This is a genomic window from Rhizobium sp. NPDC090275 (genome assembly GCF_044772225.1).
GTDB lineage: Bacteria > Pseudomonadota > Alphaproteobacteria > Rhizobiales > Rhizobiaceae > Rhizobium.
This window is the reverse complement of sequence record NZ_JBIVYL010000018.1, coordinates 1-56,017: the sequence shown is the minus strand read 5'-3', so window position 1 is coordinate 56,017 and position 56,017 is coordinate 1. Positions and strand designations below refer to the sequence as shown.

Here is a 56,017-nt window from a genome sequence, read left to right as displayed (position 1 = left end):
CAAGGCGTTCATGCAGTTTCGCCTGAGAATTACGGTCTCGCATCAGAACATAGCTTTCCTGTTGGCAGGTTTGAGGCCTGCATCGTGCAAATCGGCAATGTGCGGAATCGGTGTGGCGCTACACCAACAACATGCGCCCCGTCTGCTTCCGATCTGAAACAATCTACAGATGCTGTTTTAGTGAATGCTTTAAATCGTAAACTTTTGAGTAGGAAAATGCAGATCTGGAATTGCTCACTTTTGGGAAGTGAGCAATTTTTGCGCTTGAGCCCGCCTTATGCAGAACGGAGTGGGCATTTTTGCGCCAATTCGGTTTTATTCGAAGGAATCCGGCAATTTAAAGCCGATGCTGACGAGACCATCGTCGCCTGCAACGAAGACGATTCCCCGCTTCTCAAACGTTGCCCTAACCTGTTGAACGCTGTCTGCCCGCACCGAAGCGTGCGAGGCCTCCATGCGTCGGATCGTCGAAAACGAGACGCCAGAGAACTCGGCAAGCTGCTGTGCGGTCCAGTCGAGAAAGCCTCTCGCGGCCCGAATTTGCGCAGAACAGAGACAGGCAGCGCCCACCTCGGGCAGCGATGTCTCGGCGATGACAGAATAGCCAACCCATTGGTCGATTGCGCCGCTCGCATTCACAAGCGGCATGGCCCTGCTTGCCATCTGAACATAGCGCCCCGTTTTGGCCAGTACTCGGAACTTTGAAGAATACTCTTCCTTGGAGGAGATCGCCCGCCGCCAATTTTCCCGAAATTTCTCCCGGTCGTCGGGGTGGATGGCCGACAAGGATGCCCAGTCATGTGCCTGCGCTGCCGTCTCTCCGGTCAGGCTCGTCCAATCCGCGGTTTCGATCAACTTTCCATTCGGACTTGCTCTCCAAACCTTTCCCTTCAATAGCCGGGTCAGAATGCTCGCTACCTTCGCATCATTTTCGCTTGTCGCTTTCAGTTCCTCTTCTTCCGTCACATCGACGATGACGCCGAACAGAAGGACAGGAACACCGCTGCGGTCGAGGTGTGGCTGTGCCTTGCTGTGAAGCCATCGGAGGCTTCCATCCGGACGGATGATTCTGAACTTTCGGTTCTGCAGTCGACGATCCGAAGCCAATCCGATCGCATCGTCGAAGGTCATTTGGTCATCGGGATGGACCAGTGACTGGTAGAGGTCGAGAGTGGGGACGACACTGGAGGGGTCGAAGCCAAGCATGCGGAAGAGGCCGTGTGACCAAGTGATTTCCGAACTAAGAAGATCCCAGGTCCAAGTGCCAACGTTGAGCTTTTCCTCTAGAAGGCGAAGCTTTGAATCAGCAGTCCTAAGCGGGCGCGTGTGCGGCATGGTTGAGCGTTCTGGAAAGTTTCCGACAGAAATGACGATCGATGCCCGAAGGCGGCACTCTAGAGCCTTTTCTATGTTGCTCGGCAATACGTCACGGAGCGAACCAAAGTACTATCCGATAACAGCACAGTTTTGGCTCGGGATCTTGCGCTAGATCAAATTAATTAATCTAAAAAATCAATCGTAAATAGTTGTATCGTTGTCACTCAGGTGTGAAATACTACGTACTGTCGAGTTGCCTTTCCCATCCGAGGTGTGTTCCGGCGGCAAGGCGCCGCCGGCACATTATCACTTAACTGCGGTCAGCATGGCATGCATGCCCGCCTCGTAGTGTCCTTTGATGTTGCAAAGCAGGAGATATGAACCTGGTGCGAGCTTTGCCTTAAGAGTGCCGTCCGCTCCCGGTTTGAGGTCGGAAACCTCGCCAAGGCTCTTTAGCTGCTTCTCATCAACCCGGTGTTTTGACTGAATAATCGGGATCTGCTGGTCTGCAGCCTTTAGCTTGACCAGCACCATTTCATGTTCTTCCGTCATCGCATCGTTGTGGACTTTGAATATCACTTCCCCAGCCTTCACGGTCGACTGGTCCACCGTCAATGTCATCGGTCCGCCGCCCTCTCCTCCTTCAGTCACCTGAACCGTGGTGGCGGCGAGCGATGGAGTTGCCATGCATAGCAATCCAAACCCTACAAGAATGCCTTTGTGTCGAGACATGTGATCGAATCTCCTCTTTGATCCAGCCACTCGCAGCTAACGATCGATCCTGACGCCCACCTGAAAGGTACGCGCTATCTCTAGCGCTCAAGTCAAGCTGACAAGGGACAGTCAAAAGCGAATTCGCAAATAGGTCGAGTTCTTTCGGCGCCTCTCCACTTGTTCAGCGATCCATATCCGATTATTTGGCCGGATAGACCGCGATCTCAGCCCCCCAATAGTGCACCGCTATATTTTGACTGTTGCGAATGACGTGGTATGCGATTTCAGGATCGCCTCCCGCCAACGTGTCCGGATCGGCGCCGCACATGAGGCAATACATGCGCTGATGCACGACCGCAGCGAAATATCCGAGCGCGGGTGTTGCTGCCTGGTGTCCGATCGCCGCCATGTTCTCGGCAACTTTATCTCTCACTTCTCGTAGAGCGGCGGAAATGGCTTTGGCCAACATCTGATCCGCGCCCGTGATGACATCGGCGATTTCCTTGTCGGCGGCATTGCCGACAGCACCTCGTTTCTTCATGCTATTATCCTTCAGCGAAATGCGCTTTTCTAGTGCGGTGTCTTGGTGAAGGTCGATATGTAGTTTCGCGCAGTTTCTATAAACACTCGCTCTGCTTGGGAGCCTTCGGTCGGCTCAGCGGCATGGGCTTCAACCATCGCCCGTAGCCGAGCGTCGATCTGGGGATCTGTGGTACGCGCGTGCTCAATCAATGTGCGAAGGACGGCTCTTAGGGCAAAGGATTCCGCCGATCTTGCCAACTCCTGTCCTTCGCTCTGATCCTTCGCGATGTCTTCTGGGCGTTCCGGCCTGTTTCGAACAGTTGCCGTCCAGCGTTGCTGCCGCTCCCACCGTCTAGCGACGTTGCGGCCGGCGTAGAGGATCTTCCAGGCGACTTCGGGATCGCCGTCCTGGAATGTTTGGCCATCAGCGCCGCACAGTCGAAGGAAGAGGTGACGAAGAGCAGCGTCGCTGAAGTAGTCGTGCGGCGATGCAGGCACACCGAGGGAACGGAGCTTGTCGCCGGTAGCAAGGACGGCCGCATCGATCGCGGCATCAACAGCCCGAAACAACGCCTCGTCCGCCTGATGCACTTCGTCCATTGTTGCCGGCATGAGCCTCTCCCACGAATTAGCGCCGTTTGTTACCCGGCATTAGGCCGGGCTCTCGCATCCAAATGTTACATTAGGCATCAATCGGGCAAGGGTATGAATTCACCGCGGTCGTCGGCAGGAAGGTCAAAGCGGCCCTCGCCCCACTTACCGGCTCGCCATTGCTCCTTTGCCTCTTCGATACGTTCCATTGACGACGCTACGAAGTTCCACCAGATGTATCTCGGGCCGGAAAAGGTCGAGCCTCCGAGTATCATGATCCGGGCTCCCCGTTCGCCGGCTGCCACTGTTATCCTGTCACCCGGGCGGAAGACCATCATCTGCATTTTCGCGAATTCCTGGCCGGCGACCGAGATCGAACCTTCGACGACGTAGATGGCGCGGTCTTCATGATCGTCCGGCATAGGAAGACGGGCCTGTGGATCCAGTTTGACGTCGGCATAGAAGGTCTCCGAGAACATCCTGGCGGGAGCGCGCGCTCCGTAGGCGTTTCCAAGGATGAGCCTTGCCGAGACGCCCTGGTCTTCAATCATTGGAAGCGCGTTCCTGCCGTGGTGCTCGAAGGAAGGCGCCACATCCTCGTGACTATCAGGAAGAGCAAGCCACGTCTGTATTCCGAACAGGCTGTTCGGGCCGCTTCTTGCCGCCGCACTCGTTCGCTCCGAATGCGACACGCCTTTGCCTGCGACCATCCAGTTCAACTCGCCTGGCCTGATGATTTGGTCGGCACCGGTGCTGTCGCGGTGATGGAAGTCTCCCTGGTATAGGTAGGTCACTGTGCCGAGACCGATATGCGGATGAGGTCGAACGTCGACGCCCTGCCCTGTTAGGAGTTCGGCGGGACCGGCCTGGTCGAAGAATATGAACGGGCCGACCATCTGTCGGTTCGGCGCAGGCAGTGCGCGTCGGACTTCGAAGCCGCCCAGGTCGCGGGCGCGAGGAACGATCAAGGTCTCGATCGCCTCCACGCCGACCTCATCGGGGCATCCTGGTTCGATCGCGGGATTCCAGCTCATATTAAACTCCTTTTCTTCGGCCGATGACCATCCGTTCACGGCGGGGAGCGGTGACGCGTGACGCACCAACTCCCCTTTTTAAACGTGCTTAGGCTCCAGCACCAGCCTTGGGCGCGGGAGTGTTCAGCAGCTGCTGCTCCCACAGATAGGCAATGCCGCTACCACCAGAATGCTGGACGATGACGTCGGTGATCTTCGCAGCCTGTTCGGCACGGGCCCAGTCGCGCTGCCACTCGGCTGCGAGTGCCAGCCACGTCATCATGTTGACACCGGCTGCAATCATTCGCTGGATTGCGACCTGATGAGCTTCATGCGAAACCGCTCCCGAGGCGTCCGTGATAACGGTTACATCCCAGCCTTCGCCAGCGGCCTGTATTGCCGGCATGGCGACACACACCTCAGTCCAGAGGCCGGCGATGATCAATTGCTTGCGGCCCGTCGCCTTCACGACGTCGACGACCTTTGGGTCCTGCCAGGTGTTGATGAGCGTCCGGTCGATGATTTCCTGGCCGGGGAAGACGTCGGCGATCTGCGGGAACAGGTTGCCGCCGCGTTCCGCGATCACGGTCGTCAGGATAGTAGGAACGTTGAAGGCCTTTGCCGCCTTCGCCAGGCCGACCGTGTTGTTGACCACCATCGTCGGCTCGTGGCTGTTGACGTTCGCAAGCTGATACGGCTGGTGGTCAATGAGGACGAGCACGGAATCTTCGGGGCGCAGAAGCGAGGCGAGGCCGTTACGAAAGGTCATGGAGCATCCTTGTTGCTAAAAGTTCGGCGATATGGGTTTGAACGCCCACAACCGAGCGCTCCACGAAAACCTTGTCATCGCGGCCCCTGATGCGGTAGCCCTTAAAAACGCGAGCTGTGTTGCAGAAGGGGGAACGCTGGATGGACATTGACGATCTCAGAACCTTCGTGGAAGTCGCGGATGCTGGAGGCGTCACGTCTGCCGCGCAACGGCTTGGCGTCTCCAAGTCCATGGTCAGCCGGCGCATCGCGCGTCTCGAGGCGGATCTTGGGGTACAGCTCGTTGCACGAACGACGCGCGGCATCGCGTTGACGGAAGAAGGCGAGACGTTTCGCGATTACGCCGCGAGGATATCGTCTGATATTGACGCGGCTCGCGATACCATATTGCCCGCTGGCGAGCTTCGCGGGCGCATCAGGGTCGCTGCTCCCTTGTCGTTCGGGCCGACCCACCTCGCCCCTGTCTTGTCTCAGATGGCGCGCCGACATCCGCAACTCCAGGTCACGTCGTGCTACACCGACCGCTTTGTCGATCTCATCAGCGAGGGGTTCGACTGTGCGATCAGGATCGGATACCTGCCAGATTCCAATCTCGTTGCGAGGCGCGTTGGACCTCTTTATGCGAAGTTCGTCGCCAGTCCCGACTACGTTATCCGTAACGGCTCGCCCGAAACGCCGGACGGACTTCTCAAGCATGAGGCGCTCATGGTGGGAACGGAAGTGTGGCCGGTCACAGATGGCGACGAGGTGGTCAACATGCGCCCGCAAGGCCGCTTCAAGGCCGACAACGCAGTTGCATTGCTTGCTGCCGCCCTGGAAGGGCTAGGCATTGCGAGACTTCCAAACGGTCTGACGGACCAGCACATCGCCTCTGGGACACTCGTGGAAGTGATGCCCAACCATCCGCCTCCCACCGCTGGCATCTTCGTGGTCAGGCCTCCTGGACAGCATCCTGCCAAGAAGGTCCGCGTGCTGACCGAGATGTTGATCGAGTGTTTCGATTCCGGCGCCTCCTAGCAAGCCTTCAAATCCTAGGACGCCAGATGCTCTGAATAGAAATTGGCCAACCGTGCGACTGCCGGATCTACATATTCCGGCTTGTAGTACAAGTCGTAATGTCCCGCACCTTCGACTTCCAGGAAGTGCTTCACCTTCGACGGAGACAGGTCGAACAACCGCCTGCCCGTTTCGTATTGACCGGTCGGCCCGCGGCGTCCACCAACGACGACCTGCAGCGGCTGGGTGAGTAAGTCCGGCACAAGGCTGAATGCGTCGAAACCAAGCAAACCGCCATAGCTGACGAATAGCAGGCGGTTCGTCGAATTCGGATGCCGATACTGCGATTCCCGATAGAACGTGACCGCTTCCAGCAATTCGGCATCGGTGATCCCAGCGGCCTTGGCCTGCGCGAGGCTGTCAGGAATCCAGGGATCTCTGCGGGGTGGGGCACCGCGGGCCTGCGCGGTTCGCTCGGCTGCGACGTCCCGGAGGGTCTGACGGTAGTCGGGAAGCAGCCGCCGCATTGCTTCGCCAATGTCGTTGGCAACGACGGTGCCCACTGCCTTGACGCGCGGCTCGATCTGGGCTGCCTTTATCGCGTAGCCACCGCCCGCACAGATCCCCAGAAGTCCGATCCGATCCTCGTCAACGTAGGCGAGCGTCGTCAGGTGATCGACCGCGCAACGGATGTCCTCGACCCGTGCGGCTGGATCTTCAAGATCACGCGGTTCGCCGCCGCTCTCGCCTTGGAATGACGGGTCGAAGGCCAGCGCTACGAACCCCTGGCCTGAGAGCTTTTCGGCGTAGATAGCGCCGATCTGCTCCTTGACGCTGCTACCGGGCGTCGAAAGAACGATCGCAGAATACGCGCGACCCTCGTCAAAATCCGGTGGCAGGTGAATGTTCCCGACGACTTCGATACCTCTGTTCTTGAACGAAACGCGCTTCAGCATGTGTTGGACCTTCCGATTTTCATGGCACCATGATGACCCGACCGAGCGGCTTGGCGCTCTCGGCATAGAGATGCGCCTGCGCGGCGTCTTCGAGCATAAAGGATCGGTCGATAACCAACTCGATCCTGCCGGCTGCGGCGGCGGCAAGGAGATCGTCAACGGTTGCATGCACACAAGGCCGTTCGAAGATGGATCCCATGAACACGCCGTGGAGCGTCTGATTGTTCTGCATTGGTTGCCACAAATCGACATTAAGCTTTCCGCCGCCGGCGTTGCCAAGGAAGACCAGACGACCTTCCGGTGCGAGCGCAGAAAGTGAAGCCTGCAATGTGGAGCCGACCGGGTCGATGACCAGATCGACGCCTCTCCCATTGGACAGGCGGCGTGCTTCGCGTGCGACGTCGTGCTGCATTCGGTCCACAACGAAGGTGGCGCCGAGTTCGCTCAGACGCGCCTGCCTTTCGCGCCCACTTAAGACGGCGATGACCGTCGCTCCTGCCTTATTGGCAAGCTGTACTGCCGCCAGCCCTACACCTCCGGCCGCGGCGTGGATGAGGACGGTTTCGCCCTTGCCGATACCGCCTCGGGTGACCACGCTGTGATAGGCCGAGCCGAATGAGATGGGTAGGCCGGCCGCCTTTGCGGTGTCCAGCCCTGCGGGAACAAGCCATGTTCGCGAAGCAGCGACAGCCCAGAGCTCAGCGTGCGATCCCTGCATGCTGAAAGCCGCGACCTTGTCGCCGACGGCACGGTTGGTCACGTCCTTGCCGACACTCACGACCGTGCCGGCCGCTGCATATCCGACCACCCACCGAGGTACCTGGGCCGTCGATCTGCGATTGATCAGATCTCCGCCTTCTATGGAGATCGCTTCCACCCTTATGAGGATGTCGTCCGCCCCGCAGACCGGATCAGCCACATCAACGTATTTGAGGACAGACGGTGGTCCTGGATTGTCGTAGACGGCGGCCTTCATCTTCACTCCATGTTTCGAGCAATTTGTAGGGACATGTAGGTCTTATGTGATCCCGAGAAAGGGTTTGCGATCGGCAACGATGTGTTGCGCGACTTGCAACAAGCGAGATCGAGCGCGGTCGCTGTTCCCCACCGCGCAACAGGCTGTCGCATTCATCGCCACTTCAATCGCAACGACGGATCCACGACATAGGCGACATCCGTAGGGAGCAAGGCAAAGGCCGAGGCCCTCCCGAATTCACGACTCCGAAGGAAGGAACCCAATCCTATGATCGATTTGAGTGGAAAGCGCGCCTTGGTAACTGGCGGCTCGCGCGGCATCGGAGCGGCCATTGTCGAAGCACTTGCGCAAAATGGTGCCGATGTGGCGTTCACCTATCAAAATTCTAACGAGAAGGCTGCGGCGGTTGCCCGGTCCGTCGAAAGCCGCGGCCGTCGAGCCGTCGCCATCCAGGCCGACAGCGCCGATCCGCAGGCGATCGCGCGGGCTGTCGAAGCCGCCGTGGCTGCGTTGGGCGGGCTCGACATCCTCGTCAATAGCGCAGCGATCGGCCATTCAGGAAACATCGCCGATCTGGACCTCGACGATTATCAAACCCTGATGGACGTCAACGTGCGTGCGCCGGTGCTGTTTGCGAAAGCAGTCATCCCGCATCTGCGCGACGGCGGCCGTATCGTCACGATTGGCTCCGCGCTCGGTGAGCGGGTGCCCTTCCCGGGGCTCACGCCGTACGCAATGTCGAAGGCAGCCCTGGCGTCCTTCACGCGCGGCCTGTCTCGCGAACTTGGACCAAGCGGCATCACCGTGAACCTCGTGCAGCCTGGTGCGACGGACACGGATGCCAACCCGGCCGATGGCGGGGCCGCAGATTTTCAGCGAAGCCTGACGTCGCTCGGGCGCTTTGGCGAGCCGAAGGAGATCGCGAATGCCGTGGTGTTCCTGGCAAGCTCGGCTGCAAGCGTCATCACGGGCGCAACGCTTACCGCGGATGGCGGCGCGATCGCCTGAGCTATCTTCATTTCAAGGACGGCCCTGGTGGACGACGGGCCGTCCTTCGTCGCATTGCTCAAAGGGCCAAGGAGCGCATCCGACAAAGCCCGAACCTGCGCCATCTCCTGTCAAGAAAGGATCCACCTTGGAAATAGAAGATCTGAGGATTTTCCTGGACGTTGCTGAGGCGGGTGGGGTCTCGGCGGCGGCGCTCCGTCTTGGCATCTCGAAAACGATAATCAGTCGACGGATTACCCAGTTGGAAGCGGATCTGGGCGCGCAACTGCTTGCAAGGACAACACGCGGCATGATCGTCACCGAAACCGGGTCGACGTTTAGAGGGCATGCCGCCCGCATCTGCGCCGAAGTAGACATGGCTCGGGAAGCGGTTTCGCCGGCAGGCGATTTGCAGGGGCGAATGAGAATTGCCGTTCCGCTATCGTTTGGACCTACACATTTCGCTCCGGTTCTGGCCGCCCTGGCGCGCCGATATCCGAAGCTCATGGTGATTTCATCATACACTGATCGCTTCGTAGACCTCGTAGGAGAAGGCTTCGACTGTGCAATCCGGGTGGGACATCTTCCAGATTCCAATCTCGTTGCGAAGCGCATCGGACCCATGGTTGGCAAGCTTGTAGCCAGCCCGAGCTACATTGATGCTGAGGGTGTCCCAAAGACGCCTCAGGAGATCGTGACCCATCGGGTTGCCATGCGAGAGGCAGAGATTTGGAAATTCATGGATGGGGAAGATGTCATTGCCGTGCGCCCCAATGGACGCTTCATCGCCGACAATGCGCTCTCACTTGTCGCAGCCGCCCTGGAGGGGGTGGGGCTCGCTTATCTTCCGGAACCCCTTGTTGCAGATCACATCGCTTCGGGGGCGCTGATCGCTGTCATGAACCGATACCCCGTGCCCCCGGCAGGGATCTTTGTCGTGCGGGCGCCCAGTCCCTATCCGACGGAAAAAGTGAAGATCCTCACACAGATGCTCATCGACTATGTTGGTCGCCCGTGCGACGACAAGCATCCTTGGGACGAGAGCGGCAGTATCTGATGTCGCTCTCACATCAAGGAAGGGCCGCTGGCGCCACTTCGGGCGCCGTCGACTGCGTAACTCTAAATCACCGCGGCAACGGATTGGTTGTTGCAAAGGAGTAGCGAGCTATTTTCCACTGATCGTTTGCATCCTTCTGCAATATGAACAGCTCGTGATTTGCGTCTGGCACGCGTTGTTCGAGAGTTTTGACGGTGACAAAGCCCTTCGAGTTGGTACGCGCGAACGCCCAGTTTGATGCCGTCTGCACGACCTCTGCCACGGTCAATTCCGTATCGAAGCTTATTGTCTGGAATATTCCGTCATACGCCCTTTGGATCGCATCTATGCCTATGACGGACGGATTGTTTGGTGCCATGAACACGCCATCGGCGACAAACATTTTGGCGACAGCGGTCGTGTCCGAGGCATTCAAGGCGGCTTCGTATTGCGCGAGCGCATTTTCGATTTTCTGCCGCGCCGAGGTGGCGGCTTCGTCTTCATCGGAAGACCTGAGTGAGGGTTTCATATCGTCTTTCTCCGTGGGTTGAGGATGTGTCGCAATGCCGGGGCGTAAGCGTTCTCGTAACATGCGACGTAGATGACCTGCGCGGCAGCCGCCGGGTGAGGAATTCTTGGAGGATCCGAACTCTCATTTCTCGCCAAAGTACGTTCCGAAATACTTGACCGGCGACCAGGCAGGCAAAATTGCCGGGAGGGTCGGCGAAAGGGCGGCGTAGTCCTGCGCACCGAAGACGACCCTGCCGTCCATGACGGTCAGCACTGAAGAGACCAATTTGATCTGATCGTCCGCAACCGAGAAGTAATCCCGGTCCAGTATGGCGAAATCAGCGAGATTGCCGGGCGCAATCAATCCCATCTCCGATTCCGTGTTCATGAACCAAGCGCCCCCCTTGGTGAAGAGTGTCAGTGCTTCCTCGCGGGTGAGCCGGTTTTCCGGCGCAAGCACTTCGGATCCAGACACCGACCGCCCGGTGACCATCCAGCTCACACCGATCCAAGGATTGAACGTGGCGGCGCGAAATGCATCGGTGCTCATTGCAAGCGGAATGCCGCTATCGACAAGCTGGCGCAGGCGCGGCGTCCGCAGGGCCTGATCTCGTCCATGGCTCTTGATGAAAGCGTCGCCATGAAGCGCCATCTTGTGATCCAGCGCGATCCCTCCGCCGAGCTTCTTCACCCGTTCGATATTTTCCGGACTGATAGTCTCGGCGTGCTCGAGGCTCCACCGCAATCCATTGAAGGGAACCTCCCGATTGAGCGCTTCCATTGCGTCGAGGAACGGAGTAATGTTTTCATCGTAGCTGATATGCTCTCTGAACGGCATTCGCCTTTGGACGAGCTTCCTGATTTCATGGTCCACAAGCCGATGCATTTGCTCGGGCGGAATGATCATGGCCGGACGCTCGAAGTTCTCATGATCGTGAACTTCGGCCTCGAGGACCTCGCCTGCGCCGCGATACTCGTGGCCGTGGGCGAGCGACGGATCCAGATTCTGCCCTGGACTGATCGGCGCTGTCTTGGTGATTGCCTCAAGCTGCAAGTCCGTCATGCTGACGCCGGAACCACTACCCAGCTGCAAAACGATGAAAGGCATGCGCACATTCAATCGCTTCTCGCGCGAGAGAACGTCGACCATTGCCTGCGCTTTCGGATATCCCCACCTGCTGCCAGCATCGATGATCGAGGTCACACCGAAGCGGTTCAACCCGTTGATGCTCGACGTCAACGAGCTTACTTCTTCGTCGAAGGAGAGTTGCGGCACCATGGTCTCGAGAGCAACGAACGTCCACGTGTTGCCAAAAACGACGCCTGTATATCTGCCGGAGCCATCCCGTTCGAATTGGGTGTCGGCCAATTTTGGAAACCGATCGGTCCCGACGCCGAGCTTTTCCATCGCCCGCTTGTTCAAGAAGGCCTGATTGTAGGCATACTGAACGATCAACGGCTTCTCGGGCACGGCCTGTTCAAGTTCTTCCATTGTAGGAAGGCGGTTTTCCGTGAACTGGTAGGGTGACCAGCCTCCTATTACCTTGACCCACTGTCCGTCAGGCGTACGCGAGGCTTGCTCACTCAACATCGCGAGCGCCCTGGCGAGCGTCGGCACGCCATCCCACCGGATGTTGAAGTTGAAACCGCTATCGTTAAGCACATGGGTGTGGGCGTCGATGATGCCGGGGATGAGGCGCCGATTACCCGCGTCGATGACTTTCGTACCGGCGTTTTTGAGGCTCAGAATGTCTGCATTAGACCCGACCGAATAGATCCGTCCCTTCGTCACAGCGATCGCCGAGGCTTCCGGCTGCCCGACGTTTCCAGTGAATATCTTTGCGTTGAAAACGATGAGATCGGCCCCTGGAGAACCCTGGTTCGTCTCTGCCCGACAAACGGAGATGGACGCGATCACAAAGGATGCGATGAGTATTTTCTTTATCATATGCTGTTCCGCAAGGTTCGGACCCGTCCTGTCGCAGGTCTTTCTCGCGGAACCTGTCACACCCCTCTACGACAAAGAAGATGTCGACCACGACACACGGCGTTGCGGGAAACGCAACGCGGCGGCATTTCGAGCGTCTCTGTGTGACAGTCGTTGCCTCCTTAGCAACGCTGAAAGTGACCGCTCCAGCGAACACGGCCACCGCTGACATATGCCATCGATGTGGATGGTCCTCTCTGATTGCTCTTTGACGAAGCGGTACCGCCGCTTCATCATCCATCAGCCCTGCAGTTGTCTCGTTCGTTGACGACGACTTTTGCACGTCGGCGTCTGGCGGTAGCGCTGCCAAAGTCGCACTAGGCGCTTATGCCGCCGTCGACCAGGATGCCCGATCCGGTTATGTAGCTTGCACCGGGTCCAGCGAGAAAGGCGACCGCCTCGGCCACTTCCCTAGGTCGGCCGTAGCGTCCGATCGACAAGCTCGGCAGGATAGCGGGGGCGAGAGCGCCATCGGCAGGGTTCATGTCGGTGTCGATCGGGCCAGGGCGAACCAGATTGACAGTAATCTCCCGAGGCCCGAGCTCACGTGCAAGACCACGCGTGAAGCTTTCGAGTGCTGACTTCGTCGCCGCGTAGACCGCGATGCCGGCAAAGGGAACCGCCAATCCCGCATTGCTTCCGGTGCTGATGATGCGCCCGCCGTTTGGGATGTATCTGAGCGCCGCCTGTGTGGTCAGGAGGACGCCACGAAGATTGACGTTCAGTTGCGCGTCGATCTCTTGCAGTGGCTGCGTCGAGAAATCGCCTGCAAACAGGACGCCGGCATTGTTGACCAGGATGTCGAGCCCGCCAAGTTCTTCGGCTGCCTGCTTGACGGCGGCCGTCGCAGATTTGGCGAGCGCGGCGTCTGCTTGAATGGCAATAGCCTTGCGGCCCACCGCGCGGATCTTGGCGACAACGGCATTGGCCTTTTCGGCTGACGTCTCGTAAGTTATCGCGACGTCGGCGCCATCTTCGGCAAGTTTCAGCGCCACGGCAGCACCGATCCCACGGGCGGCCCCCGTTACGAGCGCTCGCTTACCGGCGAGTGGAGTGTTATCTGTCTTGTGCATTGTTGTGTCCCTCAATTTGTGCTGGACCTTCAGGGGTATCTCTCACGATGTCTTGCCCGCGAGGCGTGTATCGCTTTGACGGCGAGCGTCGTCGTTCATTGGGTGGATGACGGAAAGCCATGCTGCGACAAGTAGACAAATAGCAATGGCTATCGCTGCGATGGAGTAGGCGTGGCCGATGGATGTCGCGTCGGTGGACGCGCCCAGGATCGAGAAGAACAATCCACCGATCAGAGCTGTCGCCAAGGCTCCACCGATCTGTAGCATCGAATTCACCAGCCCGGAGGCCAAACCAGATTGCGTCGGGTCGACGCGCTGCACGACTGTACGAACAAGATTCGGCAACGCGATGCCCTGCCCTGCGCCGACGAAGAACAATGCGATTGGCAGGAGCGTCGACGCATCGAGTGAGATCAAAGCCGCCGTCCCGAATAGACCTGCCGCTTCAAGGGACATGCCCGCGGCAGTGGAGTATCTGCCAAAGACCCGGAATATGTGTCCGCTCGCGAAGGGGCCGATGACGAAGCCGACGGCTGCGGGAAGCACTGCTAGTCCGGCTTCAAAAGGCGTGCGGCCGAGGCCTGCTTGCTGAAAGACCGAAAACGTCAGCCAGAATGCTGCAAAGGCGTAAAAGAACAAGGCAGCGAGCAGGCCGCGCTTCAATCCGGGCGCGCGCAACAGGCGCGGTGCCAGGATCGGGTCTCTTCCGGCCGCCTCCAGTTTCTGCTCATGTTTCCAGAACAGGAGGAGAAGTGGTAGTGATGCGGCAAGCATTAAAAGTGACCAGATCGGCCACCCTTGCTCGCGCCCCTCGATGAGCGGCGCTATCAGCGCAAAAAGCGCAACGGCGATCAGCGCGGCGCCCCCCAGATCCAGCCTGCTAGGATGGTCTGAGCGTGTTTCGCGCAGGATCACCATCGCGGATGGTGCGGCTACGGCGATCACTGGGAGATTTATAAGAAATATGGCTCTCCACCCGAGACCAAGGACATTGAGCGCGATCAGCGCTCCGCCCAGGAACAGCCCGGCCATCGACGCCACCCCGAAAGTAAGGGCATAAAAGCTCAGCGCCTTTGATTTCTCCCCATCGGGAAAGATGGCGTTTATCGACGCCAGAGCCTGCGGCGCCATGATCGCGGCGGCGAAGCCCTGAAGTACCCGGCCGACGACCAGAACCAATGGAGACCAGGCGACGCCGCAAAGGGCGGATGCGGCAGCAAACCCCATCATCCCAGCAAGGAAGACATTTCGTCGACCGTATAGGTCTCCAAGCCTCCCACCGGTGATGAGCATGACCGCGTAGGTGGTGGCGTAGCCGGAGATGATCAGTTGCATCGTTGAGGCGGAGGCATGGAAGTCCTCGCGTATGGAAGGAAGTGCCACGTTGACGATGAAGAAATCAAGTGGTGGGAGGAATGCGCCTGTTAACAGGATAGCCAGCGCGATCCATCTGCGCGGATCAGGGGTTTGATTAAGGGTGGGGACAAAGTCCATATGTCTCTCCATGTCGATCGGCAGAACCGAGCGATCAGCCTGTGAAAATAGATGAAATTGGGAACCGTTTGGTTCCTAATTAAGCTCAGTCAAGCGATTCCAGCGCGAAGTCGACCATTGCCTTGGTGGCGTCGCGATCAGCTCCTGCCTTCCCGAGCACTCTCATTCCCTGGATCTGGCATAGGAGGAATTTCGCGAGTGTTCGCTCGTCTGCCGCAGGATCGATCTCGCCCAGGGCTTGAGCTCGAATAATCGCGGCCGCATAAAGATCCTCCAGACGTCGAAACAAGCGAGCGATACGTTGGGAGACGTCGTCGTCCGCGGGAAGCATTTCGACAGCCGACAACACGACAAAGCATCCACGCAGTCCCTCCGTGCCAGAGGACTCTTCAATGTGACGCGAAAAAGCTTCTTTGATTGCAGATTTGGGCGATGGGTTGGCATGCAGGATTTCGCCCGTCTTGCGAATGGCGTCTTCAATATAGACATCAAGCGCGCGGAGATAGACGCCCCGCTTGTCTACGAAAGCCTTGTAGAAGCTTCCTCGCGACAGCTCCATGCCTTCGAGCAGGTCAGGAAGCGATGCATCGTGATATCCGCGGTCCCAGAAAACGCTCATCGCCTTGCGAACAGCGTCATCGAGTTCAAATTCGCGTGGCCGTCCAACTGACGGTGATGTCTCAGTGCGCTTTGCCATAGAGTTAATATGGAACCATATGGTTCCTAATGCAAGCGAAATCTCACATTTCTGAGACACCATGCAACAGTTACTTCAGACTTGATGAACTCTTGGTCTCATTGTCTGCCGAGCCTTGTCTGCGCCTTTCGCGTCCCTTTGCGGCGCGTCTGGCGTCTCTCAGCTCCTCGAGTGTCGGCTGCCACCATCCTCGCAGCCTCCCATACTCGCCCCGATCTTTTGGGGCCGGCCACGTATGGACGAGTTCCTCGAGTGTCGCGGCCCGCCAACCGGCCCAAACATGCTCGTCATCGGCATCCGGATGGTGTTCGGCGATCTCATTCGCGACGACGAGTTCGCCTGTAATCTCGGTGATGACGACGATACCGAATGCGGTTGTCGCCACAGGCCGATCGAGTGGTGGAAGATCGTCGCTCGGCACGGGCAGCCGTTTCTTCCGACGCTCGGAAGTCCTGCGCTTGGCCCTTGCTTCTTCGTCGGTGCCCTTGCGCGCCTCTGCGCGCTTGCGCCGCTCGTCCGGCTCCGCCCGCTTTGCAGCCTCCTCGATGGCGCTCCAGTGGCGCTGGAGGTCGTCATAGGAGGCGTACGGGATCTCCCAGACCTTGTCGGCGCCGTTCCACCGGGAAAAGGGTATCTGCCGCAGCTCGTCGACGACCGTCCGAGAGAAAGGCGTCTTGATGCGCAAGCCACGGTCGTAGACCTGCAGATAGGGGCTGAGGATGGGCTCGAACTGGTAGGCGTCGCGGCCGCGGTCCTCCTCGTAGGGCGTCCTGCGGTCCGCCTCGCAGGCAAGCCAACGGTCGATGCGTTTGCGCGCCGTCTTGCCGGGAACCGTCCAGGCCTGGAGTGTGTCTGACCATCGCGCATTGGGAAACACTTGCCGGAACCGGGCGACAGTCATCCGGTCGAAGGCGAACGATACCGTCTCTTGGGGCGGGTCGACTGCCTGCTTGTTTTCGTTGCGATCATCGGTCATGGAAGGAAAACGGTCGGGAGGCCGTGTGGTTTCGCCTATAGGAGAGACGTTTTGAGGAAGGACAACGCTTTGGCAGCGCCGGCGCTCGAAATCGTATGTCCGACGCCCGGCTCGACATCGAGCCTAACGTGAAAACCGGCCGCCCGGAGCGTTGCTGCGGCCAGCGTCGAGGCGGCGGCGGGGATCGTCGTGTCGGCCTGGCCGTGCACGAGGAGGACCGGCGTCCCCTTGCTCGATGACGAGATGGGCTGCGGCGGGAGAAGCCCCGCGAAGGACACGAGCGCGCCAACCTTCCAGCGGCCGGAAGCGACGGCGTCGAGGGCAACGATCGCGCCCTGCGAGACGCCGACGAAGGCAATCCTGTCATGCGTGCCTGCAAAACCTTCGCGTCGAAGGACGTCGTCCATCAGTTCGTCGAATGCTCTGCGAGCGGCCAAGACGTTTGCCGGATCAAGTGGGTTTCCTTCTGTCGAAAACCATTGATGCCCGTACCGGTGGTTCATGGGAGCATCCGGGGCAGTGAACCGGGTGTTGGGTAACCCGGCGCGCCAGGAAGAGGCAAGCGGCATGAGCTGGGCGCCCGACGCGCCGATGCCATGCAGGAAGATGACGAGGTGGTCGTGAGATGACATGATGATCCTGAAGGTTTCAAATTGGCCCGACGGCGCTCGACCTTCTTGAGGAAGGGAGCGGCCGTCTCACCCCGCGCGCAAGCCCTCACGCAGACGCCGGCGGATGCCGCTGCGCATGCTCACGCGTTGGTGGGGTGGCAGGCAATATATGGGGTGGCTGGTCTGGCCGCACAAGGAGTTCAGGGAGCTGTACGAAGCGCCCCGGACGCTGATAGTGGTCACGCGGCTCATACCACCAGCGATGACCGAGCCGCTCAACAAATAGACCAAATGCGGTTCTGTGTCGACGCTTCGGCTGGCAACCGGTCCCGGCGACCGGATCGTTGATAGAGTGCGGGTCAACGACCGAAAGATTATGCCCAACATCGGGCAATCGACATGAAGCTATCCACCGGGGGGGGGGGCGGCTGCCGCGTCATCAACGCGCGCCAGCCGGTCGTGCTGCAATCAAAGTCCTTTCGCGATCTGCAAAGGCTGCAGGATGATATCTGCAAGCGCCGACTTTCCCACTTCAAACGCCTTCTGGTACTCGGCGTCTTCCACCATCTCACGGAACGCCGTCCGCCGCGGATACTGTACGAGCAGCACCGCGTCCCACCCTTCCACCTGCCCGGTGGTAAGGACGTCGAGGCCGTCGCCACGAAATAGGATCCGTGCGCCGAAGCGGACAAGAATAGGTTCCGCCATCTTCAGGTATTCCAGATGTCGTTCTCGCCCGCCCTCGGGAACGAACCTTAAAAGGTTCAACATCACGACGGGAGCGTCGTCCTCTTCAGCCATGAACCTGGCAAAAACATCGGGTGAAAACGCGACCATTAAGCCTTCCTTTCATATTGGCGTCCTTGCGACGCCTTCAGAAAGTTTAACCCGGCGCTCCGTCAGAAACTGTCAGGAAGGAACGCCAGTCTCGATCTTGCTCGCGCCAACGCCGCATAAGCAGGGACCGGCGCTCTGGATACCGCTCGTCGAGGACAGACGCGGACCGTACACGGTCGACGCGGAAGTGACGGAACGCCGACTTGCTTTCGCACCACGCAGCAAGGACGCGAACGTCGTCGAAATAGACGATCGTGATCGGCCAGACGGTGCGTTCGGACGCAGCGCCCACAGCGTCCTCATATGCCATCCTGACTTTCCTTAGACGACGGATCGCATCGCGAAGGGCTCCGACCTGCGGCGGATCGGAACGCTGTGACAAGGACGCCGCCGACACGAGTGCCGGCGCATTCTCGTCGTGCAGCCGGTCGGTCCGGCTCGACAGTATTTTGGCTAAAGCGCTGTCGCTGCTGTGAGACAGAGCCGGATCGGCCCTCTGCTTCACCCAGGTCAGGCCGAGAATGACAGCCTCCACTTCTTCGGCCGAAAATGCGAAGTTCGGCAGGAAGAAGCCGTCGCGCAGCACAAAACCGACCCCCGCCTGCCCGTCAAGCGGCGCTCCGAGCATGCGAAGCGTCTCGATGTCTCGATAAACGCTTCTTTCGGAGACACCCAGTTCCTGCGACAGCTGCAACGCGGTAACCGGCGTTCGTCGTGCTCGAAGCATGCCAAGCATTTCAAGGAGGCGGCTGGTTCTCGACATTCAGTTCGTGGTCCCGTCTTTTGGTCGGCGGTATCTAGTGCGCCTGTGGGCAGTGTCCAAGAGCGCCTGTCTAGCGAAACTTCCGCGCCTTCTCGCCAAGCGTCTCAATGCGCGTCCTCACCGGTGGACGTTGGAGCAAGGAGCCCCAGATATCGCCGATGATCTACTTTACCGGCGACACACATTTCGGCGATCGGCGCGTTCTCAGCCTCGATCGGCGACCTTTTTCCAGCATGGCCGAACATGACGCTGCGCTGATCCGAAACTGGAACGAAACAGTGGGCGCGGTTGACGAAGTCTGGCATCTCGGCGACGTGATGTCGGCAAGGGCCGGCGACTGTACTGAGCTGCTGGCACAGCTGAACGGGCGCAAGCACCTGATCGTCGGCAACAACGACACGCAAGCAACGACCGCTTCGCAGGGATGGGATAGCGTTCATCACTATTTCGAGCTTCGAGAAGACGGATATCACCTCATTTTGTGCCACTACGCCTTCAGGACCTGGAACCAGATGGGCAAGAAGTCGATCAATCTGCATGGCCACTCCCATGGCCGCCTGAAGCCACTCCCCCGGCAGTTCGACGTCGGCGTCGATGCACAGGAACTCCGGCCCGTTTCGCTCGACGAGATCCTTCACCGAAAGGAAGTCGGCGCCAGCACGGAGATAATCTCTGAAGCATAGCGAAGACCGCGAAAGACGCCTGATGTTAGTTGTCAGTGGAACGAAATCGCTGCTCGCGCATTTCATTGCGTTAGCATCCGGAAATATCGATGACAGAAGACAATAATAGCATGCAGGACGCCAGGGACGCCGGTGAGCGTCTGGTTGCTGCTCACGCTTCGGAAGACCCCTTTGCGGCAGCGTTTAAAGCCACACGCATGCCGATGCTGATCACCGATCCACGTCAAGCGGACAATCCGATCATCTTCTGCAACGCAGCGTTTTGTAAGCTCACCGGCTACACCAACGAAGAGCTCATTGGCAAAAACTGTCGCCTCCTTCAGGGGCGGGAGACCGATCCGGATGCCGTTTCAAGGCTTCGTGACGCCATTGCTGCCCAGAAAGATCTCGCGATCGACATTCTCAATTACCGAAAAGACGGGTCGGCCTTCTGGAACGCGCTCTTCGTCAGCCCGGTGCGGGATGCCTCAGGCGCGGTGATCTACTTTTTTGCCTCTCAGCTCGACTTTACAAACATCAAAAGCAAGGAAGCGGAACTGGCGCGCGCGCGTCACCTCGCCGAGGAAGAAGTGGCGATGCGAACGGCAGACCTGACCGACGCCCTGCGTGCAAAGACAACGCTGGTCCACGAGGTCGATCATAGGGTCAAGAACAACCTGCTTACGATCGCATCCATCGTCAAACTGCAGGCTCGAATGACCGAAAACGACGTTGTCGAGCGTACACTGACGTCTGTTCTCAATCGCGTCGAAGCGCTCAGCACCGTACAGCGCAAACTCTTGAACGACGAGGAAGTGGGACAATTCGACGTAGCCGATTTCGCAAACACCCTCATGATCGATAAAATCGGCGCATTGAAGCGTTCGGACATACAGCTGACAACCGATCTGCACGAGGTCGTGGTGCCTGCTACCAAGGCATCGCCGTTGGCTCTCATTATCAACGAACTGGTCGGCGATGCGATAAGGCGGGGGCTGAGCGACGGCGGTGGCGAGATCCATCTGGAGATCAGACGGCTGAACGGGCACTTCCTCATTCGGGTCGCGGATACTGTCATGCCGGTTGACGTGGACAAAGAGGAGGCTGCGTTTAGCCAGGCCATGCTCGAGGCTTGCCTAAAGCAACTTCGAGCCAAGATCGACCGAGTTGTGCAGGGCCACCGGACAGACGTTACAGTCACGCTGTCCGTTAAGGACTGAAAGGATCCGATTTGAATATTCTGATTGTGGAAGATGAAGTCCTTCTTGCCATGGAGCTGGAAAGCGAAGTGGAAGGCGCCGGTCATCTCGTTGTTGGGACGGCAGCCGATAGTCGCGAGGCGATAGAGATCATTGATGCGACCTCGCCGCAATTTGCCTTTGTCGACATTCAATTGCTGGATGGCCCAACGGGTATCGACGTCGGACGCTACCTTTCGGCCAAGGCAATTCCGTTCGTGTTCGTATCGGGAAATCTCAAGCGCATACCGGACGATTTTGCAGGTGCGCTCGGGGCGATCGAGAAGCCGTACACCGTCAACGGTCTGCAAAACGCCTTGCAGTTTCTGCAGACCATCGTCGATGGCGACCATGGTGCGCTGGTCGCGCCCCCTAGCCTTGTCCTCTCCCCTGCCGCACGCGCCAACCTTGCGGCATGATCAACTGCGAGATCTCGCGTGAAGGAACCTCAGTGAGTTCACCATCGAAGCGCATCGGCGCCGTTCGGAATTCTGGTCTGCTTGACGTTCAGGGCCAGTCGGAATTTCAGGACATTATCGAGGTCGTGAAGGCCGGGCTGAACTGTCCCGTCGCGCTCGTCTCCATTCTCGACGAGGACAGACAGGTCTTCATCGCTCATCTCGGTCTGCCGGAGAAATGGGCGGAGGCCGCAGAGACCCCGCTGACCCATTCCTTTTGTCAACACGTCGTTCGGGACAAGCAGCCCCTGATTATTGGCGACGCGACGATCCATGATCTCGTCAAAAATAACCTGGCCATCCCGGATCTGGGTGTGATCTCCTACATGGGCGTACCCGTCACAATGCCGGATGGTTTGGTCATCGGAGCGTTGGCCGCGATCGACGGGGAACCCAGAACCTGGACAAGTCAAGAGCTCGACCTGCTGAGCCGCATCGGCAAGGTCGCCTCGAACCAGATCGCCACTTTTCTATCAGAACGCCGGTGGAGTTCGCTTTTCGAGCAGCTCGAGGAAGGGATTATCGTCGGTTCGGTCATTCGCGACCTCGACGGGACGATCGTCGATTGGCGCCATGACAGCGTCAACCCGGCTTGGAGCAATCTCTTAGACCACCCCGTCGAGGACGCCACCGGTCGTACCATGCGAGAAATCTTTCCGAATTTTGGAGAGGAGTGGGTATCGGACGTCGCGCTCGTTGTCGAAAGCGGACAGAGCAGGCGTTTTACTCGGCATATCTCCGCCCTCGGACGCTGGGTCGACGGCTACGTGCAGGCGACAGGCAATGACAAGTTCATCATCATTTTTGTCGATGTGACAGACCGAATGGAGGCTGTCGAAGCCCTTCGGGGCAGCGAGACAAAGCTGCGGCTGATCGTCGAGGGTGCGAAAGACTATGTCATCGTGACCATTGACGACGAACAGCGTATCACGAGCTGGTTCGGCGGGGCGGAAGAGACTTTTGGCTGGACGGAGGCCGAAATGCTTGGGCGCGGGTTCGCGGAGATATTCACGGAGGAAGACCGGGCGGCCGGCGTTCCAGAAACCGAAGTCCGCAAAGCTGCAGCGGAAGGCGTTGCCCTTGATCGAAGGTGGCACCAGGCGGCCGACGGAACACGGGTTTTCCTAGACGGGGCGATACGCCCGTTTCCGGGCCAGTCTGGCTCGGAGGTGCCCGGCTTTATCAAGGTCGCCAGGAACGCGACATCTCAGAAGATCGCCGAAAATCGGCAAATGGCGTTTCTCGAGCTCGGCGACAAGATGCGAGAGCTCGACGATGTCCAAGATGTTGCATTTGCCGCAGCAGAGATCATGGCCCGCAACCTGGAGGGCGCGACAAGAGCGGGCTACGGCGTCGTCGATCCGATCGCCGAAACCGTACAAATTCTACCCGATTGGTGCGCTGAAGGAATCACGACTGTCGCCGGCTCGCATCTATTCCGAGATTATGGCTGCTATATCGAAGATCTCAAACGCGGCGAGACGGTCATCATTCCAGACGTGGCCAAGGATCCTCGGACATCTGCGTCAGCCGACCTTTTCCATTCGATCGGAATTTCCGTGCTAGTGAACGTGCCGATCATCGAGCACGGTGCGTTTGTAGGGGTCATGTTCGTTCACTACGACAGACCTCATGATTTCTCCGTGGAGGAGCGTGACTTCGTTCGAACGATCGCAGATCGCACAAGGGAGGCGATCTCAAGAATTCGTGCGGAGCAGGAACAGCAGGTGCTCAACCACGAGATCAGTCACCGCCTGAAAAATACGATGGCGATGGTTCAGGCGATTGCCACGCAGACGCTGCGCCCTGTCACCGATCGGGCACCTGTGGAAGCTTTTACCAGCCGGCTTCACGCTCTTTCGAAAGCACACGAGGTTTTGCTCGGCCAGGACTGGTCGTCGGCGCGTATGATCGCCGTGATCGATTCCGTACTCGGTCAGCTCTCATTGCCGGACCGTTATTCGATTTCAGGTCCGGACCTCGAACTTGGACCGCGCTCGGCGCTGTCCCTGGCGCTGCTGATGCATGAACTGGGCACCAACGCGCTCAAATATGGAGCCTGGTCGAACGAGGCAGGCAAGGTCATCGTTTCGTGGACGATGGAAGGCGGAGGCGAAGACAGTGCGCTCGTTCTTTTGTGGAGCGAGCATGAAGGCCCCCCAGTGGCCACCCCATCGGGCAAGGGATTCGGATCGAGGCTCATACGCCTCGGCTTGACGGGAACCGGCGGTGTTGACGTGGATTATGCCCCTGACGGGCTGAAGGTTAAGATGCGCGGGCTGATTTCGCAGTTGAGGCAGTCGTAATGACCATGAGTGATATCTCTAAGGACGTCGCGATTGTTCTGGTCGTTGAAGATGAGCCGCTCCTTCGCCTCGCCGGCATAGACCTCATCGAAGCTGCAGGATATCAGGCGGTAGCGGCGTCGGACGCAACCGAAGCGGTCGCAATACTCGAATCCCGAAATGACATCCGTATCGTCTTCACAGATGTCGATATGCCGCGCGGTGTCGACGGAATGCGTCTGGCTGCAATCATCCGAGACAGGTGGCCGCCAATCAAAGTGATCGTGGTCTCCGGCCACGTCGAGGATCCCGGAGACGTGATCCCGGCTGAGACCGTGTTTTTCTCCAAACCTTACCGGGAGGAACAGATCGTGGAAACAATCAGGCAGATGCTGTCATGACGAGCACCGGGTCGGGTCCGCGTCTCATGGCACGACAAAATGGACCCTTTATAACCGCGCCAGCGTCGCGACAGTCGTCCAAACCGTAACTGTTATCGCTACACATCTCCCGGTCGACCGAACTGTTCCATCCGCTTCCCATCTGCTGGATTGATGGGAAGGCCGAGGCGGGGCTCCTCAGGTGTTTTTAGAAGCGTCGAGGCTCCAACGGCCTGTTGCCAACGATTTGGTCGACACGCTCAAGCACATCTGGCGTGAGCTTCGACCGCTGATCGAGCGCTGCGAGATTGTCCTGAAGTTGGGAGAGGCGCGACGCTCCGAGGATGACGGTTGAAACGTGCTTGCACGCCAAGCACCATGTCAGCGCAAAATGGGTCATGGACATCCCAAGCTCTCTGGCAAGCTCAGACAGCTGACGTACCTGCTCAACCTGTGTTTTGCCAGCGTCGCTGTTGAGCCGCTCCTTTAGCCACTCGTAGCCGGGGAGGTTCATGCGGCTATCGGCCGGAACTTGGTCGTTATACTTGCCAGTGAGCATCCCTGATGCGAGCGGTGACCAGATTGTGGTGCCAAGTCCGATGAGGTCGTAGAGCGGCAGGTATTCGGACTCCACTTTCTGTCGCTCGAAGATGTTGTATTGAGGCTGTTCCATCGTCGGCGGCGCTAGGCGCAAATCCTTCGCGACGGCGTAGGCTTCCGTCAGCTGTTGGGCGGACCATTCCGACGTGCCCCAGTATAGGATCTGGCCCTGGGCGATCAGGTCGTTCATCGCACGGACAGTCTCTTCAATGGGAGTGTCGATATCCGGGCGGTGGCAGAAGTAAAGGTCCAGATACTCGACCTGCAACCGCTTCAGCGCTGCATGGGCCGCATCGGTCACGTGCTTGCGCGATAACCCGCGTTGAGTGGGCTTTTCTCCGCCCCAGAAGACTTTGCTCGATACGATATAGCTATCGCGGCTCCAACCAAGAGTTCTGAGCGCCTCGCCCATGACCACTTCGGAATTGCCCTTTTCATAGCCCTCGGCATTGTCGAAGAAGTTCACACCGTTGTCATACGCGTATTTCATCAACTCGACGGCGCTGCCCCCATCAACCTGTCTGCCAAAGGTGACCCAGGAGCCAAACGAAAACTCGCTGACTTTCAGTCCGGACTTTCCTAGGCGGCGATATTCCATGGTGACCCCTCCGACGTTGAATGTGAGATCTGAAACTGTGCTCGCTACCATCAAGTAGAGCGCTACCGACAATGGGCGAGTGGGTAAAGATTGTGGAATGGGACGCCAAAAAAGCGCTCCCGTCCCTGAGGTGTCATACCCGCGTATCTAACCTCAATATCTAGATACAGTTTCATCGTCGGCTCGGCCAAGTCATTTATATTTCACGAAGTAACCCATGGAGGGGCAGACGATGCGGCTTTCCAGCAGTTTGGGCCAACATCCAAGCCCATATATCTCAGATCATTAGGAGCGTGTCGTTCGCGGAAGGACTACTCGGCGGGGACATTTGCCGCGCGAGCCGGCACGCTACTGTTGAGATCACAGCAAAGCGGCCTACTTTTCGCAATCTGGTCTCCAAGTCACCAAACCGGGAGTTTTTCATGAAGAACAAAGTTGCCGATGTCCTCACCCAGGTGCTGCATTCAGCTGGCGTCGAAAGGATCTATGGCGTCGTCGGTGACAGTCTTAACGGGCTGACGGAATCGCTGCGTCGACGTGGCGACATCGAATGGATCCATACGCGCCATGAAGAAACGGCGGCGTTCGCAGCGGGCGCCGAGGCACATCTCACTGGAAAGCTCGCTGTCTGCGCCGGAAGCTGTGGCCCTGGAAATCTCCATCTCATCAACGGACTGTTCGACTGCCATCGCTCACGCGTGCCGGTCCTTGCCATAGCTGCCCAGATACCGTCGGCCGAGATCGGCAGAGGCTACTTCCAGGAAACCCACCCGGATCACCTATTTCGCGAGTGTAGCCACTACTGCGAGCTGGTGAGTCGTCCAGAGCAGCTGCCTGCCGTCCTAGAGTCCGCGATCCGAGCGGCTGTGGGCAAGCGCGGCGTGGCCGTCGTGGTCATTCCGGGCGATGTCGCATTGAGTGAACTTGATGCTAAAATCTCACAATCTATTGCTCTTGCTCTGCCTCAGCCGACTGTGGTGCCAGCCGAAGAGCAGATCGAACAGATGGTACAGCTTCTCGACGGCAGCTCGAAAGTGACGTTGCTTTGCGGTCGTGGATGCGAGGGCGCCCATGATGAGCTGATCGTTCTTGCCGACAAGTTGAAGGCACCGATCGTCCATGCTCTGGGCGGCAAGGAATTCGTCGAGTGGGAAAACCCCTTCGATGTCGGAATGACCGGACTGATCGGATTCTCATCCGGCTACAAGGCCATGCTCGAATGCGATACGCTGTTGATGCTGGGAACCGACTTCCCGTACCGACAGTTTTATCCCACCGACGCTAAAATTATTCAGGTTGATAATCGGCCCGAGAACCTCGGACGGCGGACGCCGCTGGATCTTGCCGTTGTCGGTGACGTCAAATCGACGATCACGTCACTTTGGCCGATGCTCAAGGATCGGTCAGAAGATGGGCATCTCAGAGATTGCCTGGCAGCCTACAAGAAGGCGCGGGAGGGTCTCGACGATCTGGCTTCTGGCAAACGTGGTGGAAAGATACATCCACAATATGTTACCCGCCTCCTCAGCGAACAAGCCTCCGACGATGCTGTGTTCACGTTCGACGTTGGGACGCCGACCATTTGGGCCGCGCGTTATCTGAAAATGAATGGGAAGCGGCGCTTGATCGGATCGTTGGTCCATGGATCGATGGCCAATGCCTTGCCCCAGGCGATCGGCGCCCAGGCGGCATACCCCGATCGGCAGATCATCAGCATGTCCGGCGATGGCGGCTTTGCAATGCTGATGGGAGATTTTTTAACGCTCGTCCAGCAGGACTTGCCGGTTAAGGTGGTGATCTTCAACAATTCCACACTTGGCTTCGTTGCGATGGAAATGAAGGCCTCGGGCTTCCTGGAGACGGGCACTGATCTAAAAAATCCGGATTTCTCAGCAGTTGCGCGCGCCGCCGGTGTTCATGGTATCCGGGTCGAAGACCCGGCAGAGCTCGAAGAGGCGATCCGGGAAATCCTGTCTCATCCAGGCCCTGCTTTGCTGGACGTGGTGACCAACACCCAAGAACTTTCGATACCGCCGAAAATAGAGGCCGCTCAAGTGAAAGGGTTTGGACTGTGGGCGATCCAAGCAGTGATGAACGGGCGCGGCGATAAACTCGTTGATCTTACGGTGTCGAATTTTCTGTCTCGGTGAGCCGCACCCAAACACCGTTCGCCTGTTTGAACCTTTGACAGAGGAGCCGGACACTCCCTGCTCCTTTTCTAAAAAATCCTATTCATTTTCTCAGGCAAATACACCTTGCGTGCGCTATCGTATGGAGCCCGGGCCTCGCGACGGATGATCAGGATCTCCCCACAATCGATCTTGGGTTATTCAGTCGAGTGCGTTATCGCCCTCAGGTCGAGTTGAAAGATAATCGAGCAACTCGATCCGACGGAGAGTTTACTCCCGTCTTATCGGTAGGGACGCAATCGCCAATGGTTACGGCTGCCAGCGATCTGATTGATCGCCCGGTGTTGGTGGAGGCGCTGACCTTACACCGCTGCGGTGAGCTGCAGGGCCGCCCGCGCCACCTTGTCCCGCTCGCTCCGGACGGCTCCGCTGCGGACCCTCCGCACCGTCTGAAAGGATCGGGGGTCGTTGCTGCTCGCGCGGTTATAGAGCTGCCCGCGACGTCTTCGAACTTGCTGAGACGGCTCGCGACATCTCCCGCCGTAGTTCGATCGCCGCGCGCCTCGGCAAGAATTTCCGGTGCGCTGCGGCCATTCTTGGCGGGCTGGCGACAATAACGGGTTGGCTGATCGCTGCGGACTGAGAATCCTTTCAACTCTTTACCCCTTCTACGAGGTAGCAAGGCGGTTAAGCCGGCGAATGTCGCCAAAAAATTCGCGGCGAGCTAAAGCGCTTATCCTTGGAGGGTCCCCCACGGGCAAAATATCGAGCGCAGTTTTTCCGGGGTTCGCTGCTACCGGAGGATTTTTTTCCAGATTCGTTTCAAAAGACGATGCCACCGTCGATAATCTCCGGGTAGCCAGTTCATCAAGTCGTGGAGGAGATGCCGTGTCCATAGTGACCGCACGACCACTGGTCGGTGTGTCCGTCTCACTCATGACATGAAAGTCGCTGCGTCGTTATTCTTCGTTACGGCCTGCGTGTGGTCCCGCAGCATCAACGGCAACCAAGATCATTAAGGCGAACCGGCCGATCTGGCTCACATTTGTCGATATCCAGCATTCGATAATTCATAATTTATTGAGCTTCGGATGGCAGTCTGTGGCCGCGCGACAGGTATTGCGTTCGCGTATCCAGGGATCGGCATCGAATGAAGTATCAGTTAGCGGCTTTATCAGCCCTTATCGTCACGCTGACAGTCCTGGTCGCGATCAATCCCTTCGGCCAGAACATCGACGGTCGGATTACCGGTACGGTTCAATCGCGATAGTCGGTACATCCAGCCGAGGTGATCCGGTCAAGACTGGCCCCTCTAGGCCGCCCTGCCGGCAGCTTTGTAGAACTCTCCTTTAGGCTGGAGCCGCGCACCGCGAGTTATTGAGCTAGGCCTAGCACGGCGCTCATCGCAACGAGGGCGGTCAAACCAGTGACTGCTAATCCGGTCGTAACGTAATTCGAGGCTCGACCTGCATCCCCATGCCTGATTTCGCTTTTCGTTCCTAAGATAGCTGTGAACCCCGCTGCCATCCAACAAAGCAACGCGACCGCCCCAAGGATGATTGCTAAGTTTAGAGTAAAAGCCGAGGAGAGGGTCATGCGGGCACCCTTGCATAGACTGCGACGCCGACGGAGCCCTCCCAAGGGTGGGTTTCAATGCCATCTCCTTGGATGGCCTTGGCGTAGCTTTCTGTCGCCAAGCGGAGTTTCGGTCCTTCGTTTAAGGGCTCGCAGCATCGCATGATCATCGAGGCCGCCGATCGCTCGTCGATTTGGACGCGGTGCCCGTCGATCGTGCGCCCTTCTATTGACGCCCATCGAAGGTTTAAGTCGACGTCTATAACCACTAACATCAGCGATCCCTTTCTCACGGCTTAGGGTACAACCTACGTGCAGAGAGCGCGTTCCAAGCCGAAATCTACGGCCCGCAAACGCACATTTCGTGGTCTATGCGGGCAGTCATGTCGAGATCAGCATCGGCACACAGCCGCAACCGGAGGTGTGGCAAGGCCGGATCGCAATTCGAAGTAACATCGGTGAACACGCTCCGCATCAAGGAAGGTGCGCCCCGTCAGGTTTATCCGAATGAATAGTGATAATCCTAACTGATACGATTGCGGAATTAGTATCGAACGATCGTCGCAGTCCGGAGTTTGGTCGACGGTCTGTTTGACAAGGCAACTGGCGGAGAATCGACATGAAAGACGACGAGATTGCACGCGGTGAGGGTTTCTTCGAAACAATCGTCGGGAAAGGCAACGTCAATGCTGGAATCGGCCGCCTGTTGTTGTTGGTGGTCGCGTTTATCGTGATTTTCGGAACCGGTTTTTGGTTGATCTGGCCAAACTGATTTAGGTCCACAGCGACGACGGTGAGGAACCAGCGCCACACAAGGTAGGGTTGGCGACGCCAAGAACTGACAGGCACTGACGCGACAAAAACAAAAATACCTGACGGTATTTGAAACTTTTGCTTGCCCGCTACTTTAACGTTTTTAAATCAGCGGGAACTTCAACTGCATGCATCTGCCCAACCCTGAGTGTTCGAAGCTTCTCAATGAATACGACTGGACCTCTTCGTCCTTAGGAGCGGTCCAGCAATGGCCGGTGGAGCTTCGCACACTTGTCAATGTGATGATGGGTTCGCTGCAGCCGATGTTGCTTGTATGGGGCCCCGCCCAGATCACCATCTACAACGACGGCTACGCGCAAATGTGTGGGGCAAGGCATCCGGCTGCATTCGGCGCCAGCTTTCAAGATCTGTGGCAAGATATCTGGGATCAGGTAGAGCCGATCATAACAGCCGCGTACGCCGGTCATGGAACAGCGATGGACGACATCGAATTCCTCATGCACCGTAACGGCTTTCCCGAAGAAACCCATTTTGCGTTCTCGTACACCCCTGTCCGAGATCCTTGGGGCACCGTTCTCGGTATGTTTTGTGCTTGCACGGAAATCACCGCACAAGTTGCAATGAGAAAGGCTGAGAAGACGCAGCGGGAACGCATGCTTCAGGTGTTTGAACTCAGCCCGGGGGGAATTGCCATGCTCGTGGGTCCGTCTCATGAATTCGAGTATGCCAACCTCGAATATCAGTCGATGGTGGGAGCTGGACGGAATATCATTGGCAAGCCTGTTCGTGAGACCGTGTCCGAGGTCGTAAGGCAGGGTTTTATAGATATTTTAGACAGGGTGTATGTGACCGGAGAGCCCTTCGTCGCCAAAGGTCTCACCGTAGAACTCAATCGTGGCCCAGACGGGGAGAAGCAGTCGCGATTGATTGACCTGGTGTATCAGCCGATGAGGGATGACGCTGGCGCGATAACCGGTATCCTTGTTCAGTCGCGTGATGTCACGGACGTTAGAGCCGAGGAAGCCCGCCAGGAGTTGCTCTCTCATGAGCTGGGCCACCGACTGAAGAATCAGCTGGCCATGTTTCAAGCTATCGCATCTCAAACCCTTCGCAATGCGCCTGACATCGTGACAGCGCGACAACGCCTTTCGGATCGTATCGCTGTTTTGAGCGCCGCACACGACACTATTTTAGAAGGCGGCACCGGAACGTCAAAAGTCCGGCGTCTGGTGAAGCAGATGATCGCTCTTCACGATGATCCGGACAATCCTCGGTTTATCATCAAGGGTCCCGAGTTGCGGGTTGGGTCAAGACCATCATTGTCAATCGCCCTCATCTTGCACGAGCTGGCAACGAACGCTCTCAAGCACGGGGCGCTCTCAGAACCAGCTGGCCGGGTGGAAATCGAGTGGTGTGTATCCGGCGTGGAGCGAGACCGCTTCGAAATGACCTGGCGGGAAACAGGAGGGCCTCCCGTCGTGAAACCGATGGCTAGCGGTTCTGGCACGCGACTAATCTCGGCAGGACTGAACGGCGCATTGGATAGCGCAGTCGAATTTGACTATGCGCCAACTGGCCTAAGATTCCGCATCGAAGCCGATCTTCAAACTTTTCAGAAAGAACACTAATGACGCGATCCCTTCTTGTCGTCGAAGATGATGGCCTCATCAGAATGGACCTCGCCGACACATTAACGGATCTTGGCTTTGAGGTCGCCGAGGCCGGGAACGCTGACGAAGCGCTTATTGCTCTTGGCAAAAACGGACAATTTGCGGCTCTGCTCACAGACATCGACATGCCAGGAAGCATGAATGGAATCGCGCTAGCACATTACGTCGCTTCAAGTTATAGCGATTGCCAGATAATGGTTATTTCTGGTCGCTACCATCCCGCTCAAGGCTCCCTCCCACAAGGGGCGCAATTCTTGTTGAAGCCGATATCGCAGAAAGCGCTGTTGGAGGCTCTCGGTGTCGCTGGGCTGAAGCCGTGACGCAACTCGCGAAGAAGTTAGTTCACCAGCTTGGAAGCGAGAAATCAACATCGGCGCTGCCCGTTCACATTAACTTAGACGCCGAAGAGTTTATCGGCTAAAGCTCCCCTCACGAGTATTTGCGAAATTTTGCCGTTTCCACGGCGGCTTTGCGAGTGGTCCCCCCATCGCATCAAATCGGGGGTTTCGGACCATCCGCATCAGTGACTGCCATCCAGTCACGGGCGGACGGTGAAAGCCGCAAAGCCATCAATAGCTCGTGAAGAATGCCAGCTGGTCGATATGAGAGGACAAAAATGGCCGAAGACGCTGGTGTGATAGCTGTAGACCATACGGGATTCTCGGTCACCTCGTTGGAGGAGGCGATCCAGTTCTGGACTGAGGCGATGGGTTTCGACCTTACTCGCCAAGGCGAGATGGGTGGTGAGTTCCTACGGGAGGCCACAGGGGTTGACGATCCGCGCTGCCGAATGGCGGTGGTGACGGCTCCAAATGGCTACCCGATCGAGCTTCTCGAATATTCCACGGGCGGTACGCTGGGCCAGACACCTCGTAGCGCGGGTGCGATCGGCGCCGCGCACATTGCTCTCGTGGTTACGGATATCCACACGGCCATCTCGCGGGTCGAGACGGCGGGGTGGGCAATAAAGGGTTCGCCGCAGTCGATACCAGCCGGCCCGCGATGCGGCACAATGGTAGCCTACATCTCCGGTCCGGATGGTATCACCATCGAGTTGATGCAGCCGCCTGTTTAGCCTTCCAGGTCGCTCCTACGCTGCCGTGCCGATTTCAATTTACAGGGCGGCCGATGCATCCGTGCATAGGATATCCAATTCTTGTATTGTGCGCCGCATAAGATAGAGCGATGTCCCTGATGGGGTATTTAGGCGTGGACCGGGCCGCTTTGCCGCCATGAGCGACTAGGCTGCCATACGCTGCGCTTCCTGAAGAAGATCCGAAGGCCTGCATGGCTTTGAATAGAGCTTGGAGGCCGGATATCTTTTATTCAGCTGGGCGTGGTCAGCGTGACCGGAGTGAAAAACAAACGGTACCTGGATGTTGGTCAGTGCGTCCGCGACAGGGAAAACATCGCCGTCTACGAGTCTGACATCGAGAACCGCGCAATCTGGACGGTTAGTTGCCAGATATTCGAGAGCCTCCTGCGTAGAGGGATAGGGTCCAGCCACATCCCAGCCCTCATCCTCGAAAATCATCTGCAAATCGAGCGCAACAAACATCTCGTCTTCAACAAGCAAAACCGTCTTATTCATTTGCACCTACGGAAATTGGCATTTTTAATTGGTGACGAAGGATATGTCCGTCTCCATCTGTGACGAGCGTTGCCCTCAGCTGGCGAGCAGCCGTCGAAAGAAGAACAGTGCCAAACCCTTGCCGATCCAGTTGGCCCACTTCAACTTCTCTATGCTCCTCCCAGGTCATCACCAGAAAGGCTTCATCAAAATCCCATCGAACGGATAGCTGTCCGTCGACGGCGCCCAGCACGCCGTGCTTGACGGCGTTGGTCGCCCATTCATGGAGGATAAGGGTTAAAGGCGTGATAAACTCCTGGCGAATAGTGAGATTCGGCCCGTGAACCGACATTGAACTTTGCTGTGAATATGGGGAGAGCATGACATTCAGCAATTCATCGAGGCGAACTCCGTTCTCTCGATCCTGACGGGTCGCAAGCGAGTGTGCCTGCCCCAATGCTAAGATGCGCCCTTCCATGTTGGCTACAAAAGATGGGACGGAAGTGTGGTTACGCGAGGCGACGCGCATGATCCCGGCGATCATCGCAAACAGGTTCTTCACACGATGGTTCATTTCCCCGAGCATGAGGTCACGTGCTTCGGCACGATCATTTTCAGCCGTCACGTCCACGCAAACGCCCATGACACGCCCGCGCCTGCGATGGGTAACCGGTCTGGCGAAAACCTTTAGCCAACGGGTTATCGATGATGTGGGCTCCAGTTTAAGCGTGAGATCAAAGCCCTTGTGCGTGTTGGAGGCCATTCTGATTGCTTCAGCGACCTCTTCTCTTCTCGGCTCTGGGATGGCGCTGAGGAATTCCTGAAACTTCACGTTCTCGGCCCTAAAGCCGAAGAAATCGCGCATGGTGCTGTTCAACGCGATGCTGTCATCGTCAGGCAGAAACTCCCACACGCCGATCCCGGCGGAGTGAACGGCCAGATCGAGACGCTCCTGCTCGGCAGCAAGCTCGTTTTGCACATCCAGTGCTTGGGTTATGTCACTCAGAACAATGGTGGCGCCGTCAATCGTTCCGTCTGACGTGCGGTACGGAAGAATGCGCAACGTGAAGGTGCGTGCGTGCGTGCGATCGGGAACGGTTTCGAAGGCATCGCGGCCTTCCGCCATGACCTTTCGAACGTTGGCCACGTAGTCAAAATCGAGAACATGGCTGGCGACATCTGAAAAGGGTCTCCCCTTATCGCTAGGTTGCAGCGGAAATAAACCCGTTGCGGCTTGTGTGAAGGACCTGATGCGAAGATCTCTGTCTAGGACCACGACGGCCAGACTGGTCGAATCGAAAAAGTTCTTGAGGTCGGAGTTTGCCGTCGTAACTTGGTCGATCTTGCCTTTCAGCTCGTCATTGACTGTCGTCAGTTCCTCGTTTGTCGATTGAAGCTCTTCATTCATCGACATCATTTCTTCGTTGGAACTTTTCAATTCCTCGTTCGCGGTTTCAAGCTCCTCAATGGCCGTTCGTAGTCGATGCTTCGTAAAGCGAAGCTCGCTCTCCAATGCCTCCACATGACCGTCACCCGGCTCGAGGTCGATCAGATCGCTATCGACAGGCACAGTGAGCTTGCCCTTCTCTTGGAACACGAAGAGCAGTGTGCCGTCGCTCAAAGGATCGCAAATGATGTCAACCGTGAGGGTACCAAAGTCCGTAACAGCTTCGACGTCCCGAGCAATGACCCGCCTGCCCGCCTTTCCAGCTTGCCTAAGAAGCGGTCCTATATTCTCTTTAATCCCCGGCCGCGCCAACGAAGTTGCACTGCTTTCATTCGAACGAGACACGGGAAATTCGAAAAAGCGACTGAGAGGCCCGTAGGCTGCTACGATCTGGCCATCTGTATCGAGCACCAGGCAGGCCGGAACATAACGGTCGACAATTTTAGTGACCGCAAGGCTGTCGTCGGCGCGCGTCCTCGTAGGAACGGCCGAGGGCGTTTCTCGTCTGGTGGATTCGCGCCGGTTGCCCGCTGGCAATGGAATTGGGTACGCGGGTGAGCCTGGCATGCGCTCGAAAAGGCGTGTTTTTTGATCAACGGCAGAAAACAGCTTTTCGAAACGTCCAACGCTCTCCGACGTCCCCAGAAATAAGAACCCGCCTGGCCTCAACGAATAATGGAGAAGTGGCATCACCGTCTGCTGCAGTTTGTCGTCGAAATAGATCAGCAAGTTGCGGCAGGAGACGAGGTCGACCTTTGAAAATGGCGGGTCTTTGATCAAGCTGTGAGCCGAGAAGCGGATCATGCTTCGAATTGCTGAATTGAATGTGAACCGATCCTTTTGCGGGACGACGAACTGCTCTTGGAAATTCAAAGGAATATCCGCGAGCCCGGCAAGCGGGTAAATTCCTTCTCTGGCAATCTGCAGCATGCTTTCGTCAATGTCGGTCGCGAAAATCTGGACATTGCATTTCAACCCGAGAACGTTCGCAGCGTCTGCGAAAAGCATTGCGATTGAATAGGCTTCTTCACCGCTTGAACATCCAGGCACCCACACCCGAATTTCGTCGTCGCTTCTCTCTGCCTCGCGCAAAAGAGGGACCACTGCCTTATCGACGAGAACATCAAAAGCGGCTTTGTCGCGGAAAAAATTGGTGACGTTGATGAGAAGGTCTCGGAAAAGAGCTTCGCATTCATCATTGTCGCCCTTAATCCGCTGCAGATAAGCGGCCGCCTTATCAATGCCTAAGACGTGCATTCGGCGTTCGACCCGACGTATGACGGTCGACCTTTTGTAATTGGAAAAATCGTGTCCGATGGCCGAACGTAGGACGCGACATAAATCGTCAATATGATCTGCAATGACCTGGCCAGCACTGGTCCCGGCCGGCCGCCTGAAGAAGAACTGGTTCAGGCAGTCCAGGATCTCGGATGGCGCTCTTATGTAATCGACCAAGCCCGTGCTGACCGCAGATGTCGGCATCCCATCATACTTCGCGGTCTCCGGTTCCTGGACAACGCACAGTCCTCCATTTTCTTTCACCGCCCGCAGGCCCGTTGTTCCGTCGGCGCCCGTCCCGGACAGGATGACGCATGCGGCATTCGCATGCTGATCGTTCGCCAAGGAGATGAAGAAGTCGTCTATTGGGCGGCGAAGACCTCGAGGTTGCGTAAACGACGCCAACTCCAGGCGGCTCTCTCGGATTGAGAGCCCCTGACCTGGGGGAATAATGTAGACACACTCCGCCTCCAGCCGCTCACCGCCCTCGCACTGAAGCACTTTTAGGCTGGTATGCCGTGCAATCAGCTGTGCGAGCATGCTTTCATGGTGAGGGTCCAGATGTTGGACCACGACAAAGGCCAATCCAGTTGGCAAGACCGCACTGGAGAACAGGTCGCGCAGAGCCTCGAGACCACCAGCGGAGGACCCGATCCCGACGACTGGTACAAACCCGTCGGCCCTTGTTTGGTCGTTGATTTCTACTTGCAGCACAGTTGACCTTTAGTGGCTGGGATTGCGATCAAGCTCGGCGAGGGTGACCTTTGCCTGTGCGATGGCGTTTGTGGAATTTGCGACAGTAGACAGGGTACCTTCCAGCATCACGTTGTGTCCTTCGAGCAATGGCCTTATCCGCAAAAGAGCGCCCCCCAGCTCATGGTCGTATTGATCTAGCAAATGTGGACTCGATCTGCTGATATCGAACTGCGATGCGAAAATGTAACGGGTCACCTCGCCTGACGTCGTTAGACGGGACATGAACAGGAGGTTCACAAACGGTCTTCCATCTTTTCGAAAGTTGACGATCGGCGTCCTAACAGACGTGCCCTCGCCGGAAAGAAATTGCCGGATTTTCGCCTTGGCCTCCAGATTGTCTGCTTGCCGACCGTCTGGATTGGTCTGGAGAAAGCGACAGTTTCTGCCCAGCACCTCGTCAGCGCCGTATCCTGTAAGCTCGGAAAAGCGATCGTTTACCAAAAGGAGCAGGTTATCCTCGCTTGCCTCCGCAAGAGCGAGTGCGATCGAGGAATTCTCGAAAAAGTTGATAAGAGGGCGGTCAACTTCAATGTCAGTCAAGTTAGTGATCCGATCAGATTCCGGTTTCGAAACTAGGTAATGCATGACCGGAGTTAATCAAAAGAAATTCGAACTCTCGACCAGACTAAATACCTGAGGGCATGTTGATATGCGTCAGGTGTGAAATACCCAAGGTTGTGGATGCCGTTGTTACGGACAGTCTTTGTGCGCGATCGAAGGCTCAATTCGAGCATCAGAGACCATCATCTGCGAGCTGTAACCTTATGTACGCTAAGGTACAGAGGCGAGAATACGCGCGGGATTTGGCGGTAGCATTGGAACCGCTTCTCGCCAAACGTGTTTTCCAACGTCATTTCAAAGGAGGACATGATGGCTACCACCAAGACCAACACGAAAACGCTTGATGATCTGTTTCTTGATACGCTCAAGGACATCTACTTCGCCGAGAAGCAGATTTTGAAGGCATTGCCAAAGATGGCCCGCGCTGCGCAGTCCGAAGAAGGCAAGGCGGGTTTCCTTCAGCATCGCGATGAGACCCAGGGTCAGATCGAACGCCTGGAACAGGTTTTCGAACTTCTTGGCAAGCCTGCCCGTGGCAAGACTTGCGAAGCGATCCAGGGGATCATCTCCGAGGGTGAGGAAATCATGGAAGAGTTCAAGGGCTCCCCTGCCTTGGACGCTGGTTTGATTTCCTCGGCTCAGGCGGTAGAGCACTACGAGATCGCGCGTTACGGCACTCTGATCGCCTGGGCCACCCAGCTTGGCTTGAAGGACGCAGTCCCGCTCCTCCAGGCAAACCTCGAAGAAGAGGAAGCGACGGATCAGAAATTGACGCAGCTTGCCGAGACGGCAGCGAACGCGAATGGCGCCAAAGCAGCCTAACGCCTGATCAGGGCTGCCTCGAACGGGGCAGCCCTATTGCATGTCGGCCAGTACCCATCGTCCATTATGTTGCTCGGGATGGGAGATAGTCTGGATAAAGCTTCGACCGCAAACTCCACTTGCAGCATGAACACCCGGATTGTGCTGGGCATAGCGATGCCCGTCAGTTTCTCGCGTGCCAAAAAACGGTCCACGCCCGCCTGCCGCATGCGCCTTTGACCTTCGGCCTGGATTTGCTCCTTCTCACCTGCAGCCTGACTTTTGGATTGGCTTAATCCACCTTCGATCAACTTCAACATTGAAAGTGCCCTGATTTTTGTCCGCCTATCTCAGAGAAAACTGCGATTCCTGGCAAGACGTTCGACTTTGGGCGGCGGCAACTTTCATGCTGCGTGACAAATTCGTGACAGCAATGGTCTTCATAGAAGGAGGCGGAAGCCAGCATCGGTCAAGCCGGTTCGAGCTCTGTGCTGGCGGATTTGCATGCACCGAGCTCTGGGCAACATTGGGTCGCCCGAGCAAGCCAGCGTAAGAATGCTTGCAGATCGAAAGGGATGGACTGGAAACGACGCCTCCCAGCAGACTTCGCGCTGCGGAACGAATCACCTCCGAAATGATTGAGTCGCAGTAGGGTAAGTCTTCGACAGGGATCATTCTTATGCGTAGTCGATCGAAGCCGCTCCTTCGCGATGATCAGGTCGCGAAATCCAGGCCCAAGCGGCCGCGCGACCCTGCGCAACCAAACCTTCCGTTTGATGAAATGCCCTCCCGGATTGAACCGGCTCTAGCACTTCTCAAATCGAAAGCGCCCGTCGGCCCCGACTGGGCTTTAGAGGTGAAATTTGATGGCTATCGGGTGTCGGGGCACATCGAGCCCAGTGGTGTCCGCATTTTGACGCGCGGAGGCCATGACTGGACGCATCGGTTCCCGGCCATCGCTGCCTCAGCCAGAAAACTCGGGGTCGGCACGGCGATACTTGACGGCGAGGCGGTTGTTCTGGACAACAAAGGTCGATCGGATTTCGGAGCCCTCCAGCGTTCACTGGGCGGCCGGGGAGGCAAGCAAGCGTCGGAGGAAGCCGTGTTTTTTGCCTTCGATCTGTTGTATTTTGATGGACATATCCTGACAAACACTGAGATGTCCGTCCGGCGTCACTTACTGGCCGATTTGCTTGCCAGAAGTAACGGCGCGGTACAGCTCTCCGAAGAAGTCGAGGGCGACGGTGAGACGCTGCTTCAAGCCGCCTGCGCACACGGGCTCGAAGGCATCATCGCCAAACATCGAGAGAGCAAGTATCGTTCTGGGCGTACAGGCGACTGGCTTAAAATCAAATGCGTTCGAAGTGAAAGTTTCGTTGTAATCGGGTATGAGCAGAGCAGTGCCGCGCGAGGTGGTATCGGCAGCTTGCTCCTCGCGGCTCGTGATGGAGAAGGATGGAAGTCAGTCGGTTCCGTTGGGACAGGTTTCAAGGAAGCTGATGCCTTCTATCTCAAGCAGACCCTCGACAGGTTGAAGACCAAAAGGCCGGCGGTTCCGATCAGGGGGAAGAATTTGGTCTTCGCACAGCCGACGCTCATTGCCGAGATCAATTTTCGTGGATGGACGGACGATGGCAATCTTCGTCACGCGTCGTACAAGGGCTTGCGTGAGGTCCAGGATAACGCAGCGATCTTCCAGATCGACAGCCAGAAAGCATGATGGAAGCGACGGAGTGCAGCATGTATCCCAGCAACGCGGATCCATCGCACGGCCACTTCGGGTGGCCCAACTGCATCCGGTGCGCGGCCTCCTGACCTTCATCGGTTTCTCGGACCGAACGTCGCGACCGCGGACAGAGCAAGTATCGGAACGATGGAGCCGACTGGTCGTTGTGGATGAAGTGACATCGTCGTTTGCGACCGTTCAGCAACAAGGAGGCCTCAATGGCAGAGCCTACGAAAACAACGTCAGATTTGATACATGCAGTCATGGCGGAGCTGGGTATTGTCGATCCAGTTTCAATCGCTGCTGCCACCGAACGACACGCGGAAATGATTGAAGTTTACAAGCAAGGCAAGATGACCACCGCGGCCCTCAAGCATAGCTTGGCGGCGCGTCCCAACACCGAAGGTGGCAGCGAAAGCGCAGTTGTTGATCACACCCGCCCCCCACAAAGTCGATAGGCGGGCCAGTCGTTCGAACTTGATGATCACGAATAGGAGGTCGTCGCGCCGCGCCCTCTGACACGCTTTTCGCCTCTTAGTGTGTGGCATTGTGGTGGCGGGAGTGTTGAACTCTTCAGAAACGATGAGCCAAGCAGAGGCCAACCACGTTTACCCCTCCGGGATGACGGGGCAAACCACGCCCCGGATGACCTACGGTCTCTTGGGACAAGAGCGGCTCGGGGATTTCTACCCTCCAAGTAAAGGGAATAGGCGAAACATCTTGTCTCTGGAACCGTTGAGCCTCGGTGTCGTTTCAGATAAAACAATCGAGGTCCAATCATGCACAAGAAGTCAGTCATCGTTATTGCCATCTTGTTGGCAGCCTCACCTGCAGCAGCGATCTCTCGCCTGAGCCCGCTGAAGATAACATGTGATCAGGCGCGTGCCGCGGTCCATGACCAGGGTGCGGTAATATTTCGCTGGACCTCGCCGCGTGGCCTACCACTCTATGATCGGTTCGTGCGTAATAGCCGATATTGCGACGCAAACGAATATGCCGAATGGAAGCGGGTCCCTACGCGAGACCGGTCATGCCCGGTCCTCTTTTGTGAGAACGTCGATCGGCTGGACGGAAACTTCATCATCCCTGATAATTCGCTCTGATGAGATGCACGCGCGAAAAATGAGCCATGTCGCGCCTGAGAAACATGGTTTCAGTGCTTTGCCTTGGTGATGGATCCGAGTGCTGGCCTAGCAGCTGGCCTCAAAGTGCTTTTTCACCAGAGGCGACCAGAATCTAGCGAGCCTGCCAATTAGGCAGTTGCTGCCCCTGTGCGAGAACCGCGTCCGAGGAGAGGGAGACGGAAGCCATATGGCGCAAATGCAACGCTCATCCGTTACTCTTGCGCGCTGACGGCCGTTTAGGACGTCCAGTGCTTGCAAAAAGGCACCTATAGGCCTGCCAGCACTTCCCTCAGCGCCTGAATACCCTGAGGCGGCATCAGCCGGCCACGACACCGACGCACAGCAGCGTTCCTCGGCCGGCGTCCAAGACCAAGAAATGGGCGCTCCTTATCCAGAGCCTCTCACCTAATTGTACGCGGTGTCGTCAGTCGCCACGTGGAACTAAAGACGCCTCATTCACCAGATGCCTGAGAGTTAGTCATTTGGGCCGGCTGGCCTATGACTTCTTCTTGAGTGCGCTGGGCTTATGAGCTGCCTTGGCGCCGGTCTTCGAACTCTCAACGATGATCTGCGGATCTGATTGGGACGCTTTGACGTCGTGACCCTTGATCTTCGTCGGGCTGGTTTGTTTCTTGACGACGGTGCCCGTCGTTTCGCCCTGGCTGGTTTTCCAGGTGACATGGTCACCCTTTTTCAGGTCTTTGCTCACAATTTCCTCCGTGCAACACTGAAAAATATTCGGGCTGACCCGTCACTTTGCGGTGACGCGCAGCGCTCCTAGATCGCCGAATGTTCGGTGGAGTGCGGTGATATTGTCCGCAGTTATGTCCGCTGATACTTCGATCTCGCCGCTGAGCTTAGCATCGTCTCGTCCATGTTCAGTGGCTGAGGGAGCGTCGCCACCGCTGACGTCAACACCCGAGGAATTATGACGACCAGCGGCACGAACGAACACATCTGTCCTTTCAATACCGATTTTTTGCACCAGGTGCTCGATCGCGAGGTCCGCAGCTTCCCGCGTTTCGAAAGTTGCTGTAACGGTCTTGGTCTTGCTGTCTGACATTGTCCACTCCTTTGACAGGAATAGAATTGTCAGCAAACAAGTAAGTTCCCGGCCGGCCTTCTTTCTGAGACGACAACGTGCTGGCCTTCGCCAATCACTCGCCTGGCCGTCCCCTCCATCTTGCTGGGGCATGGGGCCCTGTAGCCTGTACCGTCGAGTGAGCCACTATGCGCCTGCGCTCCGATCTAATTGGCTGCCGCGAATGTGGCAGTTTCTCACGGGACCAACTGCGTCGACAAGGCTGAAACTTACGAGATTGACTTGGAGGACCGTATCGATACCTAGCATTTTTCGAGCTGATGATCGCGATGTTCACGCTCGCTGGTCGTGCGTAGGTTCGACTATCGCGCCATTTCATTGGAGGTTGAAGTTGACCCTGATTGAACTTGATAAAGCCGCTTGGATCAATCTCGAACGAGCAGGTACGGACTCCGGCTCAGCCTTGCGCTACCTGAACTTCTGTACGGTCGATCGCGACGGACATCCGCAGGCTCGCCTGGTGGTCCTTCGGGCCGCAAACCGTGAAGACCGCACGATCGAGATCCATACGGATATTCGCTCCGCGAAATGGCGCGAAGTGAGCGCCAATCCAGCAGTGACGGTGTTGGCGTTTGACGCGGCGCGTGGTCAGCAACTTCGATTGCGCGGCAAGGTCAAACGCCATGGGCCAGGGAGCCCCAAAGCGGCAGACGCGTGGGATAGGCTGTCGCCATGGACGCGGTCGACCTACACTGGTGGCCCTCCGGGAGAGTCATCGGCCGACGTGGAGCTTGAGACGGCCAGTGCTGGTGGCGAAGAAGGAAAGTTTGTTTTCGGAGTGATCGTATTTCGGGCTTTTCAACTTGATTGGTTTCAATTGAAGCGCGGTGGCAATCGGCGGGCGATGTTTTTATATGGATCCGGTAGCGAATTGGTGGATGCGCGAGAGATCAACCCCTGATCTTGCTAGGACTCAGCTTGTCGGTTTCGGTAGCACGACCGTAGCCGACAGACCTCCCTCGGGCATGTTCTGCAGCACGAGACGGCCGCCGTAAAGCCCCGAAACTTCCTTGGCTATCGATAAACCGAAGCCGTCCCCCGGCACGGTCTCGTCTAAGCGAACACCTGGGCTCAAAACGTCAGTCAAGTCGTCGCTGTTAATGCCGGGACCGTCGTCGGCGACGACAATTGCGATTTCGCCGCGATCTTGCGCGCCGGCTATTCGAACGGACGAGTTCGCCCACTTGCACGCGTTATCGATTATTGCCCCCAGTATCTCGTCGACGTCTTCGGTGGCGCACGCGACGCTTAGGGTCTCATCCAGCTGGTTTGAGATAGTCAGCTGCCTGTCTACATACAGTTTCTGCATCATCGCCACGATATCATCGACATGCGAGCGAAGCTGAGTAGTGGGAGCGAAACCTGCCGCTGACACCCCTGCCCTGGCCCTTGCCAGGTGATGTTTGATCTGACGGTCGATCCTTTCGACTTGCAGACGCGCCTCTCCGGTCGGATCAGCGTCATCGTTCAAAGCGAGATAGAGACTTGCCACGGGGGTTTTGAGACCATGCGCCATGTTTGCAAATTGGAGCCGTGTTTCGGCAATCCGCAGCTGGTTCTGCTCTACCAAGCGATTGATCTCCACAACGAGCGGGCGCAACTCCTCCGCTTGAGGCTCATCAAGTCCCCTTGATTGACCGGACGAAACGTCGGCAACCTTCTCAGCCAGCGTTCGAAGAGGCGAAAGACCGTAACGGACCTGAAGCAGGATGCCGACAACGAGCAGCCCACCCAACACGAGCATTGCCGGGACGAGAAATAACAGTGCCCGTAGTACGGGCATGACAAGAGCCGAGCGCGGTGCGGTGGCGATGATCTCGACCTCGCCTCCTGCAGTGAACGACTGCGAGGTCAGGAAATGCAGGTTTTGCCCGCGGTTGTCCCGTCCGGCGCCCGCTCGTGGGGTTCCAGTCAGCAGGTTGCGCCAATCAACGGGCTGCGGAGGGTTCGACAAGTTCGCTCCAGAAAGAGAACTGGAGGTCAAACGCTTTCCAGCAGTGCTCACCTGCCAATACCATCCAGACCCGGGCCGATCGAACGGCGGGCCGTCAAGGTTACCGTCAACCGCAAGCGAACCATCGGGGCCAATCTTTATACTGCCCCTGACAGCTTCGATCTGCACGCTCAGCCGCTGGTCGACCTGATCCCTGACCACATTGGCAACGATAAGGGCGAGGACGACGCAAGCAACTACCAGTGCTGCAAGGGCATAGAATATCGAAAAAACGATGAGGCGCCCCGCAATTGTTTGCGGATTTCGCAAACGCGACGCGATCATTTGCTGTTTGCCGTCAGCATGTAGCCGCGTCCGCGTTCTGTCTCGATCCTGTCGGTACCAATCTTTCGTCGAAGCCGCGCGACGATGACTTCGATTGAGTTGGAATCAACATCCGCGTCGCCTTCATAGACCCGCTCGATGAGTTCTCTGCGATCCACGATGACCTCCTTTCGCAACATCAGGCATGAGAGTACACGCCACTCGAAGGCCGTTAGCTTCAACGGTAGTCCTGCGAGCTCAAATGTGCCGAGCTGGGCATCGAACGACAGGTCGCCACAGGTGATGACGGACGCAGCGTGGCCCGCCGAGCGCCGAACGAGGGCGCGCAGCCGAAGGACGAGCTCCTCGACCCGAAAAGGCTTTGTCAGGAAATCGTCCGCTCCAGCCTTGAATGCAGCGACTTTGTCCGGCCAGCCGTCACGGGCCGTCAGCACTACAACAGGAAGCGTACGCCCCGCGTCCCGCCATGATTTTAAAACCGCGACACCATCGATCTTCGGAAGGCCAAGATCCAGGACGGCCGCGTCAAATATCTCTGTGAGCCCGGCGTGCTCGCCGTCTTCGCCGTTTCGAGCGAGATCAACGACGAAGTTCTGCGACCGTAGGGCGGCTGCAATTTGGTGGGAGAGGTCGGCATCGTCCTCTACAAGGAGAATTCGCATGAATACCCGGAAGCTGTTTATAGTCTCACTATGAACTAGGGCGAATTCGCTTAACTGAAACTGAACCGTGTCATTCAGTCTGCGTGTGGACCGAAAATCGTATCGTCACCCTGTCAAAACCAACAGGAGACACTGTGATGTCCATCGAAGATAGCTCGCCAAATCCCCGCGAGAACGAGAAGAACACGTCCCCCGGGCGCCCCACCAAGCACTTTGCGGCGTTCGCCATCTCGGCGTTCGTTGTCCTAGCAGTCGGTGCAGCAGGCGGCGCAACGGCAATGAAGCTCACCAGGCCTAACGTGGAAATGGCGCCGTTGACCCCTGTCGTGATCACGAGCCTGAAAGACAGCAACGCCATCGTGACGATCAAGGGCAACGTTGCAGAGATCTATGGAAACAAGTTCATCATGCAGGATGCTAGCGGCCGAGCGCTGATCGAGACCGGCCCTGCTGGAGATGATGGAAAGCTTGTCGCGCTAGACGAGCCTGTCACCGTTCAGGGAAGGTTTGACGATGGGTTCCTTCGCGCAAGCTATATTGTGCATGGCGACGGAAAAACGGATGCGCTTCGCCCACCGCCCGGCCCCCGCCCACATGGTGGCCCATTGGAGGAGGCCATGCGGCACCTGAAACCCTAGTCATCTCGTTTGCCAACGCCACAGGCCTACCGCATGAAATGGGCGACTTGGAGAGGACGTCTCTTTCGACGTCTTCTCCAACGCCATTTCGATTTCGGGATGGTCGAGCGGTGGTTCTCGGGTCATACGAAGGCGCTCTATCGCTTCTGCCTTCATCTGAGCTTACCATTGCTCATAACGCGCCAAACTTGATCCTGGCGGCCTCTGGCTTTAGAGAGGCCCTAGATAAACATATGGACTGACAGACTTTGACGACATGCTACCTATGGACGCTAGACCGTTTTGGTCAGCAGTCCCGTCAAAGCCTCGCGACTGAAAATGAGCTTCTAGATATACTCAATGGGGAAGCCCTGCCATCTGTGATGCCCGCCGATTGGCTCCTGGCGATGATGCAAATCGACATGGAAGGCAGCGGTCTTTCGATCCATGAGTCCAGCCATAATCCTGAGGATAGGTGGAAGCTTGAACTGAAAATAGCGCGTTGAAGCCAAGGACAGTGCGAAAAGCAGAAGCATGACAATGGGTGAATTTACCGTCGACGGTGCGACGAAGCGGATCTACGAATCCCTCCAGGCCGACAATGTCGGTATCGATGAGCGCATTGCAGATCTCAAGGCGGCTCTGGCGCTTAAGCGTTTGAAGGAGGCCGTATTCGACCCCGTCAAGCTTGTGCAGGGAAATCGCGAGGGCAGAAAGCGAATGAAGGCATATTTCCGCCAGCGTGGGGTGACGGTTAAGTTTCCTACTGATGCTCGGCCAGCAGCAAGGGTCCGAATTGGGTTCGGCCGTGCTGATCATTTCCCGTGACTTTGCCAGATTGTAAGCGGCGAGAAGAGCGCCTTCTCGCAAGCAGTTACCCGTCTGACTTACCTGGTTACCTCGGGGCTTAACAGCCGGGGAATTCGACCAAATGAGCCTGAGCGTGGGAATGCAGATTGAGGGGCCTGTCCACGCCTCTTTTTACGACCTTTGCGAAGTTCAATGTCTCTCGGTTACAGAAGGCTCGGTACCCTCGGCTTCCATTTTCAAACGCGCATCACGGAGACGAGCGGTCTTGGCATGACGCACTGCGCGTTCCCGCTCGACGATTGAACGAGCGATACTGTCGGTATCAGCGGCAAGTTTGCGTCGGCCTTCTTGCGTTATCGATTGCCTGACTAGTCCCATTGAATTTCTCCGGTCGGCTTTCAAACGGTCCCAGCGCCCGGACCAGTTGGTCAAGAAGCGATTCGCTTGAGTTGATTTGAACGAGGTCGACGCTGGCGGTGATCGCTCGCCGGCCTTTCTCGGAATCGATGGCACAGTGGTTCAAAGCGCACCATTCGCGAACGGCGGCAGTAACGGTTTCGATCTGGCCGTCGGTTAGTGATATGAGGGATATCAACATGGGCGGTACTCCTCCGATAGTTCGGCAAGAGCAAGTAGCAACTCCCAAGCGACGTCCACCATTTCAACTCGATGCCGACGAAAGGTAGTGTACTCTCATTTCGAGAGATTGAAACTTTTAACAACCTTTGTACGGTATGGCACAAAAGTGCTTTGAGCTGGAAATTGACAGTGGTGCTGACTAAATGATGTGATGTGCACGCCTGGTTTTAGGGCCGAAACGTATCACCCAGTCAGCCCCTGCACTATCACACACGCATATGAACAGGGCAATATGTCAACCCCGACCGTACGGTATCAGACAATCTGGTCGCGCTTGAGCAGCGTTTCCGAACATAATTTCGAAAGTGTCGATTACATCCACGCTGACGGCAAAACGCTTGTCGGAATAATTTGCGGACGCGACCCTTGGATACTGAATGGAGTTAGATCGATCGCTCTTGGCGCGCTTGCAACTTATCAAGCCGCGGTAACTATTGTCATCGCTGACTCCCGCTGCTCTTGTGCTTTAACTTAGCTTCACACAAATGCCCATGCCAGACGTTCGATATGTTGGGTGGCGGAACTCCTTGCCATGACGGGTGTTAGTGGTGTAGTCGGGCGTAAGCGTAATTGGAGCGCGGTGCTCTCCCTACCCTCGGAAAACCGAGGTCGCTTCCAGCCTTCGCGCTGTGACGCGGGGTTCGAATCCCTGCCCCGACTACCAAATTTCGGCCGCGGGACGAGTACGGCTAAGGGTGTAATAACCTTTGGCCTTTCGTTGCGTTTGACCATAGTGGGCGCCCATATCACGATTGGTCGCGACGGCGATAAATCGGCCGGCCATCTCGATGAACCTTCCGGGATCAGCGAGTTTGCCGGTGAGTGCGCGATCGCGGAACGCCTTCGGCAGACCCTCTCTGCCGTAACCACTGTCAGATCGTTTGGATAAGCGCTTTACGGCTCTTCGGATTTTGCCGGGCCAATCGCAAACACAGTTGTTGGCATAGACCTGGTGAAACCAACCGAGGCTGACGCGATGGGTTGCTAACGGGCCTCGGATGCTAGCGTTCCGTCGAGAATAACGTCTTGGCCGCCCTGTGTTGATCTTGATGCACGCCGAGTCGCACTCATGTCCTCCATCATTTTCTCAGCGAAAATGACAGCTTGTTCGTCATTGACGGCACTATCCACGGACATGCGCACGGTAATGAGCTCGTTGCCCTCCCCATGATACTCTACCGTGATCGTACCCTCGGTCGTTCTCGCTACATTCAGGCCCAAAAGGCGCATCTGAAACGTTCCTCATATTGTCGACGCGACATACATCTCGCTGGCGCATATGAAAGCTCTCGATGATCATATGGTTCCATTCTAAGCGAACCGGCTTGCGACTGGTGCGTTCAAGCTCAGCTTGTGAGAGTTGATTGCGTGCGATAGCGTAATCGATATGCAAACGCCATTGGTTCAGCCTTTCCGGGCGTCCAACCTCGCAGAGCGAGTTTGATGGCGCAACCCTCTCCGCTTTTGGTTGGCCGGCCTTCCGATGACTGAAGCAATCGTGCCTCTCGCGATTTCGCTGAGGGAGCCCGCGGCGCAAAATTCCATTCCAACGTCTTTTCCCGTAATCTGATACCAAGCCTGGATCGTAGGAATGCACAAGTGACGCCGCTTTGCGTTCGAAACACCTTCACTCCGGCGGTGCAATCGAATGGAGGGCAAGTAATGGATTTTGACCCATGGGTTGCGAAGCAGGTTCACATCTAGGATCCCTGCCACAAGGCTACCGCGCCGTTGTCATAGGTGCGAGCGGAGGGATCGGGCGTGCGCTTTGTGATCGTTTAAGAAGCGATGAACAGCTTGGCGAGCTGGTTGAGGTTGCGCGCGGGTCTGACGGGTTCGATCTGCTATCGGAGGTGAACATCGCCGATCGCGCGGGTCGCATCTCGAACGGCCCTATCCATTTGCTGATATGCGCGACGGGCGTGCTTACGACGCACGGTCAGTCACCGGAGAAATCTCTTCGTCAAATCGATCCCGAGATCATGCTTTCGCAGTTTCGCGTCAATGCGATCGGCCCAGCGTTGGTGGCAAAGCATTTTCTGCCGCAGCTGGATCGCAGGTCTCGGACGGCGGCGGTGTTTCTGTCCGCACGCGTTGGCTCCATTACAGATAACAAAAAGGGCGGCTGGATCTCGTATCGCGCGTCCAAGGCGGCGCTCAATCAGATTGTTCGAACAGCCTCCATCGAGTTGACGCGAACGCATCCAAATGCCGTCGTCACAGCTATGCATCCGGGAACAGTTCGAACGCCCCTCTCTGCTCCCTACTCAAAGGGTCATCCGACGGTCAGTCCCGAAGAAGCGGCCACCTCAATCCTTCGCGCGCTGGACAGACAGACTGAGACGGGCAAGTTCATCGCATACGATGGCAGCCCGATTGAATGGTAGTGCGGTTGCCACAAGCAAGAGCAAGCTACCTAACAGTCCAGAGGGGTGGAGCCCGCCTTACCGCGATTGAAACATAATCGGAGCCTCGGCCCTCTTGGCCACTGGCTGCCCGCCATATCGAACTTTTTCTAAAGTGTGAGGCAGGTCGGGTAAGGCCGCGTCGTTGTGGAAGAGGATCCAGGACGCACAGGATCTGGCGTTGCAGCGACGATTGCTCGGCAGATATCTCGTCGGGGGACAAGCGTTCAGCACTGCCAGAATATCGGTAGTCCAGAAGCAAAAAACCGGCGCAACGCTTGTTTCCATCTTGGTGATGGGAGCGACGGTCGCCATGTGCGCCAACAATCAAATCGAGGCGGTTCTGCAGCTGCCAGGCCGTCATTGATGACGATCGCGCGGCGGACGGCAGCCTTTGCTCAAAAAGAGCTTGTTGTCGAAGCTTGGCATATAACTCGGAAGCCTCACGCGGCGGCGGCGTTTGAGAACGAGACCGACCTTTGCCTCGAAACCCATGAACACTCCCTCTCATCACGCAATAGCCTTGTGAGCAGTTGAGCGCCATCGGTGGTCTAGCTAGCTTTCCGGCGCGGGTTTCACAGATTAGTGACGGCTGCAAAAAGGGGGAAAGTCTTCATCCGCGCGATCGGGGTAGAGGGTCCGTCTCATCTTGCGGATCGCGTCGGCTTCCCGACGGTGCCTAGCGAGCATTATTTTCGTCACCTCTGTGAAAGGTGCGCCCTCGGTTTCCGCGACACGAACGATGCCACCATGGCTGAGGAATTCACAAAACGCCTCGACCGACCGAAGTCGTGTCGTCAAGGCAACATAGTCATCTTCAAGTCTGCTCTGCATAGCTGCCTCCTTGAAGAAACTCAGCCCGAAAACGACGGTATAGCAAAGGATGCGCGGTGGTGGCAATGCGAGCGCCAATTTCCATGTTTGTGGCGGCAAGATTACTGGCAGCTCCAAAAGTGCCAACCAGATCGAAGGCAAGCTAATTGGGGAGCATCGCTGGTTCGGGGAACGCAAGCTCATATTCAGCTGCGGCCGCGTCGTGAGTTTTTCGGTTGCTTGGATTTTGTGCTTTTCAAAAACCTGTTGGGCGGAGCTCAAAGTCCCCGGGCGATTTCGCGCGGGCACCATATGCGGCGTGCGCTGCACGGCAGCTTTTGGAAGGCATCGACGAGAATTACGATGCTTGAGCACAGCAGTGGTCGCGCAGCTTCTGGCAAACCGCGGGCCATGTAAGACGCAAGCTCAGGCTCAGACAGTAAGCACCGTGGCCGCCTTGGGCGACCAACGGGCAACGAGCACGGGGGCCACATCCGGTGTTCAGCCGCGAAAGCAGCCAGACGTCCTAATAGCCACAAGCCCTCCGAAGCTAAATACAAAGGCGAAATATGCGCAACCTCCTCCTTCGTCCAACGTTACAGCTATAGGCGCGCCACGGGGCTCGCCCATCTGTCTAGGAGGATGTGATGAAAACTATCAACGAATGGCTTGACGACAATCTGGGACGGGAGCTTAATCCCGGCGACAGCGCGGCCGTTGAACAACAAGCCGAGTTTCTGCGAGCGGAAGCGGAAGCCGCAGGCTACTCTTTTGATGAACTGAACACAGCCTGTGGCGGCGATATAGCGGAGTATATCAGGAATCGAAACGACGCTCCTGGCGATAAGATGGCGGGTGACTTGTCCCCGATCTTAACCCCTGGTTTCAATCAACAGTAAACGCCTGAGTAAAAGAGCAGCGGGCGTGGGTGTCCTGTATTGGTTTGGTCTCAGACCAGCGCCGAGTGCCACGCCGATCAATCGGCCTTACGACTAGCGTGTTCGGCCAATTAGAGTGTCGGTTTATGCCACTGCGTGTTCTGACGTTTGTGTGTGGCCGGCCGAAGATTTGTGTGCAATAGGGCCGCCGCCCCCATGCATCATTTCCGGTCTCTCCTCCGGGAAATGGTGCTCTTTTTCAATCTGTTCAAAGCCTTCAGGTCGAAGGCTCGCGTTCCACTCGAACGCACTTCGTGAAGCAGTGTGGCATTCTAGCACTCGACTCTACATCGAAAGCGCAGTTGTGTGGGATTGAATGGGGAGATGCTAATGTATTACGAGTGGAACGAGTTACGGTTTCGTCGCCAGTATATAATCAAATTCGTTTCGGCATGGGCCATTGCGATAACGGTTGCTTTCCTGCCGGTTTGGTGGCTCGTTCAAGAAGCTACGTTCCCCTGACGCCAGGGATCTTTCATCTGCTACCTTGGCTTCGGATAGGTTCTTGCGTCATAGAATAGTCGCTTGAATTGCCTCATCGATCGGGCAGCGGCAGGCAACCTCTTGCACGATGACAATAGCGGAAGAACCGCAGGGCCCGGACGGATAGGCCCCAGCCCGCGGGTTTCAGTGTCCCGCGCGGAGAAGTTCAAGCAAGCTTATCTAGACGAACCCGGCTCAAAGGGCTCATGGATCGCCGATTAAGAACAGATGTCGATACGATCGAGCCCGCTCGGTCAGCCCCGAACGGGCAAGAATTCGATTGAGCTCGTGATGGGTACTTATGAACCCACGTTACGATCGGAGCGACGTTTCGCAACTAGCGGAACTTCCTCGATATTTGCCAGCAAATGACGCCTAATCAAGAACCGACGGACGCCTTCACGGATCGCAGGGAGGGGGACAATACCTTGCGCGGCCATACGGCAGGCTTTGTCGAGCAGGTTATATCTTGTATCTCTCGCCTCTTCCGGGAGTTCCTCCAAGAAATCGAAGACGTCCTCAAGACTGGCCAGTTCTTGAATGTAGTGGCGTTTTTTCATAAACAGTGGTGCGTCAAACAGTGTGTTTGCCATCGTCATCTCCTTTCTTAGACGCGTTTGACGGCGCACGATTTGGGAAGTGAAATTAGTATTTCAACCCCCTCCTTTTTAGCGCAATCTGCAGGCCCGGAAAAGCAAAAGGCGCCGGCGCGCGACAACAATTTCGTCGAATGCGCTTTCAAGGCGCGGTGTGGCCAAAGACAGTGGTCATCAAGCCCTCAGCGCGCCGCAGCGTTCGTCTTTGGTCGCAACCGGGAGTGGGACTTCGGTCCGAGAGGGGGAACGGTCCCACGCCGAATGCATTTCCTCTCGAGTAAACAAAAAGGAACCAAGATGAGCGTAGATCTCTGGGACAAACCTATTGAACTCATGATGGACAGTGCCGATCACTTCCGCTGTGTTGGGAGCAACAGGGAAGCTGTCGCGTTTTTGATGACGTCCTGGCCGACGAAAGGTGGAAAATCGTTTTCCGTGGCCCGGCGAGCCTGTCTACAAGCGCTTGACGGAAAAATGGCCACCGCGAAGGCGAAACATGCTTTTGTTCATGCGGCAAGGGAAGCGGGCATCTTGAGAGGTTGACTTCCTCACACCTGCTCGGCCGAACTGTATATCGAAAATGACTGTATGACGATGAGAGATCGCGGACTGAGGTGAACGCAGCAGTATTTCTGGGGGCGCCTTCAGATATGCATGCAAGAGCAAACCGCATCTCACGTTCTCCTCAGCGCTGAACAGAGAGAAACAAGATGCATTTTGTACGTTAGCGTACGGAAAAATTTCTTTTCGCGCAACGCGCTATATCCAGTCATCATGCTGTTATATCGCAACCGCTTGCTGAGCGTTCTGTCGTCGGATGTGAGACGGTCGTTGCAGCCTTTTTTGAAGCGACGATCATTTCATCGCGGAGAAAAGATCGAGCAACCTCCTCACATGATCCATAGCGCGCTTTTCGTTGAAGAGGGCGTGATTTCCGTTATTTTCCCCTTGTCGCCTGCCGTCAACGTCGAGGTCGGTATGATAGGGCGAGAAGGAATGACTGGCATCAGTCTCCTCACCGACGCCTCGCCAGCGCGTTTCGTTGCCGAGGCGCGCACCGACGGTTGGGCACTCGAGATTCTGCCGGATGCGCTAAAGGCGCTGGTGCGACAAGACGAAGAGTTGGCGTTTAGGCTTGCACGGTATGACGCATGGCGCAACGTCCAGTCCGCCATGATCGCCGCGAGCGGGCGCGCCGGTAACATCGAGCAGAACCTCGCGCGCGAGCTGCTCATGCTGCATGACCGGATCGATGGGGATAGGATCGTGGCGACGCACGACGAACTTGGTAGCTATATCAACGTCAGGCGCGCGAGCGTGACCGAATGGCTGCATGTCTTCGAAGGTGAGCATTGGATCCGGTCTAAGCGTGGGTATGTCGAGATCGTGGATCGCCCTGGCCTTGAAGCGGCTGCCGGAGATTTCTATGGCGCCGCCGAAAACGCGTGGTTCGATATGCTGGCAAAACTGCCACCTGATGCCATGGCGGCACAGTGATAGTCGCTTATGAAACCTCATGTGAGTTTCCAATGATTGAGCGGTCGACGTAATCGCCGTGTCGCTCAAAAGTCGAGACAGGGCGACGGGCTTTGTTTCCGCTAGAGCTTCGCCGTCTTCTTTAGCTGGCGACGGAACATGTCGCCCTATTGAGAGTTACTGTCCCGCCGAGCAGGTTTCCATGCTTTCTCGGCGTGTGGAGGGCCAAAAGTCCCTCAACGCTTGTCGGCTCTCCACATCCTTTCGCAACAACTCGTCGTCGATACCCGTTGGACAGCAATGGACAGCAATCTTCTCTGATCAATTGGTGAACCGCCCGTCCGCTAAGGACTTGAGAGGACCAAGCATGATCGTCCGTGGTCCAAGTCTTAGCATCGCGCTATTGCTTCACAGCCTGACGAGCGACGAGTCCAAGTCGCCGCGGTCAGGCGTTAATTGAGAGACGGTCACCTTGGCGAAGGAAGCCGGACCTGCTGAAGTCGGCGATCCATCACGTGCGCTCATGTGGCGCCTCACGAAAGCTGGGCTCGCGCACAGATAGCCAACTCCTACCGGTTCGAAATTCAAGACCACGGGAATACCACTTTCAAGGTGCGGCGCATTTTCGCAATACATTGATGCGACGGCCACTACGAGGCACGCGTCAACTGGATTTCTCACCAACATTGCACGTCTCGGTCGCCTGAGGGGCGGCTATCCACATGTTGCGTATTAGCCGCAGGTGATGAGAAATCTCGTGTCGAGAACAAAGACTGGTTTACCGCAACTTTAACGGTGCTACCAAAGGGTTGATAGGCGAGATTCGCCGACATCGAGCGCTTCGCATGGGGACAAATATGAAAGCATCTATCGGTCACGGCTTGCTGTATGCGGCAATTGTCGTGAATACCTCGCTTTTGCCCGTATACGCGCACGCGGATGAGAAGATCTTCGACGAACTGCGATTTGGCGCCTCGGCGTCGATCCAGGACGGTCACAGCCACGAAGAAGGTGTCTTTCCGGAAGTCACGGTCTTCTTCGATCCGTTCGGCCAGGACACGGCAACAGACTGGAAGCAGACGCTGGCTCGCCCACGGCTGAACCTCGGCACCTCTATCGGCACCTCCGGTGAGGCGACGCAGATCTTCGGCGGCCTGGCCTGGACCGTGAACTTCAACGAAAAGTTGTTTGCCGAGGCCGGATTTGGCGGGGTCTGGCACAATGGCGATCTCAAAAACAGCGTGGACGGTCCCAACCTTGGCTGCCGGTTCCTTTTCCATGAATATCTCGGCGTTGGTTATCGCCTCGATGCCCACTGGAACCTCATGGCGCAAGTTGCTCATTCCTCGCACGCCAATCTCTGCGACGGACCCAACAACGGCATGACACGCGCTGGAGTGCAGGTCGGGTATAAGTTCTAAAGTCCAAAGTGACGCCAGCCCAGACCACCCGGATAATGGCGAGCGCCTTTAAGGGGCTCTCGATTGACGTTGTTTCGCGGACTTAGCGCGATAATTGTCGCTTGCAACCGACGACGAACTGGCCACGCCGGACCCGCCGGCGCGATTATGTGATCAAGAATTGCGGGAGGCGCTATGCTATCACGACTGGGGCCTACTCCTTTCCGCTAAATGTACATTACGGGCGGATGTGATCTACCTGACAGAAACTGAAACGGTCCCTGTCATGCCAAATGCCCGCCGACACCCCCGGCGGGCTTTTCTGTAATTGATGACTGCCCCTTTTTTTATGTTGCACCTCGGTGCTCGACTACAATCGGCGGGGATCTCAGCGCTGCTCACCCTTAACGCTTGCGACGTGAGATCCTGTGAGCGGCCCAACCAGACTGCAATATGTCAACAGCGGGGCCAATAGCTGGGACCGTCTCGATCGGAATCTCCCCTGAAGATCGTGCCCCGTAGCGTGGTGTAAGTCGACGGTAGCAAAGCCGCTCGCGAGCGCGCCCTCAGCGCGCTGTAGCGAGTGAGCGGCTTTGCGGGCGGTCATCGATAATCTCCGGTATGGTTGGGTTGCTGACACTCAACCAGATACGAAGGATACATCGATGACCAACGACATAATGGACCTACGCGAGCTCGTGGAGAAGACCCCGGACGCGGATATTCTGCGCGACATGATCGGTTTTGCTGCTGAGCGACTAATGGAATTGGAAGTTAGCGCTGCAACTGGCGCGGCCTACGGTGAGAAGAGCCCATCGCGATTGGCGCAACGCAACGGTTATCGCGACCGTGACTGGGAGACGCGTGCAGGTACGGTAGAGCTGCGTATCCCAAAGCTGCGTAAAGGGTCTTACTTCCCAACCTTCCTCGAGCCACGTCGCATGGCCGAGAAGGCGCTGACAGCTGTTATCCAGGAAGCTTACATTCAGGGCATCTCGACGCGTTCCGTAGATGATCTCGTCAAAGCCATGGGGATGAGCGGCATCTCAAAGAGCCAGGTTTCCCGCCTGTGCGAAGAGATCGATGACAAGGTCAAAGCCTTTCTCGATCGGCCAATCGAGGGCGACTGGCCGTATTTGTGGGTGGATGGCACCTACCTCAAAGTGCGGCGCGGTGGTCGCATCATCTCTGTTGCCGCCATCATCGCGGTGGGCGTCAACACCGATGGTCGACGAGAAGTCCTCGGTATGGAGGTCGGGACCTCAGAAGCTGAGCCGATCTGGACAGAGTTCTTGCGCAAGCTGACGCGACGAGGCCTACGCGGCGTTAAGTTGGTCATCTC

At 57.1% G+C, this 56,017-nt stretch carries 57 protein-coding genes and 1 tRNA gene (1 of these 58 cut by a window edge); 27 read left to right on the top strand and 31 right to left on the bottom strand.

Annotated elements, in window-relative coordinates; all coding sequences use genetic code 11:
• The 7 genes from ACIQUB_RS29995 to ACIQUB_RS29965 form a co-directional block, all read right to left on the bottom strand.
• Positions 1-43 carry the start of a methyl-accepting chemotaxis protein gene (locus ACIQUB_RS29995; protein WP_402935255.1) on the bottom strand. 1,541 nt of this gene lie to the left of the window's left edge, so only the first 43 of its 1,584 coding nucleotides appear in the window; it begins with the start codon at positions 41-43; its stop codon lies off the left edge, out of view.
• Positions 44-315: 272 nt separating this feature from the next.
• Positions 316-1,335 carry a PAS domain-containing protein gene (locus ACIQUB_RS29990; protein ID WP_402935252.1) on the bottom strand — a complete coding sequence of 340 codons (1,020 nt, stop codon included), beginning with the start codon at positions 1,333-1,335 and terminating at the stop codon, positions 316-318.
• 288 nt (positions 1,336-1,623) lie between these two features.
• Complete coding sequence (locus ACIQUB_RS29985; protein ID WP_402935249.1) at positions 1,624-2,049, bottom strand: sulfocyanin-like copper-binding protein; 426 nt, start codon at positions 2,047-2,049, stop codon at positions 1,624-1,626.
• 181 nt (positions 2,050-2,230) lie between these two features.
• Positions 2,231-2,572, bottom strand: a complete 342-nt coding sequence (locus ACIQUB_RS29980) for a hypothetical protein (protein WP_402935246.1) — start codon at positions 2,570-2,572, stop codon at positions 2,231-2,233.
• 29 nt (positions 2,573-2,601) lie between these two features.
• Entirely contained in the window at positions 2,602-3,165 is a 564-nt protein-coding gene (locus ACIQUB_RS29975; RefSeq protein WP_402935243.1) for a hypothetical protein, read from the bottom strand.
• A gap of 77 nt (positions 3,166-3,242) precedes the next feature.
• The gene (locus tag ACIQUB_RS29970) at positions 3,243-4,178 is read right to left on the bottom strand and encodes a pirin family protein (RefSeq protein ID WP_402935240.1); all 936 of its coding nucleotides are present in this window, start codon (positions 4,176-4,178) and stop codon (positions 3,243-3,245) included.
• 88 nt (positions 4,179-4,266) lie between these two features.
• On the bottom strand, positions 4,267-4,926 hold the full coding sequence (locus ACIQUB_RS29965) for a hydrolase (RefSeq protein WP_402935237.1): 660 nt from the start codon (positions 4,924-4,926) through the stop codon (positions 4,267-4,269).
• 140 nt (positions 4,927-5,066) lie between these two features.
• Between ACIQUB_RS29965 and ACIQUB_RS29960 the strand changes: the two genes are divergently transcribed.
• A complete protein-coding gene (locus tag ACIQUB_RS29960; protein ID WP_402935234.1) occupies positions 5,067-5,942 on the top strand; it encodes a LysR family transcriptional regulator in 876 nt (291 codons plus the stop codon).
• Positions 5,943-5,956: 14 nt separating this feature from the next.
• On the opposite strand, the gene ACIQUB_RS29955 is transcribed toward ACIQUB_RS29960, so the two are convergent.
• Together ACIQUB_RS29955 and ACIQUB_RS29950 are read right to left on the bottom strand one after the other, a co-directional pair.
• Positions 5,957-6,874, bottom strand: coding sequence for an alpha/beta hydrolase (locus ACIQUB_RS29955; protein ID WP_402935351.1), 918 nt, complete (start codon positions 6,872-6,874; stop codon positions 5,957-5,959).
• A 22-nt stretch (positions 6,875-6,896) separates the two neighbouring features.
• Positions 6,897-7,853, bottom strand: a complete 957-nt coding sequence (locus ACIQUB_RS29950; RefSeq protein WP_402935232.1) for a zinc-binding alcohol dehydrogenase family protein — start codon at positions 7,851-7,853, stop codon at positions 6,897-6,899.
• Between the two features lie 267 nt (positions 7,854-8,120).
• Between ACIQUB_RS29950 and ACIQUB_RS29945 the strand changes: the two genes are divergently transcribed.
• Entirely contained in the window at positions 8,121-8,861 is a 741-nt protein-coding gene (locus ACIQUB_RS29945; RefSeq protein ID WP_402935229.1) for an SDR family NAD(P)-dependent oxidoreductase, read from the top strand.
• 127 nt (positions 8,862-8,988) lie between these two features.
• Complete coding sequence (locus ACIQUB_RS29940; RefSeq protein ID WP_402935226.1) at positions 8,989-9,897, top strand: LysR family transcriptional regulator; 909 nt, start codon at positions 8,989-8,991, stop codon at positions 9,895-9,897.
• A 67-nt stretch (positions 9,898-9,964) separates the two neighbouring features.
• Here ACIQUB_RS29940 and ACIQUB_RS29935 read toward each other — a convergent pair whose 3' ends face one another.
• From ACIQUB_RS29935 to ACIQUB_RS29895, 9 genes are all read right to left on the bottom strand, one after another.
• Entirely contained in the window at positions 9,965-10,405 is a 441-nt protein-coding gene (locus ACIQUB_RS29935) for a YybH family protein (protein ID WP_402935223.1), read from the bottom strand.
• 123 nt (positions 10,406-10,528) lie between these two features.
• Complete coding sequence (locus ACIQUB_RS29930; protein WP_402935348.1) at positions 10,529-12,334, bottom strand: amidohydrolase; 1,806 nt, start codon at positions 12,332-12,334, stop codon at positions 10,529-10,531.
• Positions 12,335-12,690: 356 nt separating this feature from the next.
• Positions 12,691-13,446 carry an SDR family NAD(P)-dependent oxidoreductase gene (locus tag ACIQUB_RS29925; RefSeq protein ID WP_402935220.1) on the bottom strand — a complete coding sequence of 252 codons (756 nt, stop codon included), beginning with the start codon at positions 13,444-13,446 and terminating at the stop codon, positions 12,691-12,693.
• A 42-nt stretch (positions 13,447-13,488) separates the two neighbouring features.
• On the bottom strand, positions 13,489-14,940 hold the full coding sequence (locus ACIQUB_RS29920) for an MFS transporter (RefSeq protein WP_402935217.1): 1,452 nt from the start codon (positions 14,938-14,940) through the stop codon (positions 13,489-13,491).
• An 85-nt stretch (positions 14,941-15,025) separates the two neighbouring features.
• A complete protein-coding gene (locus ACIQUB_RS29915; protein ID WP_402935345.1) occupies positions 15,026-15,559 on the bottom strand; it encodes a TetR/AcrR family transcriptional regulator in 534 nt (177 codons plus the stop codon).
• Between the two features lie 148 nt (positions 15,560-15,707).
• Complete coding sequence (locus ACIQUB_RS29910) at positions 15,708-16,613, bottom strand: hypothetical protein (RefSeq protein WP_402935214.1); 906 nt, start codon at positions 16,611-16,613, stop codon at positions 15,708-15,710.
• A 35-nt stretch (positions 16,614-16,648) separates the two neighbouring features.
• Positions 16,649-17,245 (bottom strand): alpha/beta hydrolase, encoded by a 597-nt coding sequence (locus ACIQUB_RS29905; protein ID WP_402935211.1) that lies wholly within the window; start codon positions 17,243-17,245, stop codon positions 16,649-16,651.
• 447 nt (positions 17,246-17,692) lie between these two features.
• Positions 17,693-18,061: a DUF1330 domain-containing protein gene (locus ACIQUB_RS29900; protein ID WP_113237891.1), complete on the bottom strand. Its 369-nt coding sequence runs from the start codon at positions 18,059-18,061 to the stop codon at positions 17,693-17,695.
• A 46-nt stretch (positions 18,062-18,107) separates the two neighbouring features.
• The gene (locus tag ACIQUB_RS29895; RefSeq protein ID WP_402935342.1) at positions 18,108-18,797 is read right to left on the bottom strand and encodes a helix-turn-helix transcriptional regulator; all 690 of its coding nucleotides are present in this window, start codon (positions 18,795-18,797) and stop codon (positions 18,108-18,110) included.
• A gap of 185 nt (positions 18,798-18,982) precedes the next feature.
• Between ACIQUB_RS29895 and ACIQUB_RS29890 the strand changes: the two genes are divergently transcribed.
• From ACIQUB_RS29890 to ACIQUB_RS29870, 5 genes are all read left to right on the top strand, one after another.
• On the top strand, positions 18,983-19,507 hold the full coding sequence (locus tag ACIQUB_RS29890) for a metallophosphoesterase family protein (protein ID WP_402935208.1): 525 nt from the start codon (positions 18,983-18,985) through the stop codon (positions 19,505-19,507).
• An 89-nt stretch (positions 19,508-19,596) separates the two neighbouring features.
• A complete protein-coding gene (locus ACIQUB_RS29885; RefSeq protein ID WP_018901378.1) occupies positions 19,597-20,706 on the top strand; it encodes a PAS domain-containing protein in 1,110 nt (369 codons plus the stop codon).
• 11 nt (positions 20,707-20,717) lie between these two features.
• Positions 20,718-21,143 (top strand): response regulator, encoded by a 426-nt coding sequence (locus ACIQUB_RS29880; RefSeq protein ID WP_402935204.1) that lies wholly within the window; start codon positions 20,718-20,720, stop codon positions 21,141-21,143.
• Positions 21,144-21,175: 32 nt separating this feature from the next.
• Positions 21,176-23,488 (top strand): GAF domain-containing protein, encoded by a 2,313-nt coding sequence (locus ACIQUB_RS29875; protein WP_402935201.1) that lies wholly within the window; start codon positions 21,176-21,178, stop codon positions 23,486-23,488.
• Entirely contained in the window at positions 23,488-23,868 is a 381-nt protein-coding gene (locus ACIQUB_RS29870) for a response regulator (RefSeq protein ID WP_018901381.1), read from the top strand. Before ACIQUB_RS29875 ends, ACIQUB_RS29870 begins: the two co-directional genes overlap by 1 nt.
• Positions 23,869-24,055: 187 nt before the next feature.
• On the opposite strand, the gene ACIQUB_RS29865 is transcribed toward ACIQUB_RS29870, so the two are convergent.
• The gene (locus ACIQUB_RS29865; RefSeq protein ID WP_402935197.1) at positions 24,056-25,045 is read right to left on the bottom strand and encodes a potassium channel beta subunit family protein; all 990 of its coding nucleotides are present in this window, start codon (positions 25,043-25,045) and stop codon (positions 24,056-24,058) included.
• Between the two features lie 422 nt (positions 25,046-25,467).
• Between ACIQUB_RS29865 and poxB the strand changes: the two genes are divergently transcribed.
• The 5 genes from poxB to ACIQUB_RS29840 all read left to right on the top strand — a co-directional run bounded on the left by poxB (position 25,468) and on the right by ACIQUB_RS29840 (position 32,268).
• Positions 25,468-27,195 carry a ubiquinone-dependent pyruvate dehydrogenase gene (gene poxB / locus ACIQUB_RS29860; RefSeq protein WP_402935194.1) on the top strand — a complete coding sequence of 576 codons (1,728 nt, stop codon included), beginning with the start codon at positions 25,468-25,470 and terminating at the stop codon, positions 27,193-27,195.
• Positions 27,196-29,368: 2,173 nt separating this feature from the next.
• Positions 29,369-29,521 (top strand): hypothetical protein, encoded by a 153-nt coding sequence (locus ACIQUB_RS29855; RefSeq protein WP_018901385.1) that lies wholly within the window; start codon positions 29,369-29,371, stop codon positions 29,519-29,521.
• 169 nt (positions 29,522-29,690) lie between these two features.
• Positions 29,691-31,151 (top strand): PAS domain-containing protein, encoded by a 1,461-nt coding sequence (locus tag ACIQUB_RS29850; protein ID WP_402935190.1) that lies wholly within the window; start codon positions 29,691-29,693, stop codon positions 31,149-31,151.
• Complete coding sequence (locus ACIQUB_RS29845; RefSeq protein WP_402935187.1) at positions 31,151-31,513, top strand: response regulator; 363 nt, start codon at positions 31,151-31,153, stop codon at positions 31,511-31,513. Before ACIQUB_RS29850 ends, ACIQUB_RS29845 begins: the two co-directional genes overlap by 1 nt.
• Positions 31,514-31,827: 314 nt before the next feature.
• A complete protein-coding gene (locus ACIQUB_RS29840; RefSeq protein WP_402935184.1) occupies positions 31,828-32,268 on the top strand; it encodes a VOC family protein in 441 nt (146 codons plus the stop codon).
• Positions 32,269-32,433: 165 nt separating this feature from the next.
• On the opposite strand, the gene ACIQUB_RS29835 is transcribed toward ACIQUB_RS29840, so the two are convergent.
• Genes ACIQUB_RS29835 through ACIQUB_RS29825 form a run of 3 tightly spaced genes read right to left on the bottom strand, consistent with a single transcriptional unit; the run spans position 32,434 to position 36,784 of the window.
• Positions 32,434-32,784, bottom strand: coding sequence for a response regulator (locus ACIQUB_RS29835; RefSeq protein WP_402935182.1), 351 nt, complete (start codon positions 32,782-32,784; stop codon positions 32,434-32,436).
• Positions 32,777-36,202, bottom strand: coding sequence for a CheR family methyltransferase (locus ACIQUB_RS29830; protein ID WP_402935179.1), 3,426 nt, complete (start codon positions 36,200-36,202; stop codon positions 32,777-32,779). The genes ACIQUB_RS29835 and ACIQUB_RS29830 overlap by 8 nt, the downstream gene beginning before the upstream one ends.
• A gap of 9 nt (positions 36,203-36,211) precedes the next feature.
• On the bottom strand, positions 36,212-36,784 hold the full coding sequence (locus ACIQUB_RS29825) for a PAS domain-containing protein (protein WP_113237969.1): 573 nt from the start codon (positions 36,782-36,784) through the stop codon (positions 36,212-36,214).
• Between the two features lie 330 nt (positions 36,785-37,114).
• On the opposite strand from ACIQUB_RS29825, the gene ACIQUB_RS29820 reads away from it, so the two are divergent.
• Positions 37,115-37,627, top strand: a complete 513-nt coding sequence (locus ACIQUB_RS29820) for a ferritin-like domain-containing protein (protein ID WP_402935339.1) — start codon at positions 37,115-37,117, stop codon at positions 37,625-37,627.
• Here ACIQUB_RS29820 and ACIQUB_RS29815 read toward each other — a convergent pair.
• Entirely contained in the window at positions 37,624-37,926 is a 303-nt protein-coding gene (locus ACIQUB_RS29815) for a hypothetical protein (RefSeq protein WP_402935176.1), read from the bottom strand. The two genes, ACIQUB_RS29820 and ACIQUB_RS29815, sit on opposite strands and share 4 nt — an antisense overlap.
• 359 nt (positions 37,927-38,285) lie before the next feature.
• On the opposite strand from ACIQUB_RS29815, the gene ligD reads away from it, so the two are divergent.
• From ligD to ACIQUB_RS29800, 3 genes are all read left to right on the top strand, one after another.
• The gene (gene ligD / locus ACIQUB_RS29810; RefSeq protein ID WP_402935173.1) at positions 38,286-39,326 is read left to right on the top strand and encodes a non-homologous end-joining DNA ligase; all 1,041 of its coding nucleotides are present in this window, start codon (positions 38,286-38,288) and stop codon (positions 39,324-39,326) included.
• A 224-nt stretch (positions 39,327-39,550) separates the two neighbouring features.
• Positions 39,551-39,790 carry a hypothetical protein gene (locus ACIQUB_RS29805; protein WP_402935170.1) on the top strand — a complete coding sequence of 80 codons (240 nt, stop codon included), beginning with the start codon at positions 39,551-39,553 and terminating at the stop codon, positions 39,788-39,790.
• Between the two features lie 321 nt (positions 39,791-40,111).
• Positions 40,112-40,435 (top strand): hypothetical protein, encoded by a 324-nt coding sequence (locus tag ACIQUB_RS29800; protein WP_113237876.1) that lies wholly within the window; start codon positions 40,112-40,114, stop codon positions 40,433-40,435.
• Between the two features lie 517 nt (positions 40,436-40,952).
• Here ACIQUB_RS29800 and ACIQUB_RS29795 read toward each other — a convergent pair.
• Entirely contained in the window at positions 40,953-41,165 is a 213-nt protein-coding gene (locus tag ACIQUB_RS29795) for a DUF2945 domain-containing protein (RefSeq protein ID WP_113237875.1), read from the bottom strand.
• Positions 41,166-41,207: 42 nt separating this feature from the next.
• The gene (locus ACIQUB_RS29790; RefSeq protein WP_018901397.1) at positions 41,208-41,519 is read right to left on the bottom strand and encodes a hypothetical protein; all 312 of its coding nucleotides are present in this window, start codon (positions 41,517-41,519) and stop codon (positions 41,208-41,210) included.
• Positions 41,520-41,889: 370 nt separating this feature from the next.
• Here ACIQUB_RS29790 and ACIQUB_RS29785 point away from each other — a divergent pair, with 370 nt between their 5' ends.
• Positions 41,890-42,459 carry a pyridoxamine 5'-phosphate oxidase family protein gene (locus tag ACIQUB_RS29785; RefSeq protein ID WP_402935164.1) on the top strand — a complete coding sequence of 190 codons (570 nt, stop codon included), beginning with the start codon at positions 41,890-41,892 and terminating at the stop codon, positions 42,457-42,459.
• 12 nt (positions 42,460-42,471) lie between these two features.
• Here ACIQUB_RS29785 and ACIQUB_RS29780 read toward each other — a convergent pair whose 3' ends face one another.
• Positions 42,472-43,836 (bottom strand): sensor histidine kinase, encoded by a 1,365-nt coding sequence (locus tag ACIQUB_RS29780; RefSeq protein ID WP_402935161.1) that lies wholly within the window; start codon positions 43,834-43,836, stop codon positions 42,472-42,474.
• Positions 43,833-44,498, bottom strand: a complete 666-nt coding sequence (locus tag ACIQUB_RS29775) for a response regulator transcription factor (RefSeq protein WP_113237872.1) — start codon at positions 44,496-44,498, stop codon at positions 43,833-43,835. The genes ACIQUB_RS29780 and ACIQUB_RS29775 overlap by 4 nt, the downstream gene beginning before the upstream one ends.
• 137 nt (positions 44,499-44,635) lie before the next feature.
• Here ACIQUB_RS29775 and ACIQUB_RS29770 point away from each other — a divergent pair, with 137 nt between their 5' ends.
• Both ACIQUB_RS29770 and ACIQUB_RS29765 read left to right on the top strand, forming a co-directional pair.
• Positions 44,636-45,136, top strand: coding sequence for a hypothetical protein (locus ACIQUB_RS29770; RefSeq protein ID WP_402935157.1), 501 nt, complete (start codon positions 44,636-44,638; stop codon positions 45,134-45,136).
• A 519-nt stretch (positions 45,137-45,655) separates the two neighbouring features.
• Entirely contained in the window at positions 45,656-45,943 is a 288-nt protein-coding gene (locus ACIQUB_RS29765) for a hypothetical protein (protein ID WP_402935154.1), read from the top strand.
• Positions 45,944-46,247: 304 nt separating this feature from the next.
• Here the strand turns inward: ACIQUB_RS29765 and ACIQUB_RS29760 are convergent, their stop codons facing one another.
• Complete coding sequence (locus ACIQUB_RS29760; RefSeq protein WP_402935151.1) at positions 46,248-46,523, bottom strand: hypothetical protein; 276 nt, start codon at positions 46,521-46,523, stop codon at positions 46,248-46,250.
• 593 nt (positions 46,524-47,116) lie between these two features.
• Between ACIQUB_RS29760 and ACIQUB_RS29755 the strand changes: the two genes are divergently transcribed.
• Together ACIQUB_RS29755 and ACIQUB_RS29750 are read left to right on the top strand one after the other, a co-directional pair.
• Positions 47,117-47,228, top strand: a tRNA-OTHER gene (locus ACIQUB_RS29755).
• A 1,012-nt stretch (positions 47,229-48,240) separates the two neighbouring features.
• Entirely contained in the window at positions 48,241-48,951 is a 711-nt protein-coding gene (locus ACIQUB_RS29750) for an SDR family NAD(P)-dependent oxidoreductase (protein ID WP_402935148.1), read from the top strand.
• A gap of 378 nt (positions 48,952-49,329) precedes the next feature.
• Here the strand turns inward: ACIQUB_RS29750 and ACIQUB_RS29745 are convergent, their stop codons facing one another.
• Entirely contained in the window at positions 49,330-49,464 is a 135-nt protein-coding gene (locus tag ACIQUB_RS29745) for a hypothetical protein (protein ID WP_402935145.1), read from the bottom strand.
• Between the two features lie 87 nt (positions 49,465-49,551).
• Complete coding sequence (locus ACIQUB_RS29740) at positions 49,552-50,112, bottom strand: hypothetical protein (RefSeq protein ID WP_402935142.1); 561 nt, start codon at positions 50,110-50,112, stop codon at positions 49,552-49,554.
• Between the two features lie 317 nt (positions 50,113-50,429).
• On the opposite strand from ACIQUB_RS29740, the gene ACIQUB_RS29735 reads away from it, so the two are divergent.
• A complete protein-coding gene (locus tag ACIQUB_RS29735) occupies positions 50,430-50,681 on the top strand; it encodes a hypothetical protein (protein ID WP_402935139.1) in 252 nt (83 codons plus the stop codon).
• 821 nt (positions 50,682-51,502) lie between these two features.
• Here the strand turns inward: ACIQUB_RS29735 and ACIQUB_RS29730 are convergent.
• On the bottom strand, positions 51,503-51,796 hold the full coding sequence (locus ACIQUB_RS29730; protein WP_018901413.1) for a DUF982 domain-containing protein: 294 nt from the start codon (positions 51,794-51,796) through the stop codon (positions 51,503-51,505).
• A 300-nt stretch (positions 51,797-52,096) separates the two neighbouring features.
• Here ACIQUB_RS29730 and ACIQUB_RS29725 point away from each other — a divergent pair, with 300 nt between their 5' ends.
• The 4 genes from ACIQUB_RS29725 to ACIQUB_RS29710 form a co-directional block, all read left to right on the top strand.
• A complete protein-coding gene (locus tag ACIQUB_RS29725) occupies positions 52,097-52,342 on the top strand; it encodes a DUF982 domain-containing protein (RefSeq protein WP_402935136.1) in 246 nt (81 codons plus the stop codon).
• Between the two features lie 111 nt (positions 52,343-52,453).
• A complete protein-coding gene (locus ACIQUB_RS29720) occupies positions 52,454-53,296 on the top strand; it encodes a Crp/Fnr family transcriptional regulator (protein ID WP_402935133.1) in 843 nt (280 codons plus the stop codon).
• Positions 53,297-54,132: 836 nt separating this feature from the next.
• Positions 54,133-54,696, top strand: coding sequence for an acyloxyacyl hydrolase (locus ACIQUB_RS29715; RefSeq protein ID WP_026283527.1), 564 nt, complete (start codon positions 54,133-54,135; stop codon positions 54,694-54,696).
• A gap of 644 nt (positions 54,697-55,340) precedes the next feature.
• The coding region (locus ACIQUB_RS29710; RefSeq protein WP_402935129.1) for an IS256 family transposase at positions 55,341-56,017 on the top strand (677 nt) is incomplete at its 3' end.

Excerpts from the sequence above, each read along its gene's own strand:
- ACIQUB_RS29990 (WP_402935252.1), bottom strand. The coding sequence starts at position 1,335 with ATGCCGCACACGCGCCCGCTTAGGACTGCTGATTCAAAGCTTCGCCTT.
- ACIQUB_RS29985 (WP_402935249.1), bottom strand. The coding sequence starts at position 2,049 with ATGTCTCGACACAAAGGCATTCTTGTAGGGTTTGGATTGCTATGCATG.
- ACIQUB_RS29980 (WP_402935246.1), bottom strand. The coding sequence starts at position 2,572 with ATGAAGAAACGAGGTGCTGTCGGCAATGCCGCCGACAAGGAAATCGCC.
- ACIQUB_RS29975 (WP_402935243.1), bottom strand. The coding sequence starts at position 3,165 with ATGCCGGCAACAATGGACGAAGTGCATCAGGCGGACGAGGCGTTGTTT.
- ACIQUB_RS29970 (WP_402935240.1), bottom strand. The coding sequence starts at position 4,178 with ATGAGCTGGAATCCCGCGATCGAACCAGGATGCCCCGATGAGGTCGGC.
- ACIQUB_RS29965 (WP_402935237.1), bottom strand. The coding sequence starts at position 4,926 with ATGACCTTTCGTAACGGCCTCGCCTCGCTTCTGCGCCCCGAAGATTCC.
- ACIQUB_RS29960 (WP_402935234.1), top strand. The coding sequence starts at position 5,067 with ATGGACATTGACGATCTCAGAACCTTCGTGGAAGTCGCGGATGCTGGA.
- ACIQUB_RS29950 (WP_402935232.1), bottom strand. The coding sequence starts at position 7,853 with ATGAAGGCCGCCGTCTACGACAATCCAGGACCACCGTCTGTCCTCAAA.
- ACIQUB_RS29945 (WP_402935229.1), top strand. The coding sequence starts at position 8,121 with ATGATCGATTTGAGTGGAAAGCGCGCCTTGGTAACTGGCGGCTCGCGC.
- ACIQUB_RS29935 (WP_402935223.1), bottom strand. The coding sequence starts at position 10,405 with ATGAAACCCTCACTCAGGTCTTCCGATGAAGACGAAGCCGCCACCTCG.
- ACIQUB_RS29930 (WP_402935348.1), bottom strand. The coding sequence starts at position 12,334 with ATGATAAAGAAAATACTCATCGCATCCTTTGTGATCGCGTCCATCTCC.
- ACIQUB_RS29925 (WP_402935220.1), bottom strand. The coding sequence starts at position 13,446 with ATGCACAAGACAGATAACACTCCACTCGCCGGTAAGCGAGCGCTCGTA.
- ACIQUB_RS29920 (WP_402935217.1), bottom strand. The coding sequence starts at position 14,940 with ATGGACTTTGTCCCCACCCTTAATCAAACCCCTGATCCGCGCAGATGG.
- ACIQUB_RS29915 (WP_402935345.1), bottom strand. The coding sequence starts at position 15,559 with ATGAGCGTTTTCTGGGACCGCGGATATCACGATGCATCGCTTCCTGAC.
- ACIQUB_RS29910 (WP_402935214.1), bottom strand. The coding sequence starts at position 16,613 with ATGACCGATGATCGCAACGAAAACAAGCAGGCAGTCGACCCGCCCCAA.
- ACIQUB_RS29905 (WP_402935211.1), bottom strand. The coding sequence starts at position 17,245 with ATGTCATCTCACGACCACCTCGTCATCTTCCTGCATGGCATCGGCGCG.
- ACIQUB_RS29900 (WP_113237891.1), bottom strand. The coding sequence starts at position 18,061 with ATGGTCGCGTTTTCACCCGATGTTTTTGCCAGGTTCATGGCTGAAGAG.
- ACIQUB_RS29895 (WP_402935342.1), bottom strand. The coding sequence starts at position 18,797 with ATGCTTGGCATGCTTCGAGCACGACGAACGCCGGTTACCGCGTTGCAG.
- ACIQUB_RS29890 (WP_402935208.1), top strand. The coding sequence starts at position 18,983 with ATGATCTACTTTACCGGCGACACACATTTCGGCGATCGGCGCGTTCTC.
- ACIQUB_RS29885 (WP_018901378.1), top strand. The coding sequence starts at position 19,597 with ATGACAGAAGACAATAATAGCATGCAGGACGCCAGGGACGCCGGTGAG.
- ACIQUB_RS29870 (WP_018901381.1), top strand. The coding sequence starts at position 23,488 with ATGACCATGAGTGATATCTCTAAGGACGTCGCGATTGTTCTGGTCGTT.
- ACIQUB_RS29865 (WP_402935197.1), bottom strand. The coding sequence starts at position 25,045 with ATGGAATATCGCCGCCTAGGAAAGTCCGGACTGAAAGTCAGCGAGTTT.
- poxB (WP_402935194.1), top strand. The coding sequence starts at position 25,468 with ATGAAGAACAAAGTTGCCGATGTCCTCACCCAGGTGCTGCATTCAGCT.
- ACIQUB_RS29855 (WP_018901385.1), top strand. The coding sequence starts at position 29,369 with ATGAAAGACGACGAGATTGCACGCGGTGAGGGTTTCTTCGAAACAATC.
- ACIQUB_RS29850 (WP_402935190.1), top strand. The coding sequence starts at position 29,691 with ATGCATCTGCCCAACCCTGAGTGTTCGAAGCTTCTCAATGAATACGAC.
- ACIQUB_RS29845 (WP_402935187.1), top strand. The coding sequence starts at position 31,151 with ATGACGCGATCCCTTCTTGTCGTCGAAGATGATGGCCTCATCAGAATG.
- ACIQUB_RS29835 (WP_402935182.1), bottom strand. The coding sequence starts at position 32,784 with ATGAATAAGACGGTTTTGCTTGTTGAAGACGAGATGTTTGTTGCGCTC.
- ACIQUB_RS29820 (WP_402935339.1), top strand. The coding sequence starts at position 37,115 with ATGGCTACCACCAAGACCAACACGAAAACGCTTGATGATCTGTTTCTT.
- ACIQUB_RS29815 (WP_402935176.1), bottom strand. The coding sequence starts at position 37,926 with ATGTTGAAGTTGATCGAAGGTGGATTAAGCCAATCCAAAAGTCAGGCT.
- ligD (WP_402935173.1), top strand. The coding sequence starts at position 38,286 with ATGCGTAGTCGATCGAAGCCGCTCCTTCGCGATGATCAGGTCGCGAAA.
- ACIQUB_RS29805 (WP_402935170.1), top strand. The coding sequence starts at position 39,551 with ATGGCAGAGCCTACGAAAACAACGTCAGATTTGATACATGCAGTCATG.
- ACIQUB_RS29800 (WP_113237876.1), top strand. The coding sequence starts at position 40,112 with ATGCACAAGAAGTCAGTCATCGTTATTGCCATCTTGTTGGCAGCCTCA.
- ACIQUB_RS29790 (WP_018901397.1), bottom strand. The coding sequence starts at position 41,519 with ATGTCAGACAGCAAGACCAAGACCGTTACAGCAACTTTCGAAACGCGG.
- ACIQUB_RS29780 (WP_402935161.1), bottom strand. The coding sequence starts at position 43,836 with ATGATCGCGTCGCGTTTGCGAAATCCGCAAACAATTGCGGGGCGCCTC.
- ACIQUB_RS29775 (WP_113237872.1), bottom strand. The coding sequence starts at position 44,498 with ATGCGAATTCTCCTTGTAGAGGACGATGCCGACCTCTCCCACCAAATT.
- ACIQUB_RS29770 (WP_402935157.1), top strand. The coding sequence starts at position 44,636 with ATGTCCATCGAAGATAGCTCGCCAAATCCCCGCGAGAACGAGAAGAAC.
- ACIQUB_RS29765 (WP_402935154.1), top strand. The coding sequence starts at position 45,656 with ATGGGTGAATTTACCGTCGACGGTGCGACGAAGCGGATCTACGAATCC.
- ACIQUB_RS29760 (WP_402935151.1), bottom strand. The coding sequence starts at position 46,523 with ATGTTGATATCCCTCATATCACTAACCGACGGCCAGATCGAAACCGTT.
- ACIQUB_RS29750 (WP_402935148.1), top strand. The coding sequence starts at position 48,241 with ATGGGTTGCGAAGCAGGTTCACATCTAGGATCCCTGCCACAAGGCTAC.
- ACIQUB_RS29745 (WP_402935145.1), bottom strand. The coding sequence starts at position 49,464 with ATGGGTTTCGAGGCAAAGGTCGGTCTCGTTCTCAAACGCCGCCGCCGC.
- ACIQUB_RS29735 (WP_402935139.1), top strand. The coding sequence starts at position 50,430 with ATGAAAACTATCAACGAATGGCTTGACGACAATCTGGGACGGGAGCTT.
- ACIQUB_RS29730 (WP_018901413.1), bottom strand. The coding sequence starts at position 51,796 with ATGGCAAACACACTGTTTGACGCACCACTGTTTATGAAAAAACGCCAC.
- ACIQUB_RS29725 (WP_402935136.1), top strand. The coding sequence starts at position 52,097 with ATGAGCGTAGATCTCTGGGACAAACCTATTGAACTCATGATGGACAGT.
- ACIQUB_RS29720 (WP_402935133.1), top strand. The coding sequence starts at position 52,454 with ATGCAAGAGCAAACCGCATCTCACGTTCTCCTCAGCGCTGAACAGAGA.
- ACIQUB_RS29715 (WP_026283527.1), top strand. The coding sequence starts at position 54,133 with ATGAAAGCATCTATCGGTCACGGCTTGCTGTATGCGGCAATTGTCGTG.